The sequence below is a fragment of the Roseburia inulinivorans DSM 16841 genome (genome assembly GCF_000174195.1).
Classification (GTDB): domain Bacteria; phylum Bacillota; class Clostridia; order Lachnospirales; family Lachnospiraceae; genus Roseburia; species Roseburia inulinivorans.
In genome coordinates, this window is the sequence record NZ_ACFY01000154.1 from 1 (window position 1) to 55,940 (window position 55,940).

General features: G+C 39.9%; 61 protein-coding genes and 6 pseudogenes (1 of these 67 running past the window's edge). 46 read left to right on the plus strand and 21 right to left on the minus strand.

All coding sequences use genetic code 11. The annotated features are described in order from the left end of the window. Positions 1-324: 324 nt before the first annotated feature. The gene (locus ROSEINA2194_RS16005) at positions 325-1,164 is read right to left on the minus strand and encodes an AraC family transcriptional regulator (RefSeq protein ID WP_007889860.1); all 840 of its coding nucleotides are present in this window, start codon (positions 1,162-1,164) and stop codon (positions 325-327) included. 258 nt (positions 1,165-1,422) lie between these two features. On the opposite strand from ROSEINA2194_RS16005, the gene galE reads away from it, so the two are divergent. The 3 genes from galE to ROSEINA2194_RS16020 all read left to right on the plus strand — a co-directional run bounded on the left by galE (position 1,423) and on the right by ROSEINA2194_RS16020 (position 5,635). After that, a complete protein-coding gene (galE, locus tag ROSEINA2194_RS16010) occupies positions 1,423-2,439 on the plus strand; it encodes a UDP-glucose 4-epimerase GalE (protein WP_007889862.1) in 1,017 nt (338 codons plus the stop codon). An 8-nt stretch (positions 2,440-2,447) separates the two neighbouring features. Continuing rightward, positions 2,448-4,250 (plus strand): oligoendopeptidase F, encoded by a 1,803-nt coding sequence (pepF, locus tag ROSEINA2194_RS16015; protein ID WP_007889863.1) that lies wholly within the window; start codon positions 2,448-2,450, stop codon positions 4,248-4,250. A gap of 479 nt (positions 4,251-4,729) precedes the next feature. Next, the gene (locus ROSEINA2194_RS16020; protein ID WP_007889864.1) at positions 4,730-5,635 is read left to right on the plus strand and encodes a hypothetical protein; all 906 of its coding nucleotides are present in this window, start codon (positions 4,730-4,732) and stop codon (positions 5,633-5,635) included. A gap of 164 nt (positions 5,636-5,799) precedes the next feature. On the opposite strand, the gene ROSEINA2194_RS16025 is transcribed toward ROSEINA2194_RS16020, so the two are convergent. After that, entirely contained in the window at positions 5,800-6,234 is a 435-nt protein-coding gene (locus ROSEINA2194_RS16025) for a hypothetical protein (RefSeq protein ID WP_007889872.1), read from the minus strand. A 201-nt stretch (positions 6,235-6,435) separates the two neighbouring features. On the opposite strand from ROSEINA2194_RS16025, the gene ROSEINA2194_RS16030 reads away from it, so the two are divergent. From ROSEINA2194_RS16030 to ROSEINA2194_RS16070, 9 genes and pseudogenes are all read left to right on the plus strand, one after another. After that, a complete protein-coding gene (locus ROSEINA2194_RS16030) occupies positions 6,436-7,314 on the plus strand; it encodes a YicC/YloC family endoribonuclease (protein ID WP_007889881.1) in 879 nt (292 codons plus the stop codon). A gap of 10 nt (positions 7,315-7,324) precedes the next feature. After that, entirely contained in the window at positions 7,325-7,594 is a 270-nt protein-coding gene (locus ROSEINA2194_RS16035; RefSeq protein WP_007889882.1) for a DUF370 domain-containing protein, read from the plus strand. After that, positions 7,578-8,219, plus strand: a complete 642-nt coding sequence (gmk, locus tag ROSEINA2194_RS16040) for a guanylate kinase (RefSeq protein WP_007889884.1) — start codon at positions 7,578-7,580, stop codon at positions 8,217-8,219. Before ROSEINA2194_RS16035 ends, gmk begins: the two co-directional genes overlap by 17 nt. 113 nt (positions 8,220-8,332) lie before the next feature. Continuing rightward, positions 8,333-8,578, plus strand: coding sequence for a DNA-directed RNA polymerase subunit omega (gene rpoZ, locus ROSEINA2194_RS16045; protein WP_021922997.1), 246 nt, complete (start codon positions 8,333-8,335; stop codon positions 8,576-8,578). 85 nt (positions 8,579-8,663) lie between these two features. Further along, positions 8,664-9,989 carry a 30S ribosomal protein S12 methylthiotransferase RimO gene (gene rimO / locus ROSEINA2194_RS16050; RefSeq protein WP_007889888.1) on the plus strand — a complete coding sequence of 442 codons (1,326 nt, stop codon included), beginning with the start codon at positions 8,664-8,666 and terminating at the stop codon, positions 9,987-9,989. A gap of 22 nt (positions 9,990-10,011) precedes the next feature. Next, positions 10,012-10,554, plus strand: a complete 543-nt coding sequence (gene pgsA, locus ROSEINA2194_RS16055; protein WP_044928568.1) for a CDP-diacylglycerol--glycerol-3-phosphate 3-phosphatidyltransferase — start codon at positions 10,012-10,014, stop codon at positions 10,552-10,554. Between the two features lie 48 nt (positions 10,555-10,602). Beyond that, a pseudogene (rsmD, locus tag ROSEINA2194_RS16060) lies at positions 10,603-11,156 on the plus strand (16S rRNA (guanine(966)-N(2))-methyltransferase RsmD). Positions 11,157-11,214: 58 nt separating this feature from the next. Continuing rightward, positions 11,215-11,700, plus strand: coding sequence for a pantetheine-phosphate adenylyltransferase (gene coaD / locus ROSEINA2194_RS16065; RefSeq protein WP_007889894.1), 486 nt, complete (start codon positions 11,215-11,217; stop codon positions 11,698-11,700). 12 nt (positions 11,701-11,712) lie between these two features. Continuing rightward, complete coding sequence (locus tag ROSEINA2194_RS16070) at positions 11,713-12,321, plus strand: hypothetical protein (protein WP_007889896.1); 609 nt, start codon at positions 11,713-11,715, stop codon at positions 12,319-12,321. Here the strand turns inward: ROSEINA2194_RS16070 and ROSEINA2194_RS16075 are convergent. Then, complete coding sequence (locus tag ROSEINA2194_RS16075) at positions 12,313-13,230, minus strand: nucleoside recognition domain-containing protein (protein WP_007889899.1); 918 nt, start codon at positions 13,228-13,230, stop codon at positions 12,313-12,315. The genes ROSEINA2194_RS16070 and ROSEINA2194_RS16075 overlap by 9 nt on opposite strands. A gap of 85 nt (positions 13,231-13,315) precedes the next feature. On the opposite strand from ROSEINA2194_RS16075, the gene ROSEINA2194_RS16080 reads away from it, so the two are divergent. The 4 genes from ROSEINA2194_RS16080 to ROSEINA2194_RS16095 all read left to right on the plus strand — a co-directional run bounded on the left by ROSEINA2194_RS16080 (position 13,316) and on the right by ROSEINA2194_RS16095 (position 18,077). Next, a complete protein-coding gene (locus ROSEINA2194_RS16080) occupies positions 13,316-14,194 on the plus strand; it encodes a M23 family metallopeptidase (protein ID WP_227970678.1) in 879 nt (292 codons plus the stop codon). A 111-nt stretch (positions 14,195-14,305) separates the two neighbouring features. Further along, positions 14,306-15,019: a pseudouridine synthase gene (locus ROSEINA2194_RS16085; RefSeq protein WP_044928594.1), complete on the plus strand. Its 714-nt coding sequence runs from the start codon at positions 14,306-14,308 to the stop codon at positions 15,017-15,019. Positions 15,020-15,082: 63 nt separating this feature from the next. After that, on the plus strand, positions 15,083-17,074 hold the full coding sequence (locus ROSEINA2194_RS16090; RefSeq protein ID WP_007889904.1) for a YgiQ family radical SAM protein: 1,992 nt from the start codon (positions 15,083-15,085) through the stop codon (positions 17,072-17,074). Between the two features lie 118 nt (positions 17,075-17,192). Continuing rightward, positions 17,193-18,077, plus strand: a complete 885-nt coding sequence (locus ROSEINA2194_RS16095) for an RluA family pseudouridine synthase (protein WP_007889906.1) — start codon at positions 17,193-17,195, stop codon at positions 18,075-18,077. Here ROSEINA2194_RS16095 and ROSEINA2194_RS16100 read toward each other — a convergent pair. Continuing rightward, complete coding sequence (locus ROSEINA2194_RS16100; RefSeq protein WP_044928571.1) at positions 18,066-18,677, minus strand: hypothetical protein; 612 nt, start codon at positions 18,675-18,677, stop codon at positions 18,066-18,068. The two genes, ROSEINA2194_RS16095 and ROSEINA2194_RS16100, sit on opposite strands and share 12 nt — an antisense overlap. Before the next feature lie 54 nt (positions 18,678-18,731). Further along, positions 18,732-19,103 carry a metal-dependent transcriptional regulator gene (locus ROSEINA2194_RS16105; protein WP_021922986.1) on the minus strand — a complete coding sequence of 124 codons (372 nt, stop codon included), beginning with the start codon at positions 19,101-19,103 and terminating at the stop codon, positions 18,732-18,734. Positions 19,104-19,338: 235 nt separating this feature from the next. Between ROSEINA2194_RS16105 and ROSEINA2194_RS23660 the strand changes: the two are divergent. The 12 genes and pseudogenes from ROSEINA2194_RS23660 to ROSEINA2194_RS16165 all read left to right on the plus strand — a co-directional run bounded on the left by ROSEINA2194_RS23660 (position 19,339) and on the right by ROSEINA2194_RS16165 (position 30,622). Further along, a pseudogene (locus tag ROSEINA2194_RS23660) lies at positions 19,339-19,873 on the plus strand (Holliday junction resolvase RecU). Between the two features lie 137 nt (positions 19,874-20,010). Next, positions 20,011-21,201 (plus strand): ATP phosphoribosyltransferase regulatory subunit, encoded by a 1,191-nt coding sequence (hisZ, locus tag ROSEINA2194_RS16115; RefSeq protein WP_007889911.1) that lies wholly within the window; start codon positions 20,011-20,013, stop codon positions 21,199-21,201. Between the two features lie 3 nt (positions 21,202-21,204). After that, a pseudogene (hisG, locus tag ROSEINA2194_RS23665) lies at positions 21,205-21,871 on the plus strand (ATP phosphoribosyltransferase). Next, positions 21,868-23,160, plus strand: a complete 1,293-nt coding sequence (gene hisD, locus ROSEINA2194_RS16130; RefSeq protein WP_007889918.1) for a histidinol dehydrogenase — start codon at positions 21,868-21,870, stop codon at positions 23,158-23,160. Before hisG ends, hisD begins: the two are co-directional and overlap by 4 nt. A gap of 208 nt (positions 23,161-23,368) precedes the next feature. Beyond that, on the plus strand, positions 23,369-23,956 hold the full coding sequence (gene hisB, locus ROSEINA2194_RS16135; RefSeq protein ID WP_007889922.1) for an imidazoleglycerol-phosphate dehydratase HisB: 588 nt from the start codon (positions 23,369-23,371) through the stop codon (positions 23,954-23,956). Between the two features lie 106 nt (positions 23,957-24,062). Then, complete coding sequence (gene hisIE / locus ROSEINA2194_RS20660) at positions 24,063-25,346, plus strand: bifunctional phosphoribosyl-AMP cyclohydrolase/phosphoribosyl-ATP diphosphatase HisIE (RefSeq protein WP_070101653.1); 1,284 nt, start codon at positions 24,063-24,065, stop codon at positions 25,344-25,346. Continuing rightward, positions 25,307-26,368 (plus strand): acyltransferase, encoded by a 1,062-nt coding sequence (locus ROSEINA2194_RS16145; RefSeq protein WP_007889926.1) that lies wholly within the window; start codon positions 25,307-25,309, stop codon positions 26,366-26,368. The genes hisIE and ROSEINA2194_RS16145 overlap by 40 nt, the downstream gene beginning before the upstream one ends. A gap of 53 nt (positions 26,369-26,421) precedes the next feature. Next, positions 26,422-26,718, plus strand: coding sequence for a hypothetical protein (locus tag ROSEINA2194_RS16150; RefSeq protein ID WP_021922767.1), 297 nt, complete (start codon positions 26,422-26,424; stop codon positions 26,716-26,718). A gap of 42 nt (positions 26,719-26,760) precedes the next feature. Next, a complete protein-coding gene (locus ROSEINA2194_RS16155) occupies positions 26,761-28,629 on the plus strand; it encodes a TIGR03960 family B12-binding radical SAM protein (RefSeq protein ID WP_007889930.1) in 1,869 nt (622 codons plus the stop codon). Beyond that, complete coding sequence (locus tag ROSEINA2194_RS16160) at positions 28,613-29,329, plus strand: TIGR03936 family radical SAM-associated protein (RefSeq protein ID WP_007889932.1); 717 nt, start codon at positions 28,613-28,615, stop codon at positions 29,327-29,329. Before ROSEINA2194_RS16155 ends, ROSEINA2194_RS16160 begins: the two co-directional genes overlap by 17 nt. A 46-nt stretch (positions 29,330-29,375) precedes the next feature. Then, the gene (locus tag ROSEINA2194_RS22295; protein ID WP_081453939.1) at positions 29,376-29,660 is read left to right on the plus strand and encodes a S1 domain-containing protein; all 285 of its coding nucleotides are present in this window, start codon (positions 29,376-29,378) and stop codon (positions 29,658-29,660) included. Beyond that, positions 29,630-30,622 (plus strand): ribonuclease E/G, encoded by a 993-nt coding sequence (locus tag ROSEINA2194_RS16165; protein WP_007889934.1) that lies wholly within the window; start codon positions 29,630-29,632, stop codon positions 30,620-30,622. The genes ROSEINA2194_RS22295 and ROSEINA2194_RS16165 overlap by 31 nt, the downstream gene beginning before the upstream one ends. Positions 30,623-30,670: 48 nt before the next feature. Here ROSEINA2194_RS16165 and bioB read toward each other — a convergent pair whose 3' ends face one another. Then, complete coding sequence (gene bioB, locus ROSEINA2194_RS16170) at positions 30,671-31,648, minus strand: biotin synthase BioB (protein WP_007889942.1); 978 nt, start codon at positions 31,646-31,648, stop codon at positions 30,671-30,673. Between the two features lie 354 nt (positions 31,649-32,002). Here bioB and ROSEINA2194_RS23670 point away from each other — a divergent pair. The 11 genes and pseudogenes from ROSEINA2194_RS23670 to rsfS all read left to right on the plus strand — a co-directional run. Next, positions 32,003-32,107 (plus strand): annotated as a pseudogene (locus ROSEINA2194_RS23670) (sugar O-acetyltransferase); the annotation flags it as partial. Positions 32,108-32,109: 2 nt separating this feature from the next. Then, positions 32,110-33,255, plus strand: coding sequence for a hypothetical protein (locus ROSEINA2194_RS16180; protein ID WP_044928577.1), 1,146 nt, complete (start codon positions 32,110-32,112; stop codon positions 33,253-33,255). Then, positions 33,252-33,560 (plus strand): diguanylate cyclase domain-containing protein, encoded by a 309-nt coding sequence (locus ROSEINA2194_RS16185; protein ID WP_007889945.1) that lies wholly within the window; start codon positions 33,252-33,254, stop codon positions 33,558-33,560. The genes ROSEINA2194_RS16180 and ROSEINA2194_RS16185 overlap by 4 nt, the downstream gene beginning before the upstream one ends. A gap of 147 nt (positions 33,561-33,707) precedes the next feature. Beyond that, positions 33,708-34,013 (plus strand): 50S ribosomal protein L21, encoded by a 306-nt coding sequence (gene rplU, locus ROSEINA2194_RS16190; RefSeq protein ID WP_007889946.1) that lies wholly within the window; start codon positions 33,708-33,710, stop codon positions 34,011-34,013. A gap of 17 nt (positions 34,014-34,030) precedes the next feature. Beyond that, positions 34,031-34,360 carry a ribosomal-processing cysteine protease Prp gene (locus tag ROSEINA2194_RS16195; RefSeq protein WP_007889947.1) on the plus strand — a complete coding sequence of 110 codons (330 nt, stop codon included), beginning with the start codon at positions 34,031-34,033 and terminating at the stop codon, positions 34,358-34,360. 3 nt (positions 34,361-34,363) lie between these two features. Next, positions 34,364-34,648 (plus strand): 50S ribosomal protein L27, encoded by a 285-nt coding sequence (gene rpmA / locus ROSEINA2194_RS16200; protein ID WP_007889948.1) that lies wholly within the window; start codon positions 34,364-34,366, stop codon positions 34,646-34,648. Positions 34,649-34,749: 101 nt separating this feature from the next. Continuing rightward, the gene (obgE, locus tag ROSEINA2194_RS16205) at positions 34,750-36,033 is read left to right on the plus strand and encodes a GTPase ObgE (RefSeq protein WP_044928580.1); all 1,284 of its coding nucleotides are present in this window, start codon (positions 34,750-34,752) and stop codon (positions 36,031-36,033) included. A gap of 18 nt (positions 36,034-36,051) precedes the next feature. Beyond that, entirely contained in the window at positions 36,052-36,351 is a 300-nt protein-coding gene (yhbY, locus tag ROSEINA2194_RS16210) for a ribosome assembly RNA-binding protein YhbY (RefSeq protein ID WP_007889951.1), read from the plus strand. Between the two features lie 29 nt (positions 36,352-36,380). Beyond that, positions 36,381-36,962, plus strand: a complete 582-nt coding sequence (gene nadD / locus ROSEINA2194_RS16215; RefSeq protein WP_007889955.1) for a nicotinate-nucleotide adenylyltransferase — start codon at positions 36,381-36,383, stop codon at positions 36,960-36,962. Positions 36,963-37,124: 162 nt separating this feature from the next. Further along, entirely contained in the window at positions 37,125-37,625 is a 501-nt protein-coding gene (gene yqeK, locus ROSEINA2194_RS16220) for a bis(5'-nucleosyl)-tetraphosphatase (symmetrical) YqeK (protein WP_007889965.1), read from the plus strand. An 83-nt stretch (positions 37,626-37,708) separates the two neighbouring features. Next, the gene (gene rsfS, locus ROSEINA2194_RS16225; RefSeq protein ID WP_007889967.1) at positions 37,709-38,056 is read left to right on the plus strand and encodes a ribosome silencing factor; all 348 of its coding nucleotides are present in this window, start codon (positions 37,709-37,711) and stop codon (positions 38,054-38,056) included. A 128-nt stretch (positions 38,057-38,184) separates the two neighbouring features. On the opposite strand, the pseudogene ROSEINA2194_RS23810 reads toward rsfS, so the two are convergent. From ROSEINA2194_RS23810 to ROSEINA2194_RS16240, 3 genes and pseudogenes are all read right to left on the minus strand, one after another. After that, positions 38,185-38,950: pseudogene (locus ROSEINA2194_RS23810) on the minus strand (ABC transporter permease). Positions 38,951-38,963: 13 nt separating this feature from the next. Continuing rightward, positions 38,964-39,689 (minus strand): ABC transporter permease, encoded by a 726-nt coding sequence (locus tag ROSEINA2194_RS16235; protein WP_007889973.1) that lies wholly within the window; start codon positions 39,687-39,689, stop codon positions 38,964-38,966. Continuing rightward, complete coding sequence (locus tag ROSEINA2194_RS16240) at positions 39,686-40,450, minus strand: ABC transporter ATP-binding protein (RefSeq protein WP_044928600.1); 765 nt, start codon at positions 40,448-40,450, stop codon at positions 39,686-39,688. Before ROSEINA2194_RS16240 ends, ROSEINA2194_RS16235 begins: the two co-directional genes overlap by 4 nt. 162 nt (positions 40,451-40,612) lie before the next feature. Between ROSEINA2194_RS16240 and ROSEINA2194_RS16245 the strand changes: the two genes are divergently transcribed. Next, positions 40,613-41,251: a response regulator transcription factor gene (locus ROSEINA2194_RS16245; RefSeq protein ID WP_007889975.1), complete on the plus strand. Its 639-nt coding sequence runs from the start codon at positions 40,613-40,615 to the stop codon at positions 41,249-41,251. After that, positions 41,170-42,429 (plus strand): sensor histidine kinase, encoded by a 1,260-nt coding sequence (locus ROSEINA2194_RS16250; protein WP_227970684.1) that lies wholly within the window; start codon positions 41,170-41,172, stop codon positions 42,427-42,429. The genes ROSEINA2194_RS16245 and ROSEINA2194_RS16250 overlap by 82 nt, the downstream gene beginning before the upstream one ends. Positions 42,430-42,560: 131 nt before the next feature. Here the strand turns inward: ROSEINA2194_RS16250 and lexA are convergent, their stop codons facing one another. Beyond that, entirely contained in the window at positions 42,561-43,172 is a 612-nt protein-coding gene (gene lexA / locus ROSEINA2194_RS16255) for a transcriptional repressor LexA (RefSeq protein WP_007889977.1), read from the minus strand. Between the two features lie 251 nt (positions 43,173-43,423). Between lexA and ROSEINA2194_RS21360 the strand changes: the two genes are divergently transcribed. From ROSEINA2194_RS21360 to ROSEINA2194_RS16270, 4 genes are all read left to right on the plus strand, one after another. Beyond that, complete coding sequence (locus ROSEINA2194_RS21360; protein ID WP_049888001.1) at positions 43,424-43,846, plus strand: LysM peptidoglycan-binding domain-containing protein; 423 nt, start codon at positions 43,424-43,426, stop codon at positions 43,844-43,846. 181 nt (positions 43,847-44,027) lie between these two features. Then, entirely contained in the window at positions 44,028-44,363 is a 336-nt protein-coding gene (locus tag ROSEINA2194_RS22300) for a lysophospholipid acyltransferase family protein (protein WP_007889979.1), read from the plus strand. A 4-nt stretch (positions 44,364-44,367) separates the two neighbouring features. After that, positions 44,368-44,766: a lysophospholipid acyltransferase family protein gene (locus ROSEINA2194_RS22305; protein WP_007889980.1), complete on the plus strand. Its 399-nt coding sequence runs from the start codon at positions 44,368-44,370 to the stop codon at positions 44,764-44,766. A 126-nt stretch (positions 44,767-44,892) separates the two neighbouring features. Next, complete coding sequence (locus ROSEINA2194_RS16270) at positions 44,893-45,132, plus strand: hypothetical protein (RefSeq protein ID WP_007889981.1); 240 nt, start codon at positions 44,893-44,895, stop codon at positions 45,130-45,132. Between the two features lie 92 nt (positions 45,133-45,224). Here the strand turns inward: ROSEINA2194_RS16270 and ROSEINA2194_RS16275 are convergent, their stop codons facing one another. Together ROSEINA2194_RS16275 and ROSEINA2194_RS16280 are read right to left on the minus strand one after the other, a co-directional pair. Further along, on the minus strand, positions 45,225-46,274 hold the full coding sequence (locus ROSEINA2194_RS16275) for a tyrosine-type recombinase/integrase (RefSeq protein ID WP_007889982.1): 1,050 nt from the start codon (positions 46,272-46,274) through the stop codon (positions 45,225-45,227). Next, entirely contained in the window at positions 46,271-47,017 is a 747-nt protein-coding gene (locus ROSEINA2194_RS16280; RefSeq protein ID WP_007889983.1) for a tRNA 2-thiocytidine(32) synthetase TtcA, read from the minus strand. Before ROSEINA2194_RS16280 ends, ROSEINA2194_RS16275 begins: the two co-directional genes overlap by 4 nt. A 182-nt stretch (positions 47,018-47,199) precedes the next feature. On the opposite strand from ROSEINA2194_RS16280, the gene dtd reads away from it, so the two are divergent. Beyond that, a complete protein-coding gene (gene dtd / locus ROSEINA2194_RS16285; protein WP_007889984.1) occupies positions 47,200-47,649 on the plus strand; it encodes a D-aminoacyl-tRNA deacylase in 450 nt (149 codons plus the stop codon). A gap of 189 nt (positions 47,650-47,838) precedes the next feature. Here dtd and ROSEINA2194_RS16290 read toward each other — a convergent pair whose 3' ends face one another. The 9 genes and pseudogenes from ROSEINA2194_RS16290 to ROSEINA2194_RS16330 form a co-directional block, all read right to left on the minus strand. After that, the gene (locus ROSEINA2194_RS16290) at positions 47,839-48,684 is read right to left on the minus strand and encodes a plasmid recombination protein (RefSeq protein ID WP_007889986.1); all 846 of its coding nucleotides are present in this window, start codon (positions 48,682-48,684) and stop codon (positions 47,839-47,841) included. Between the two features lie 8 nt (positions 48,685-48,692). Beyond that, positions 48,693-48,941, minus strand: a complete 249-nt coding sequence (locus tag ROSEINA2194_RS16295) for a hypothetical protein (RefSeq protein ID WP_007889991.1) — start codon at positions 48,939-48,941, stop codon at positions 48,693-48,695. A gap of 193 nt (positions 48,942-49,134) precedes the next feature. Next, a complete protein-coding gene (locus ROSEINA2194_RS16300) occupies positions 49,135-50,610 on the minus strand; it encodes a P-loop NTPase family protein (RefSeq protein WP_172727157.1) in 1,476 nt (491 codons plus the stop codon). A 965-nt stretch (positions 50,611-51,575) separates the two neighbouring features. Next, the gene (locus tag ROSEINA2194_RS16305; protein ID WP_007889995.1) at positions 51,576-52,205 is read right to left on the minus strand and encodes a cytidylate kinase-like family protein; all 630 of its coding nucleotides are present in this window, start codon (positions 52,203-52,205) and stop codon (positions 51,576-51,578) included. 155 nt (positions 52,206-52,360) lie between these two features. Then, on the minus strand, positions 52,361-53,272 hold the full coding sequence (locus ROSEINA2194_RS16310; protein WP_007889998.1) for an RluA family pseudouridine synthase: 912 nt from the start codon (positions 53,270-53,272) through the stop codon (positions 52,361-52,363). 50 nt (positions 53,273-53,322) lie between these two features. Then, a pseudogene (lspA, locus tag ROSEINA2194_RS16315) lies at positions 53,323-53,836 on the minus strand (signal peptidase II). After that, positions 53,820-54,920, minus strand: a complete 1,101-nt coding sequence (gene aroB / locus ROSEINA2194_RS16320) for a 3-dehydroquinate synthase (RefSeq protein WP_044928584.1) — start codon at positions 54,918-54,920, stop codon at positions 53,820-53,822. The pseudogene lspA and the gene aroB overlap by 17 nt, the downstream one beginning before the upstream one ends. A gap of 15 nt (positions 54,921-54,935) precedes the next feature. Further along, positions 54,936-55,685 carry a YlmH family RNA-binding protein gene (locus ROSEINA2194_RS16325; protein ID WP_007890005.1) on the minus strand — a complete coding sequence of 250 codons (750 nt, stop codon included), beginning with the start codon at positions 55,683-55,685 and terminating at the stop codon, positions 54,936-54,938. An 11-nt stretch (positions 55,686-55,696) separates the two neighbouring features. Beyond that, positions 55,697-55,940 carry the 3' end of a cell division protein SepF gene (locus ROSEINA2194_RS16330; protein WP_007890008.1) on the minus strand. It continues 269 nt past the right edge of the window, so only the last 244 of its 513 coding nucleotides appear in the window; its start codon lies off the right edge, out of view; the stop codon is at positions 55,697-55,699.

The following is a 55,940-nucleotide window of genomic DNA, read 5'->3' on the forward strand; positions in this document are numbered from 1 at the left end:
TGTATTCAAAATTGACAAATTTATAAATATAGCATATAATAATTTCTAGCAAGAGAACCGAAAGCTAGTGGCACCTAGCCGTCGGTAAATATGAGTTAAAAAGATAACGCCTTAGTTTACCAGACTGGGGGCGTTATTTTTTGTGTCGTAAAATTGTGACAACAAGAGTAATAACAGCACAAAGCATAATTACGAAAGTGAAAAGATCACTGTATGTAACCATTGGCACCAACCTCCTTTAAGTATCCGGCGGTAAGTACCTCGCCCCTTCAGTTCCCTTAGCCAAAAGTATATCATAAATTATAATATTATAATAGATGTTATCTATGAAATATCCTGCTTATGCAGATTCCGAAACTCCGACGGCGACATTTCCTTCATTTTATGAAAGGTTTTTGAAAAATAGAGTCCATTGTCAAACCCGATCGAATTTGCAATTGCTGTAACAGAGAGATCCGAATGTTCCAGCAGATAGCACGCCTGTTTCATACGAAAATCCGTGAGGTATTCCTTTGGAGACTGACCAAGCACGGATTCAAAGGAGCGGAACAACTGGCTTCGGCTCAGTCCTACATAGGCGGAAATATCCTCCACCGTGATATGGTAAGAATAATTGGAAGAAATATATTCAATCCCTTTTTGCACATAGCTGTTAGCAGAGTTTTGCGTTGTGTTTGTCGTTGCTCCATGCATGAAGAGTGCAAGCATGGTATAGAGACGGCCGGTCATTTCCACGGCGTGTTCGAACTCATTTCCTCTGGCATCATAAATATGGAGGATCTGCCTGTGAATGGATTCCCCCAGTGGTGTATGCTCAATAACAGGTCTTTCTGTCGAAAAATCCGTTGCCTTTAAGATCATTGAGGCGTCACTTCCGGTAAAACCAACCCATGCATACTCCCACGGATCGGTTTCATCCGCAAAATACAATACTTCCGTGTTCGGATAGACGAGAAAAGAATCTCCTGTCTGCAGCGTGAAAGTTGTATTTTTGATTTTATAATATCCCTTTCCGGAAATGATATAATGAATCAGATAATGATCGCGGATTCCGGGACCCCACTGGTAGAGTGGATCGCATTTTTGGAATCCTACATTGTAGACTGACAGTGACACAAGTTCTTTTTCGGTCACTTTGTAGGAATTTTTATAATTTTGATTCATAAAAAAATTTACCTCCCTGCAGTAAGATGAAAATTATGACAATCGTAAATATTTATTCATAAAATAAAAAGATATTTTCTGTACCATAAGATGTTGTATTTATATGTATTATATAAAGCATGAAATGAACATGCAACATTTTTACATATAATTTACACATTTTAGTCTATACAATTTCTGCCGGGTGCGTTAATATGTATCCATAGGAAAAGTTAATGAAGCTTCGCAAAACAAGGAGAAAAAACAAGGAGGATTATTATGGCAATTTTAGTTACAGGAGGCGCCGGATATATCGGAAGCCACACATGTGTAGAATTACAGAATGCAGGATATGACGTAGTCGTATTAGATAACTTAAGCAACTCATCTGAGAAATCTTTAGACAGAGTAAAAGCAATCACGGGAAAAGACGTAAAATTTTATAAAGGAGATATTTTAGACAGAGATATCTTAAATAAGATTTTCGAAAACGAGCAGATTGACAGCTGCATCAACTTCGCCGGTCTGAAGGCAGTCGGCGAGTCTGTTGCAAAACCTTGGGAATATTACAATAACAATATTGCAGGTACTTTGACATTGGTTGACGTGATGAGACAGCATAACTGCAAAAACATTATTTTCTCATCCTCTGCAACGGTATACGGTGATCCGGCAGAGATCCCGATCACAGAGAACTGCCCTAAGGGACAGTGCACCAATCCATACGGCTGGACAAAATCTATGTTAGAGCAGATTTTAACAGATATCCAGAAAGCGGATCCGGAATGGAATGTCATTTTACTCCGTTATTTCAATCCAATCGGAGCGCATAAGAGCGGTACAATGGGAGAAAACCCAAATGGTATTCCAAACAACTTAATGCCATATGTAACACAGGTTGCAGTCGGCAAACTGAAAGAACTCGGCGTGTTCGGTAACGATTACGACACACCGGACGGAACAGGTGTGAGAGATTACATCCACGTAGTTGACCTTGCCATCGGTCATGTAAAAGCTTTAAAGAAAATTCAGGAAAATGCAGGACTTTGCATTTACAACCTCGGTACAGGACATGGTTACAGTGTATTGGATATCGTGAAAAACTTCGAGAAAGCAACCGGAGTGAAAATTCCTTATGTTATCAAACCAAGACGTCCGGGCGATATCGCAACCTGCTACTGTGATCCGACCAAAGCAAAAGAGGAGCTTGGCTGGGAAGCACAGTACGGTATCGAAGATATGTGTGCAGATTCGTGGAGATGGCAGAAAAATAATCCAAATGGTTACGAGGACTAATAAAAATCATGGCATCAGAGTTATTAAAAAGAAGTGAAGTAAAAGAGGCGGATACATGGAATGTAAAAGACATGTATCCGACCACTGAAGCGTGGGAAAATGAATTAAAAGTCATCACAGAGATCGTAGATAAAATTGCTTCGTATGAAGGAAGCGTTGCTGCGACCGCTGAAAATCTCCTGGCTGTTTTAGAGCATCTGGCAAGTGCAGGAGAAAAAATCGAGAAGGCATTCAACTATGCAGAACGTCTTTTTGACGAGGATCAGACCAACACCACACATCAGGCGATGTCCGCAAAAGTATATTCCCTTTATGCGGCAATGGGAAGCAAAACTGCGTTTGTAGACCCTGAGATCATTGCAGCGACGGATGAGACGTTAGAAGCATTTTACAAAGAATTGCCAGCACTGGAACTTTACAGAAAGCAGATTGCGGAAATCCGCAGAATGAAAGAACACTGCCTCTCAGCAGAGATGGAAAAGCTGCTTGCAATGACGGCTGAGATGAGCCAGACACCGGCAGATACGTTTTCCATTTTAAACAATGCTGACCTTGTATTCCCGGAGATTGAGGATGAAAACGGAGAGAAAGTCCGCATTACCCACGGTCGTTACGGACAATTTTTACAGTCTGCAGACAGACGTGTGCGCAAAGATGCTTTTGAGAATTTATATCAGACCTACAAACAGTTTCTGAATACATCTGCAAGCCTTTACTGCGGTAATGTAAAGCAGCAGGTATTTCACGCAAAAGCAAGAAAATACGCTTCCTCTCTGGAGTGTGCGGTTGATGCAAACAATGTTTCTTCGAGTGTTTATCACAATCTGATCGACACGGTGAACAAGAACCTTGACAAAATGCACCAGTATGTTTCCCTGCGTAAAAAGTGCCTCGGTGTCGAGGAACTTCATATGTATGACATTTATACACCGATGATCGCGGATGTTGCAAAGAAGATTTCTTTTGAAGAAGCAAAAGAAACCGTATTAAAGGCACTTGCACCGTTGGGCGAGGACTATGTCAATAAAGTAAAAGAAGGTTTTGAAAACCGCTGGATCGATGTCTATGAGAATCAGGGAAAGAGAAGCGGTGCATATTCTGCCGGAGCATATGGCTGTCATCCTTATGTATTGTTGAATTACAACGGTACACTGGATGATATGTTTACGCTGGCACATGAGATGGGACATGCAATGCATTCGAACTATTCCAACGAGGCGCAGCCTTATATTTATGCCGGATATAAAATTTTTGTGGCAGAGGTTGCATCTACCTGCAATGAGATTCTTCTGATGGAATATCTTTTGAAGAATACAACTGACAAAAAAGAGCGTGCATACCTTTTGAACCATTATCTTGACAGCTTCAAGGGAACTGTTTACCGTCAGACACAGTTTGCGGAATATGAAATGCTCACCAATAAAATGTATGAGGACGGAGAGAGCCTGACCGCAGATAATCTGAGCAGCGTATATCTGGAACTCAATAAAAAATATTACGGATCAGACATTATTTCTGATGATCAGATTGCATATGAATGGGCAAGAATCCCACATTTTTATTACAATTTCTATGTTTATCAGTATGCGACAAGCTATTGTGCAGCATTTTCTGTGGCGCATAAGATTTTGGAAGAAGGCACTCCTGCAGTAGAACGTTATAAAAAGTTCTTATCCGGTGGCTGCTCTATGGCTCCGGTCGAACTGCTTAAGATTGCAGGTGTCAATCTGGAAACACCGGCTCCGATCCAGGATGCATTAAACGCATTCGGTGAGATCATCAAAGAGATGGAAACACTGGTGGAAGACTAAACAATAGAATAGACAAAAAAGCTGCAGCCTTGACTTTATTTCGTCAAAGCTGCAGTTTTTTATATGGATCATACAAATATGTTCTGTCCTTTTTGTTTCAGCTGAACCAGAAAATAAATATAAATCACATCTGCCACAAAACAAATGAAGCCTGTAATGAATGTGTAAGCGTGGATACTGCCAGCTCCACACAGAATTGTTATAGGAAGTATCCAATATGAAATATCCCAGAGTTACACATTAAATTAAAAAATGTAAATTATAGTTGAAAAAGTAAAAATAACTGATATTATAATTAATAACCAATATATTAAAAATATAATTGTTATCAATTATTAAAAAAGTAGAAATCACTCATTACTAATATATGAAACTATATATAGGGAGATGACAAGTATGGAACTTCAGATAAATTGTATGCAAAGTCTATATAGAAAAATGGAAATGTCACAGAGAAAAATAAAGGATATTTTTCAATTATGTCTAATGAAACAGAAACTTCTTTAAATAGTCCTGCTCAGGAGAAAGTACAAAGAGGGTTTTCAATCCATGATGCATATTCAATTATGAAAAGTTCAGGTACAAAATTTAGTGTAGGAAATCTGGCAACCGTATCTGAGAATCTTGATAAAAGAGTAGATACAGAAAGATATTCCATAGAAAGTACCAGTGAAATAGCAGGATATTGGCAGATATATGATAAAACACTCAACCAAACGTTTGTATTGAATCCTGATACAACAACGCTGCAAACAGATACTAACACAAATAAAAATTATATTGTGTTCCAAAATGTATTTGGCGAACCAGAGAATGTTATGTATGCCGACAATGAGCTTGTGGGAGCCCTGAAACAGTTCCTAAACACAGACAGTATACCGACAACATCCTTAAATGAAAATTATGTAATTGATATCAATAAGTTTACAGGTATTGAGAGTTTAAAAGTTAAAGGGAATGAAGGTGCTGGTTCTTGGAACTTAATTTGTAATCAAGAACAAAAAGAAAAGCTGCAGGAGTTAGCAAATCTGTATAAAGAAAAATACCCTAATCTTGTAAAAACAGATGGTATGGCAATGGGATTTGCAGATGCCGAAGTTGCAGGGCAAGCTGTAAGAACAGAAAATGGAATTATGTTGATAGCCTGTAATGGATTAAACTATATGGATAATGTTGATCCATCAAAAAGTTGGCATATTATGTATTCGATAAATGATACAGATATGTATAAAAAAATCATGAATGCAATGACAGAAGGTTATATTATCGGAAAAGATATTGAGAATGTTTCAAAATGGGAAAAGTATTTTGAGGAAAAAGAATTGAGTTATGAGCGAATATTATCCGATGAAGAATTGGAATTATTGCAGATGAACAAAATTTAAAGTTATCTTATCGAGTTATTTATCATTTAAGGGCTTGTATGATTATAGGAAAGATAGAAGCGAAGAGAAAAGTGTTTAAAGGCTGTTAGGATTTTGGATTAGATAAAAAGGAAGCGAACGTATGAAATGATATTATGATACATTCGCTTCCCTTTTGATTTGCGTTATAAATATTCCCTCAAATCCTGCCGCAGCTTTTCTTCCAGCCGGATCAGATCATCGGTCAGTTTCATTGCAGCGTCATCAGCTGCCGCATACTGGTTTTCGTACCGGCAGAGCGTCTTAATGCCCATATTGCAGCCATCTACGATCAGGTCGGCGATGGTGGCGTCGCTGTCATCCATCATGACTTTGGCGTTGGTTTTCATCCATGACATGCCTTTTGCCAGCATGTTTGGCTCCTTTGTTTCATCCCCGCATTCAGCAAGGATCGCGTGGGTTTCGTCACCGAGTTTTTCGTGCTTTTCTTTGGATTTTTTCAAAATTTCATATAAGTTCTTGTCGGTTACTTTTTCCAGAATCTCATCAATGGAAAAAACAGCCATCTGTATGCCGGAATTACATTCGCGGAGCAGTTTTACGGTATCGCTATCGGACATGTTCGGTTCCTCCTGATTTTGCTTTGTATGAATGATTTTGATATCAATATTTACTCCTAGTATGACGTCTGCAACAAAAAATATACAGAAAATTCAAAAAACAGTCGATTTACGGAAAAATATTGACGAGCATGAACTTTCGCTTTATAATAAATTTATCTATGCATATAATCATTTTACGAGAAAGGGCATGGTTATTTTATGATAAAAAGCATGACCGGATTTGGTCGATGTGAAGTGACCGAAGGAAACCGTAAATATACGGTTGAGATGAAATCCGTAAATCACCGTTATCTGGATGTGAATATCAAGATGCCGAAGGCGTTGAATTTCTTTGAGAGCACGATCCGCAATCTGCTGAAAGAATATATGGAGCGCGGCAAGGTAGATCTGTATATCACATTCGAGGATTTTTCCGAAGATAATTTCTGTTTGAGATACAACGAAGAATTAGCCGGTGAATATTTAAAACACCTGACTGCAATGGCAGACAAGTTTGGATTAGACAATGATATCAAAGTCAGCACCTTATCCAGATACCCGGATGTTTTCACGATGGAACAGGTAGAGACAGACGAGAACGAACTCTGGGCAGGACTTGAGAAAGCGCTCCGCGGTGCGGCAGAACAGTTTGTGGAGAGCCGTATCAAAGAGGGAGAGCATTTGAAGCATGATCTCTGTGCAAAGCTTGACAATATGCTGACCTATGTTGATTTTATCGAGGAGCGTTCTCCGATCATTATGAAGGACTACAGGGAACGTCTTGAGAACAAAGTGAAAGAACTGCTGGAAGATAAACAGATTGATGACGCGAGAATTGCCACAGAGGTGACGATTTTTGCAGATAAGATCTGTGTGGATGAGGAGACTGTCCGCCTGAGAAGCCATATCAAAGCGACGAAAGACGCTTTGGAGGCTGGTGGAAGTATCGGACGTAAGTTAGATTTCATTGCGCAAGAGATGAACCGCGAAGCGAACACGATTCTTTCCAAGGCAAATGATCTGGAGATCTCAGATACCGGGATCAACCTGAAAACGGATATCGAAAAAGTCAGGGAACAGATCCAGAATATCGAATAGGAACAAGTTTATGGCAAAGTTAATGAATATCGGATTTGGCAATATGGTCAACACCGATAAGATCGTCAGCATTATCTCTTCGGATTCCGCACCGGCAAAGCGCATGATCTCCCGGGGAAAAGAGCAGGAGATTTTGATCGACGCGACGCAGGGAAGAAGAACCAAGAGCGTGATTTTTACTGAAAATAATAAAATAATATTGTCTGCATTGCAGCCGGAGACACTTGCCGGCCGGTTTAATGGCAATGCATCGGAGGGTGACTATGATACAAAAGAGTAAAGGAATTTTAATTGTACTTTCCGGCTTTTCCGGTTCTGGAAAAGGAACCATTATGAAAGAACTCATGAAGAAATATTCGGATCAGTATGCGCTGTCCATCTCTGCAACTACCCGATCTCCAAGACCGGGTGAGACAGACGGTGTGGAATATTTTTTCCGGACAAAAGAGCAGTTTGAGAAAATGATAGCCGATGATGAACTGATCGAGTATGCAAAATATGTCGACAACTACTACGGAACACCGAAGGCGTATGTAGAGGAACAGCTCGCTGCCGGAAAAGACGTTATTTTGGAGATTGAGATTCAGGGAGCCTTAAAAGTGAAAGAGAAGTTCCCAGACACACTGTTAATGTTTGTCACACCGCCAAGCGCAGAGGAGTTAAAGAGCCGTCTGGTTGGAAGAGGAACAGAGGAGATGAGTGTCATCGAATCAAGACTTTCCAGAGCAGTTGAGGAGGCGCAGGGAATTGAAGCTTACGATTATCTGATCGTAAACGATAAGCTCGATGCGTGTGTGGAAGAAGTACATTCCATCATCCACAATGAACATTTCCGTGTTTCCAGAAATTTGTCTGCAATTTCTGATATGAGACACCAGTTAACCGCTTTTTCGAAAAAAGATTAAAATAATGTTTGCAAAAACATGGAAAAAAGCTTACATTAGATATCGGAAATCAGATATCTTTGATAAAAATAAATGAAAGTGAATCAGCCGCAAGGCAGAAGAGAGGTAATATTATGATACATCCATCCTATGTTGAATTAATGAAAGTTGTAAATAACAATGTGGAATTTGGTGAGGAGCCAGTTGTTAACAGCCGTTATTCCCTTGTAATCGCTGCTGCAAAGAGAGCACGTCAGATTATCGCAGGAGATGAACCAATGGCAGACAAGATCACATGTCCAAAGCCATTATCCATTGCTGTAGAAGAACTTTACGAGGGCAAAGTAAAGATTATTCCAGACACAGAAGATGAGGAGTAAAGAAAACCCGTCAGGGCTGCCGCACTTTTGAACGCAATTGTGCGACAGCCCTTTTGCCATAATTAATGTAGAAAGAGAGAATCGAATGAAATTATTATTTGTATCCCTCGGATGCGACAAAAACTTAGTAGACACAGAATTTATGCTTGGAATGCTCCGTGATGACGGAATCGAGATCACGAATGATGAGACAGAGGCAGATATTATCATCGTCAACACCTGCTGCTTTATCAATGATGCCAAGGAAGAGAGTGTCAACACCATTTTAGAGATGGCAGAGTACAAAAAGACCGGTCCGTTAAAGGCTTTGATCGTAACCGGATGTCTTGCACAGCGCTACAAGGAAGAGATCAAGACCGAGATCCCGGAGGTGGATGCTATACTTGGAACCAATTCCTACGAGGATATCGTAAAAGCTGTACATGAGGCGCTTGGCGGTACTTTTTATGAGAATTTCAAAACATTGGAGGGACTGCCGTCTATCCATACAAAGCGAAGCGTGACAACCGGTGGTCATTTCGCATATTTAAAGATCGCAGAGGGCTGTAACAAACGCTGTACTTACTGTATCATTCCATATATCCGCGGCAATTACCGCAGTGTACCGATGGAAGATCTGATCGGCCAGGCAAAAGAGCTTGTTGCAAACGGCGCAAAAGAGCTGATTTTAGTTGCCCAGGAAACAACTCTTTACGGTATTGACCTCTACGGTGAAAAATCATTGCACAAATTGCTGGACGAATTAAATAAGATCAATGGTTTATTCTGGATCCGCATTATGTACTGTTATCCGGAAGAAATCTATGAAGACTTAATTGATTCCATGATCCGCAACGAGAAAGTCTGCCATTACCTTGATATCCCGATCCAGCATTCCAATGACACAATGTTAAAGCGCATGGGACGAAGAACAAGTCATGACGATCTGGTTCGTATCATCACACATTTGAGAGAGCGTATCCCGGATATCACATTGAGAACTACGTTGATCTGTGGTTTCCCTGGCGAGACACAGGAGATTCACGAGGAACTCATGCAGTTTATCAATGACATGGAGTTTGACCGGTTGGGAGCGTTCACCTACTCACCGGAGGAGGGAACTCCGGCTGCTGCCTTCGAAGATCAGGTGGATGAGGAACTGAAGAAGGACTGGCAGGCAGATGTCATGGAACTTCAGGAGGAAGTGATCTTTGATAAAAATGAAGAGATGAAGGGCAGAGAACTTTATGTGTTTATCGAAGGACAGGTAGAGGATGATAATGCCTATGTTGGAAGAACCTACCGGGATGCTCCGGATATCGATGGCTATATTTTCATCAACACGGACGAAACCCTTATGACCGGTGACATTGTTAAAGTAAAAGTCACAGGCGCTTACGAGTATGATTTAATTGGAGAAATCTGTCAGTAGATTTCAGAAAGAAGGAAAAACTATGAATTTACCTAACAAATTAACAACTTTTCGTGTGATTCTCATTCCATTTTTTGTATTTTTTATGCTTGCACCAAATATGACAGGCATCAATCATTACATTGCTGCTGCAATCTTTATTGTGGCAAGCCTTACCGATCTTCTGGATGGTAAAATTGCAAGAAAGTACAATCTTGTCACAAACTTTGGAAAGTTTATGGATCCGCTTGCAGACAAGCTTCTGGTGTGTTCTGCGATGATCTGCCTGATCCAGACCGGACAGCTTGCAGCATGGATCGTTGTCATTATTATTGCAAGAGAGTTTATCATCAGCGGATTCCGTCTGATCGCATCCGACAACGGAGTTGTCATTGCAGCAAGTTACTGGGGCAAATTTAAGACTACATTCCAGATGTTAATGGTGATCGTGCTTATTTTAAATGTCCAGATGCCGTTTTTCCAGATCCTTGGGAAGATCCTTACCTATGCTGCCCTGATCCTTACGGTTGTGTCACTTATTGATTACATTGTAAAGAACAAAGATGTTTTAAAAGAGCAGAACTAGATACGATAAAGCATGATAGATTTTCTGTAAATAAGGAGAAGCGAAAATATGAGAATTATTGCTGGTACAGCAAGAAGCCTGCCATTGAAAACGATCGAGGGCATGGACACAAGACCAACAACAGACCGTATCAAAGAAACGTTATTTAATATGCTCCAGAATGATGTGCCGGGCTGCTATTTCCTTGATCTGTTTGCAGGAAGCGGACAGATCGGTTTAGAGGCAGTGAGCCGTGGTGCGAGATATGCTGTTTTTGTGGAAAATAACAAAAAAGCATGCGCATGTATTGAGGACAATATCCATTTTACGAAGTTTGACAGGGAAACAAAATTGCTTCAGAGCGATGTCATTTCTGCTATCCGCAGCATGGAAGGAAAGTACAGGTTTGATGTCATTTTCATGGATCCTCCGTACAGGCACGAATATGAAAAAGAAGTGTTGGAATGTTTAAAAGATTCCTCTATTTTAAAAGAAGATACGCTGATCGTTGTCGAGGCATCATTAGATACTTCGTTTGATTATCTGAATGAGCTTGGCTTTACATTAAAAAATTAAAAACATATAAGACAAATGTTCACGCTTTTATCACAAAGGCAGAATAAATCATCATAAATCCTGTCAACGGATTTATGATTTGCAGTCTGGAAAGGCAGATACATTATGAAAAAGGCAATTTATCCTGGCAGCTTTGACCCGCTGACCTTAGGACATATTGATATTATCAAAAGAGCATCCGGTATCGTAGATGAACTCGTTGTCGGTGTGCTGAACAATAGTGCAAAAAACTCATTGTTTTCTCTGGATGAACGTGTTAGTATGATTGAAGAGATGACAAAAGATCTTCCAAATGTGTCTGTCACATCGTTTGACGGACTTTTGGTCGAGCATATGAAGCAGATTGGCGCTACCATTATTGTGCGTGGTCTGCGTGCAGTGACAGATTTTGAGTATGAATTGCAGATCGCACAGACGAACCATGTAGAGAGTCCGGAGGTGGAGACTATTTTTTTGACGGCAAGCCTTCAATATTCCTACTTAAGTTCCACGATCGTGAAAGAATTCGCATCCTATGGAGGCGATATTTCCAAGTTTGTTCCTGCGCAGTTTATAGACAGAATTTATGCAAAATATAACATATCGAAATAAGGAGTGTTTCCTATGGCAAGCAGAATCGAACAGATTATTGAAGAAATCGAAGAGTATATTGACGGTTGTAAATATCAGGCGTTATCCTCTTCAAAAATTATTGTGAACAAGGACGAGTTAGAAGAACTTTTAAATGAACTCCGTTCCAAAACACCGGAAGAGATCAAACGTTATCAGAAGATCATCAGCAACAAAGAGGCTATTTTAGCAGATGCACAGGCAAAGGCAGATGCGATCATTGCAAAAGCCCAGGTGAAAACGGACGAGCTTGTAAGTGAACATCAGATTATGCAACAGGCATATGCGCAGGCAAACGAAGTTGTTATGATCGCGACCAAGCAGGCACAGGAAATTTTAGATAATGCGACCAACGATGCAAACAATATCCGTATGGGCGCTATGCAGTATACAGATGATATTTTAAGAAATCTGGAGATATCAATCTCTCATGCAATGGATTCTGCAAAGGCAAGACATGAGAATTATATGTCATCACTGCAGGAGTTTTATGATGTTGTATCTTCCAACCGTGCAGAATTAAATCCGGCGGCAGAGGATGCTGTTTCAGACAACACAGAGAATCTGCCTAAGATTGACATTTCTTCTGATATGTTAAAATAAAAATACACTGACTGCGACAGCGAGCAGGAAAGTACATAGTGTGAGAAACAGTTTTACAAGACAGTATTTTTTCATGGACAGAGAGGTTCCTTTTACCATGGAAGATGTCTGGGCGATACCGCTTAATCCACCGAAGGCGGTGGCGGTCATTGCAAGGATATATTTGGTTTGAATACTCCAGTCTGTGTTGGTGAGACAGTTGATCCCGTTGGTGATTTCAAGAACGTTTTCCAACAGGATCAGGACAGGCTTTGGCAACGGAAGTTTTTCTACCAGTGAGATCAGGATTGAGAATAGCATGATATATCCACCGATCCTGACAAGTGTTTCGAAACCGTTCATAATGGCGGCATCTATGATCTTAAAAGTTATTTGAGATTGGGATGCCGTTTTTTTCTGCCTGTTTTCCTCTTTTTTTCTGTGCAATAATAACATACCGAGTATCAGTGCAGGGGTATATAGGATGAAAATACTGATTCCGAACATTCCTGTGAGCTGTAACTGCTGCAACAAAATATAACTTCCGATAAAAACCGGACTGATGTTATTGGTGATGTAAAATAAAATTTCAGCCTCTTTCGGATGAATTTTATTTGCCTTTAAAAGTTCGGCGCAGTTTTTGCTTCCCATTGGAAAGCCGAATAAAAAACCGCTGCACAAAATAAATACGCCTTCCCCGCTGACAGGCATAAAGAAACGGAAATATTTCGTCAGGTGCTTTGTGAGGGCATCCATGTAGCCAGAATGAATCAAAACATTGGATATTATGGCGAAGGGCAGAAGGGTGGGAAGCACTTTTTCATACCAGAGCATCAGACCATTTCTGGATGCGTTTACAGCATCTGCCGGATAAAGCAGGATATATGCAGTTAAAATAAGAATGGCAAAGCATATAAATTTCTTTTTCATAGTAAAATATATTGTTTTGAATTGTAAAAATGTAATTTGTTTGTAACTTTCGTAACATTTATCAGGAAAGAGTGGGGATGTGATTTTGCTGCAACAGAGATTTCTTCGTGATCTGTTACTTTTTATGCTGGTGGTTCTTATTAATGTATATCTTGGAATCTACATTGATAGTGAAGCGCTTAAGAAAAACTGTTTTCCTTATGAAACAGCGTTTGAAAATTTCCGAGATGAAGAAGTATCAGAAGAGGTAATAAATTCTTTTCTGTATGATTCGGAACCTATGGAAGAGAGTGATATTACGGAACAGAAAATCAAATCTGTAAAATATGCAGACTTCGCAAAGCTCAGTGAATACCTTGCAATGTACTTCGCCTTAAATAATACCTGTTCGGATTCTGATTTATTAGAAGAAAATATTTCTTTTGTGAAAGAACATCAGCCGGAAAAATTTGAACGGATCCAAAGCAAGATTGAAGCGATGTGGACGGATGCGGTTTTGTTTCCGGTAGGAGCAATTGAAAATGAACCCGGAGCAACCGTGGACTTTGCAAATTCATGGCGACAGAGCAGAACCTTTGGAGGAGACCGGTTCCATGAAGGCTGTGATATTATGGCGTCTGTGAACCAGCGTGGTATTTATCCGATTTACAGCGTATCGGATGGGGTTGTGGAAAATATCGGATGGCTGCGGCTTGGCGGTTACCGCATTGGAATCCGGAGCAGGCATGGCGCTTATTTTTATTATGCACATCTCTCGGATTATGCAAAAGATTTCCAGATCGGAGAAGAAGTGAAAGCAGGAACTCTGATTGGCTTTATGGGAGATACCGGGTATAGCGATACTCCTGGTACAACCGGAAATTTTCCGGTGCATCTTCATTTTGGAGTGTATTTTGATGATGAATCCGGAAAGGAGTTTAGTGTGAACCCTTTCCCCCTGCTCCGCTATTTAAAATCATTGTAATAGAAAGCAGACCTATGCTAAAATAATTTTATACATTTTATGAAATTTGGAATGATCGATCAGGAAAATGCCACATCATTACAGACAATAGAAAAAGGAAAGAACGAACTTATGCGCTTGGATAAATTTTTAACAGAGATGGGTCTTGGTACCCGCTCAGAAGTAAAGAAGATTTTGAAAACAAAACAGATCACAGTCAATGGAGAGATCGTTACAAAACCGGAAACAAAGGTTGCACCGGAAAACGACCAGATATCTTATAAAGGTGAACCGGTCACTTACTGTGAATACGAATATTATCTTTTTTATAAACCGGCAGGGTGTGTGACTGCAACGGAAGATCAGCTGCATAAGACGGTTATGGATTACCTGACCGATACGGTGCGCTCTGATTTATTTCCGGTAGGACGGCTGGACATTGATACGGAAGGTCTGCTTCTGATCACAAATGATGGGGCTTTGGCACATGATCTGTTAAGCCCCGCAAAACATGTAGAAAAGACATACTATGCAGTTATCGATGGCGTAGTTACAGAAAAAGATGTCAACAGCTTTGAAAACGGGGTTGACATTGGAGAGGAAAAGCTGACAAAACCCGGCAAATTACGCATCCTAAAAAGTGAACCAGAATCAGAAATTGAGTTAACAATTACAGAAGGCAGATTCCATCAGGTGAAACGAATGTTTGAGGCAGTCGGAAAGAAGGTTTTATATTTAAAACGTATTTCCATGGGGCCATTGCAGCTTACCGATGATTTAAAGCCGGGAGAATATCGCCCGCTCACAGAGGAAGAGATTACTGCATTGAAAATTGTGAATAAATAAGTTATAATATTAAGGTTGCTATTTTGCAGAAAATTTTATTTTTAGATAGAAAGGTTATCACAAATGAGTCATGGATTTTTACCGATCAGTAAAGAAGATATGAAAGAAGCTGGCATCGAACAGCTTGACTTTGTATATATCTGTGGAGACGCTTACGTAGATCATCCATCTTTTGGACATGCCATTATTTCACGAATTTTGGAGGCTCATGGCTATAAAGTCGGGATCATTGCCCAGCCGGACTGGAAAGACAGAGAATCCATTAACCGGTTAGGCGAACCACGGCTCGGCTTTCTTGTTTCAGCCGGAAATATGGACTCTATGGTCAATCATTATTCCGTTTCCAAGAAAAGAAGAACCACGGATGCATTTACACCGGGCGGTGTGATGGGAAAAAGACCGGATTATGCCACGATTGTATATTGTAATCTGATTCGACAGACCTATAAACATAAGCCAATCATCATTGGTGGAATCGAGGCAAGCTTGCGTCGTCTGGCACATTATGATTACTGGTCAAATAAGTTAAAACGTTCCATTCTGCTCGATTCCGGTGCAGATCTTATCTCCTATGGAATGGGTGAACACAGTATCGTTGAGATTGCGGACGCTTTAGACAGCGGTCTGGATATTAAGGACATCACCTTCATTGATGGAACTGTTTATAAGACGAGAGACCGTGAGAGCATTTACGATGCAATCGAGCTGCCACATTTTGAGGCTTTAAAAGCAGATAAATTAGAGTATGCAAAGAGTTTTTACATACAGTACAGCAATACCGATCCTTTTTCCGGAAAACGGTTGTTCGAGACTTACGATGAAAAGCTGTTTGTCGTACAGAACCCACCGGCAAAACCATTGACACAGTCGGAGATGGATTCCGTTTACGCACTTCCTTATATGAGAGATTATCATCCTTCTTATAAAGAACTTGGCGGAGTTCCGGCGATTGAAGAAGTGAAATTCTCACTGATCAGCAACCGTGGCTGCTATGGTGGCTGCAGTTTCTGCGCGCTGACTTTCCATCAGGGAAGAATTATCCAGACGAGAAGCCACGAATCTATTTTAGCGGAGGCAAACAAGATCATCTGGGATCCTGACTTTAAAGGTTATATCCATGATGTAGGTGGTCCGACTGCGAATTTCCGTGCGCCGGCGTGCGACAAGCAAATGACAAAAGGTGCCTGTCCGCATAAGCAGTGTCTTTTCCCGAAGCCTTGCCAAAATTTGAAAGTGGATCATTCCGATTATCTGAAACTGCTCCGGAAACTGCGGGAGCTTCCAAATGTGAAGAAAGTATTCATCCGTTCGGGTATCCGTTTCGATTATCTGATTTATGATAATGACCGCACTTTTCTGCGGGAACTGTGTGAGCACCATGTCAGTGGACAGTTAAAGGTTGCACCGGAACACATTTCCGACGCAGTTTTAGAGAAAATGGGCAAGCCGGGTGTGGATGTCTATAACCGGTTTGTAAAAGCCTATAAAGATATGAATGAAAAGATTGGTAAAAAGCAGTATCTGGTTCCATATCTGATGTCCTCCCACCCTGGTTCCACCTTGAAGGAGGCAGTGGAGCTTGCAGAATTTTTGAGGGATCTGGGATATATGCCGGAGCAGGTGCAGGATTTTTATCCAACCCCTTCCACGATCTCAACCTGTATGTATTACACAGGTGTTGATCCGAGAAATATGCAGCCAATCTATGTCGCGGTCAATCCGCATGAGAAGGCAATGCAGCGCGCATTGATCCAGTACCGGAATCCGAAGAATTACGATCTTGTCTATGAGGCACTGGTAAAAGCAGGAAGGACAGATCTGATCGGATTTGATAAGAAATGTCTGATCCGTCCAAGACAGGGTGAGTATCAAAACCATGGGGAACGCAATATGCGCCATGATGGAAAAAAGGGCAGGACAGATCAGAAACCTGCAAAGAAAAAGACTATCCGGAATGTGCATAACAAGAAAGCCTCTGGAACGAACATGAATAAATCTGCAAAGAACCGTGCGGATCACAGCAATCCTCAAAGATCTGTCAGAAAGAAAAAATAAGAAAGCGAACCTGACTTTATATGAAACAGTTTACGATCAGCCCCAACGAATCCGGGCAGCGTTTTGACAAATATTTAAAAAATTATTGAGCAATGCATCCGGCAGTTTTGTATACAAGATGCTGCGCAAAAAGAATATCACCTTAAATGACCGCAAAGCAGATGGAACAGAAAAATTAAATGCGGGAGACCTTGTAAAATTATTTTTGTCCGATGAAACTTTTGAAAAATTTTCCGGTAAAGATGAGACAAATTCCGGCTACATGAAGTTAAAGTCCATTGATTCAGGCAGACTTCAGGTTGTTTATGAAGATGATGATGTGATCATTATTAACAAACCATCCGGGATGCTTTCACAGAAGGCGGTTCCGGAGGATATTTCGGCAAATGAATATATTCTTTCTTATTTGATCCGAAAAGGTGCCTTAAGTGAGGAGCAGTTCAAAACATTTAAACCATCCATCTGCAACCGCTTAGACCGGAACACATCCGGGCTTTTGATCGCAGGAAAAACGTTAAAGGGACTTCAGACAATGGCGGAAGCGTTAAAAAAACGTACTGTCCAGAAATATTACCGTTGTATTGTAAAAGGAGAGCTGCGCGAAAAAACGCATTTGAAAGGCTACCTGTCCAAAGATGAACAGAACAATAAGGTGAAAGTTGTTTCCCATATCCGCCCGGAGGAAAAAGCAGATTATCTGCCAATTGAAACGGAATACCGCCCGGTGGCAGTTTCGAATGGATATACGGAACTTGAAGTCCATCTTATTACCGGCCGATCCCACCAGATCCGTGCACATCTTGCGTCCATCGGTCATCCGATCGTCGGGGATGGGAAATATGGTGATCTGAGAACGAACGAACGTTTCCGTAAAGAGGTTCATGTTCGTTCTCAACTGCTTCATGCTTACCGTATTGTATTGGAAGACGGAAGAGAAGTGATCGCACCGTCCGGCAGGGAATTTGAGGATGCATGGGACTATATACAGACATCATCCTTTTAATTCCAGAGTTGGAGCGGCATCGATAATATCCTGCAATGGTGTCCATGACATCAGATCGCCGGAATTATCGGAGCCGCTGTCATCGTCTGCTTTTCGTTCAAATCCATTGTCACCGTTGTGCTTCCGCTGTTTTTTTACCTCCTCCGGTGTGTCCGGAAGTCTGTGGTAAGCAGAAGAGTGGTGAAATTCTTTGGAAATCTCATTGAAAGCTGCAACCAGACATTCTTTATCCGGATCATCGTCCGGGATTCCATTTAAAGCTGCGGCAATATAGCTGTCTGCCTCCTGCTTGGATTTTGCATGTTTTAACTGGTTTTCAAGCATTTCAGCCATTTTCTGAATGCGGAGTGCATGCTGATATTCATCCGGATAATTCATCCGCAGAAATTCCATCTCCTGTGCCGTCAGTTTTTTGCCGTGCTTTAATTTGTTTACAATATGCTGCAGTTTCTGCTGCTTTTTATCTTCCGTGTCCGCATTGTTCGTGCCCTGCGTGACTTTTTGCATATACTGTAAAAGTGCGTTATCAGCCGTTGGAACATTTTTTGACAGTAAGGAAGAATGATTGTTCTCTGTGAGAATGTTCAGATTTATTTGCATAAGAATGACCTCCCCGATTCTTTGCATTGTATATCGGCACATTCTAACGTTTTTTTACTTGGAAACACTGTTTATGTGACGTTTGATCGCTTCAAAACTTTCGGCGCTGACATCATGTTCAATCTTACATGCATCTTCTGCTGCAATGCGGGGATCAACCCCCAGCATGACAAGCCAGCTTGAAAGAGTGGTATGGCGTTCATAAATCTTCTCAGCGACTTCACGTCCGGATTCTGTAAGGTGAATATATCCTTCAGGGCTTACGGTAATAAAGCCATTTTCCCGGAGATTCTTCATTGCTACGCTGACGCTTGGTTTTTTGAAATTCATCTCATTTGCAATGTCAATGGAACGAACATTTCCCAGCCTATGATTCAGCACCAGAATGGTCTCCAGATAATTTTCAACTGATTCATTCATTACCATAAAAATAATACCTCCCACAAAACTTCTGTATTTATCAATGTATGATTCTTTGATAAATGTATATAAAATAATCATATCATACAACCCATTTTTTTACAAATCGGAATTGAATATTTAATAAAAATTTATCATTCGGGATATAAGAAAACAGCGTGCAATGTTTTCATTTTTCTGGCGTGTCATGCAAAAGTTATGATATAATCATGAAAAGAAGCGAAGAAGGCAGGAAATAGAAATGGCAACGTGGAATTCACGTGGTTTAAGAGGTTCTACTTTAGAGGAATTTATCAACCGCACCAACGAAAAATATTTAGAAAACGGACTGGCTTTGATCCAGAAAGTCCCGACTCCAATCACTCCCATTAATATTGATAAGGCAACCAGACATATTACGCTGGCGTATTTTGACCAGAAGAGTACCGTCGATTACATTGGCGCAGTGCAGGGGATCCCGGTCTGTTTTGACGCAAAAGAATGCAACACAGACACTTTCCCGCTTCAGAATATACATGAGCATCAGGTAGTCTTTATGGAGAACTTTGAAAAACAGATGGGCATTGCCTTTTTTTTGATCTAGTTTTACTGCAAGAGATGAATTTTATTATCTGCGGTTTGCAAAACTGCTGGAATTTTGGAACCGGGCAAAAGAGGGTGGCAGAAAAAGCTTCCGCTATGAAGAACTGGAGCCTGATTTTTTTCTCCGGAAGAGCAGAGGCGTCCTTGTTCCATATCTGGATGCGATGCAAAAAGATTTGGCAATGAGGGATTGACAAGCAGATATTCTTTTCATATAATAAATCAAGCAGTTTCATTTGCTACCACATTAGCATACTAAAGTGTACAAAATGAAACCTGTGAACGGATCATCCGCATGGGATGAGCATAAGGGAAAGGTATTAGATTCATTATGAAAAAACAATTATTACATACACCGGAGGGTGTGCGTGACATTTATAACGAGGAATGTGAGAAAAAGCTATTACTCCAGTCGGATTTACTTGGCATCTTAAAGGGTTACGGATATCATCCGATCCAGACGCCGACCTTTGAATTTTTTGATATTTTCGGGAAGGAGATCGGAACCACTCCCTCGAAAGAATTATATAAGTTTTTTGACAGAGAGGGCAATACGCTTGTCTTAAGACCGGATATGACACCGTCCATCGCAAGAGCGGCTGCAAAATATTTTATGGATGAGGATATGCCGATCCGTCTCTGCTATATGGGAAATACATTTATCAATAACAGCAGTTATCAGGGCAGATTAAAAGAGAGTACACAGCTTGGTGCAGAGCTGATCGGGGACAGCACCGTGGATGCGGATGCTGAGATTTTATCGATGACGGTAGAATGTCTGCAAAAGGCAGGACTTAAGGATTTCCAGTTAAGTGTCGGTCATGCGGATTTCTTTCAGGGACTTGTGGAAGCTGCCGGGATCAGCGAGGAGGACGAGGAAGAACTGCGTGAACTGCTCGCCAACAAGAATTTTTTTGGTGTGGAGGAATTTGCGGAGACCTTAAACCTGAAGGCAGAGTTAAACGAGCTGTTCCATATGCTCGGCAGTCTGAATGTGGACCTAAACGACCTGAAGCGTGCGAAAGAAGCGGCTGCTTCTTACCCTAGGATTTTAGCGGCGATCCATAATTTAGAAGAACTTCATAAAGTACTTGAAGTCTATGGGATTCAAAAGTATATTTCCTTTGAACTTGGTATTATCAGCAGTTATCAGTATTATACCGGTATTATTTTTTCCGGTTATACATTCGGAAGCGGAGAACCGATCGTAAAGGGAGGACGTTACGATAAACTTCTGACCTATTATGGAAAGACTTCCGCATCCATCGGATTTGCGATTGTCATTGACCAGTTAATGGCGGCATTATCCAGACAGAAAATCAATATCACCATAGAAACGAACGGTGAACTGATCGTGTATACAAAGGCAGCTCAGGCGAAAGCCATTTTAAGTGCAAAAGAAAAGCGTGCGGCCGGGACTCCGGTCGAGACGATTTTAAAGGACGACACGAAAACAAACGAAGATTACCAAAACTATGCAAAGCGTAATCGTATCAGGACAGTTACTTTTATGGAGGATTAGAAAATGGAAGATATGAGATACTTGACCTTTGCATTGGGAAAGGGAAGACTCGCAAAAAAAACACTGGAATTATTCGAACAGATCGGTATTACCTGTGAGGAGATGAAAGATAAGGACACAAGAAAACTTATTTTTGTCAACGAGGAACTAAAACTTCGTTTTTCCTTGCAAAAGGACCTGATGTTCCTACGTATGTAGAATATGGTGCGGCTGATATCGGAATCGTTGGAAAAGACACCATATTAGAAGAAGGACGTAATATTTATGAAGTTCTTGATCTTGGATTTGGAAAATGCAGGATGTGCATCTGTGGACCAAAAGAAGCGCATGATCTGTTACAGCACCACGAACTGATCCGTGTGGCAACCAAGTACCCACACATTGCAAAAGACTATTTTTACAATAAAAACATCAGACCGTAGAGATCATTAAGTTAAACGGCTCCATCGAACTGGCACCGATCGTCGGACTGTCCGAGGTGATCTGCGATATCGTAGAGACCGGCTCCACACTCCGGGAAAACGGATTGACAGTGTTAGAGGAAGTGTGTCCGCTCTCTGCCCGCATGGTAGTAAATCAGGTGAGCATGAAGATGGAAAATGAGCGGATCACAAAACTGATCTCTGATCTGAAGAATGTGATCAATACAGAAAGGAATGCAGTCCAATGAGAATTTTAAAACTGACAAAAGAAACACAGAATAATATATTGGAGAATTTATTAAAAAGAAGCCCGAACTCTTACGGCGAATTTGAGAGCCGCGTCAATGACATTATCCAGAATGTCAGGGAAAAACGTGATGAGGCGGTTTTTGAGTACACATTAAAATTTGATGGTGCCACCATCGATCAGGACAATATCCGCGTGACGGAAGAAGAGATCAAAGAAGCTTATGAGCAGGTAGACCCAAAGCTTTTAGATGTCATCCGCAAGGCACTTGTCAACATCCGTGACTATCATACAAAACAGAAACAGTACTCCTGGTTTGATTCCGATGAATCCGGTATCATATTAGGCCAGAAAGTGACACCGTTAAAAACTGTGGGTGTGTATGTGCCGGGTGGAAAAGCAGTTTATCCGTCCTCTGTACTGATGAATGTCATTCCTGCAAAAGTGGCAGGGGTTTCCAATATCATTATGACGACGCCATGTGGCAAAGATGGAAAGGTTTATCCATCTACATTAGTAGCTGCCAAAGAGGCGGGAGTCGATGCGATTTATAAAGTCGGTGGTGCACAGGCAATCGCAGCCCTTGCCTTTGGAACGGAGAGCATCCCGAAAGTTGACAAGATCGTAGGACCGGGAAATATCTACGTTGCCCTTGCCAAAAAAGCCGTGTTTGGTTATGTCAGCATTGATTCCATCGCAGGTCCAAGTGAGATCATGGTACTTGCCGATGAGACGGCAAATCCACGTTTTGTAGCGGCAGATTTACTGTCACAGGCAGAACATGATGAGATGGCATCCGCCATCCTGGTGACAACCAGTGAGGCATTGGCGGAGCAGGTTTCAGTGGAAGTTGATAAATTTGTTGAGGTTCTTTCCAGAAAAGAGATCATCCGGAAATCCCTTGATAACTATGGATATATCCTTGTGGCAGACACGATGCAGGATGCGATTGACACCGTCAATGAGATTGCATCGGAACACTTAGAGCTTGTGACAAAAAATCCATTTGAGACAATGACAAAAATCCGTAACGCAGGGGCAATTTTTATCGGAGAGTATTCCAGCGAACCACTCGGTGATTATTTTGCAGGTCCAAACCATGTCCTTCCGACCAACGGAACCGCAAAATTCTTCTCACCGCTCAGCGTGGATGATTTCATTAAGAAATCAAGCATTATCTCTTATTCCAGAGAAGCGTTAGAGCCTGTATACAAAGATATCGTGCAGTTTGCAGAATGTGAAAAACTTACTGCACATGCAAATTCCATCCGGGTACGGTTTGAAGATTAATTGTATCTATTCAGCACCCATTCGCAAAACCGCTCTTTCAGAGCTTTCCTTTTGCTCATGTGGTTACTTCGCCAAAGAAATTTTCAAAATTATGCTCATTCATGCAAGCATGATTCGCAAATTTATGAAAATTGCCTTGGCTCTGAATAGATACAAAGAATTAATAATTACTTAAGTTGAAAAAAGAAGCAGAAAGGTTTAAAATAAAATGGCACGTACAGCAGATTATGTTCGTAAAACCAAAGAGACAGATATATCATTACATTTGAATTTAGACGGTACCGGCAGTTCCTCTATCCATACAGGGATCGGTTTTTTTGACCACATGTTAGACGGATTTGCAAGACATGGCCTGTTTGACCTGAAAGTCAATGTTGCCGGAGATCTTGCAGTGGACTGTCATCATACAATTGAAGATACAGGTATTGTTCTGGGCAATGCCATTAAGGAGGCCGTTGGTGACAAGAAGGGAATCCGGCGCTACGGAAGCTGTATTCTGCCGATGGATGAAACGCTTGTCCTGTGCGCAGTGGATCTTTCCGGAAGACCTTATCTTGTGTTCGATGGAGAATTTACGACCGACCGCGTGGGATATATGGATACGGAGATGGTAAAAGAATTTTTCTATGCCATTTCTTATACCGCAGGAATGAATCTGCATATCAGGGTGCTTTCCGGCGGAAACAACCACCATATGATCGAGGCGATGTTCAAGGCTTTTGCAAAGGCACTGGATCAGGCAACGGTCATTGACACGAGGATCACGGATATCCTTTCTACCAAAGGAAGTCTGTAGTTGACAATTCACATGTATCACGTGCAAAATATGATTAGAAAAGAAGCGGTCTGACGTATCAAAAATATGTGCAGACCGTTTTGTATGGAAAGGTATGAATATTAATATGGAACACAAAAATATCGTGGCAACAATTTACTTAAAGGACGGGAAAGCGATCAAAGCCAGAGACAATTACGAGGAATATCCGGATGTCATTGAACTTGCAAAACTCTATAATGACAGTGGCATTGATAAAATCATGATTTTTGACCTGTCCACAACAGATGAAGAGCATGAGCGCAACATACAGGTTATCCGCAACATTAACCGTAATATTGAAATCAAAGTATGTGCAGGCGGTAACATTAACCGTATGGAGGACATTAAGAAGTTCATCTATGCCGGATGTCTTCAAGTGATCGTCAACGGCTCCAAACCGGAGAGTATGGCACTGGCTGCAGAGGCAAGCAAGCGTTTCGGGAAAGACCGTATTCTTGTTTCCGTGACGAATGTGGATTTTATCTTCAAACATCAGGATGAAATGGCTGATACATTCCATGAAGTGCTGATCTTAAATAAAGCAGTGTTAGATGCAGTGGAAGGAATGACCGATGTTCCTCATGTTGTCTACTTAAACGATGCTGATTATGATGAGGTTTTATCAATCTTATCCCGCAAAAATGTCCGCGGAATTGCAGGTTCTTTAATTAATAATCCAAAAACAGATATTATGGAGATGAAATCCCAGTTGTCTGCCTCCGGTATTAAGATGGATAACTTCGAGCCAAACTTAAAGTGGAGTGACTTAAAGAAAAATTCTGACGGCATGGTTCCGGTCATTGTGCAGGATTACCGTACGGATGAAGTGTTAATGCTGGCTTACATGAATGAGGAAGCTTTTGACACAACGATTAACATCGGAAAAATGACATACTACAGCAGAAGCCGGAATGAGCTTTGGACAAAAGGTCTTACTTCCGGTCATATCCAGTATGTCAAATCCCTGACAGCAGACTGTGATTATGATACCATTCTTGCAAAAGTTTCCCAGATTGGTGCAGCCTGCCACACCGGAAACCAGAGTTGTTTTTTCAATGAGATTGTGAAAAAAGAATACGTTGAAAAAAATCCGCAGAAGGTGTTGGGGGATGTCTACAATATTATTTTAGACCGCAGGGAAAATCCGAAGGAAGGCTCCTACACAAACCTTTTATTGGAAAAAGGTCTGGATAACATCCTCAAAAAAGTTGGAGAGGAAAACACTGAAATCATTATTGCAGCGAAAAACACTGACCACGAGCATTTGAAATATGAAATCTCTGATTACATTTACCATCTCATGGTCTTAATGGCAGAGAAGGATATCACATGGGAAGAGATCACACAGGAACTTTCACAGAGAAAATAAAACGACAGGTTTATCTCGACAAACTGCGGGTACTTGCCACGGTTCTCGTGATCGCTGTCCACACAGTCTCACTCGGTTCCACGCTTGTTCCGGAACGGAGTGCGGTGTGGTATGGATTTGAGATCAGCAATTACCTGTTTTTGTGCTGCAACCTGCTTTTTATCATGATAAGCGGAGCCCTTCTTTTACCGGTGAAAGACGAATCCGCCGGGCAGTTTTACCGGAAACGGTTTTTGAAAGTGCTTCTTCCAATGGTGATCTATTATATTTTATATGTGTGTGCCAAAGAAGGTTTCGTCTGGCTTCGCCCAGATCACTGGGGAGCCATGTTAAAACGTATTCTGCTCGGTGCACCGGAGGAAGCGCCGCATTTCTGGCTGATTTATGTGATCATCTGGTTATATGTGCTGACACCGTTTTTACGCTATGTGGTGCAGCATATTCCGGATTCTGTTTTAAGCGGGCTTGTGGTTGTGATTCTGATTTTCCAGATCCTTGGAACTTACTGGGATACGCTTTATTATAATTCCATTGCTTCCGGAATCCTCGGTTCTTTTGCCGGTGTTTTTATATTGGGATATTATCTGACAAGAGAGCAGTGGCGCAGAAAGTACTTCATTTATGGAGCGGGAATCCTTTCTGTCTGTCTGGCAGTCCGTCATATCTTCAGTGGGGCACAATATCATCGTTATTTATTTAACAATGCGCCGCTTATGGTATTTTATACGATGGCTGTTTTTCTTTTCGTGAGACAGATTTATGTGAAAGCAGAGACGGAACATTTTTTTACAAAGCTGATCAGCCGCTACAGTTTCGGGATCCTTTTGATCCACTGGGGCGTGCTTCATTATCTGGTCAAACAGATTTTTCATGTCAGCCCGACAGATTTCGGAGTGATCGGTGGTTCGCTGCTCATGATCGTGCTCACCTTATTTTTTTCACTGATAGGTGCAATGGTTCTCGATCGAACGCTGATCCACTGGTGTCTGTTGCTTATTGCATGGATAGAAAAAAAGTTCTAATGAGATACAAGACTTCATATGATTTCAATGAGAAATCTATGGAGTCTTATTTTATGACCGATGAATATGTGGAAAGACGCAGAGCTTACGTCAACGAGATACGGCGCTCGTTTGACCGGCCGGAGGTGGAAAATGGCACCGCAGAAGAGGAATCACAGCCTTTGGTTCCGTGGATTTTTCTGAAAATCCGCATAGTGCTTGCAGTTCTTCTTATGCTCGCATTCCTTCTGTTAAAATATAATGCATATGAATTCCATGGCTATCAGGCAAAAGATGTCATTGACATTATTTCTGATAATCAGTATTATACAATTTTGCAGGATTATGTTATGATAAATGAGCATGACTGATTTCCCAGTCGTTTTCAGGAAAAATGAGAAAGGACAAACCGAATGACAAAATTAGCATTATCAGATGAGATACTGATGAAAATCGATAAACCGGCACGTTATATCGGAAATGAGTTAAACAGTATCAAAAAAGATAAAGAAAAAGTAGCAATCCGTTTTGCCATGTGCTTCCCGGATGTATATGAGATAGGGATGTCACATCTTGGCGTTCAGATTTTATATGATATGTTTAATAAAATGGAAGATGTGTGGTGTGAGAGAGTTTACTCTCCATGGCCGGATCTTCATAAAATCATGAAAGAAGAGCATATTCCACTGTTTGGATTAGAGTCCCAGGAACCGATCAAAAATCTTGATTTTATCGGTCTTACGCTCAATTATGAGATGTGTTACACAAATGTGCTTCAGATTTTAGACCTCGGACAGATCCCACTGCTTGCAAAAGACCGTACAGAAGACGATCCACTGGTGATCGGTGGCGGCTGCTGCACTTATAATCCGGAGCCGATGGCAGACTTCTTTGATCTGTTTTATATGGGAGAGGGTGAAATTTCTTTCTACGAACTGTTTGATCTTTATAAAAAAATGCGTGCAGAGGGAAAAACACGCCATGAATTTTTACATGAAGCTTCCAAAGTGCCTGGTATCTATGTGCCATCCCTCTATGAAGTGACTTATAAAGAGGACGGAACGATCGCATCCTTTGAACCAATTTATGAGGATGTTCCAAAAACGATCCAGAAGCAGATCGTACTGAATATGACAGAAGCTGTTTATCCGGAAAAACCTGTCGTCCCTTTTATCAAGGCAACACAGGATCGTGTGGTTCTCGAGATCCAGCGCGGATGTATCCGTGGCTGCCGTTTCTGCCAGGCTGGAATGGTTTACCGTCCGGTCCGTGAAAAAAATGTAGAGCACTTGAAAGAGCTTGCCTACAAAATGTTAAAATCAACCGGACACGAAGAGATTTCTTTAAGCTCTTTAAGTTCCTCCGATTATTCTGAACTGGAAGAACTGGTGAATTTCCTGATCGATGAGTTCAAGGGAAAAGGTGTGAATATCTCACTTCCTTCCCTGCGGATCGATGCCTTTTCGCTGGATGTCATGAGCAAAGTGCAGGATATCAAAAAGAGCAGTCTGACATTTGCACCGGAAGCCGGTTCCCAAAGACTTCGTGATGTCATTAACAAAGGTCTTACCGAAGAGGTGATCTTAAACGGTTCCAGACTTGCTTTTGAAGGTGGCTGGAACAAGGTAAAATTATACTTTATGCTTGGACTTCCAACCGAGACGGAAGAAGATATGAAAGCGATCCCGCAGCTTGCCAATGAGATCGCAGCTCTTTATTATGACACGGTTCCGAAGGAAAAACGGAATGGAAAATGTCAGATTACGATCAGTACCTCTTTCTTTGTGCCGAAGCCATTTACTCCGTTCCAGTGGGCAGGAATGTACACACCGGGAGATTATCTTGCAAGAGCGCGGGTGGTCAATGAGGGTGTGCATGCGCAGCTGAATCATAAGAGTATCAAATATAACTGGCACGAAGCGGATGTGACGGTTTTAGAAGGGATTCTGGCACGAGGCGACCGTAAGATCGGACAGGCTCTCTTAAAAGTTTATGAAAAAGGCGGCATTTTTGATGCGTGGAGCGAATATTTCGATTATCAGAGATGGGAGGACGCTTTTGCGGAATGTGGTATCGATACCGATTTTTACACGATGAGAGAGCGTGATCTGGATGAGATCTTCCCATGGGATTTCATTGATACCGGCGTATCGAAAGAGTTTTTAAAACGTGAATGGAAGAATGCACATGATGAAAAAGTAACCCCGAACTGCCGCATGAAATGTTCCGGCTGTGGAGCCATGAAATTTGGAGGAGGTGTCTGTTTTGAAAATAAGGATTAAATTTCGAAAATCTGGTGTGATGAAGTTCATCGGACACCTTGATATTATGCGCTATTTCCAGAAGGCGATGCGGAGAGCAGATATTGACATCTGTTATTCAGAGGGATTTTCCCCTCATCAGATCATGTCGTTTGCAGCACCGCTAGGCGTTGGAATTACAAGTGACGGCGAATATTTAGATATTGAAGTACACGAAAGCAAGTCTACAAAAGAGGCGATGGCAGATTTAAATGCGACGATGGTAGAGGGCGTGGAGATCACCGGATATGTGAAGCTTCCGGACAATGCCAAGACAGCGATGTCCTTAGTTGCCGCAGCCGATTATAACCTTTTCTTTAAGGAAGGTTATGAAGTACCATTTACGAAAACAGAAGCCAGACAGGCGATTTTAGAATATTTTATCACGCCTTCTGAGGTACTTATCACCAAGCAGACAAAGAAAAGCGAAAAAATCATGGACTTAAAGCAGCTGGTTTATGATTTTAAAGTAGAAGGAACCGAGGAGGCACCGGAGTTTTACATCAATCTCTGTACCGGAAGTTCCGACAACTTAAAACCGGAACTTGTGTTAGAATCCCTTTTCGGCTATATGAACATTCCATATAATGCCAATGCAATCCAGATCCATCGTTTGGATGTGTATGCAAAAGAGGGGGACAAATTTGTTTCTCTACTGGATATGGGCGAAGAGATCGCATAAAGAGGTTCTTTATGAATAAATATATTATCACACATGAAAAAATAAAATGCAAAACAGGGAAGAGCAGGACTTTATTGTCTCTGCTCTTTATAATCAGGGCAAAAAAATGATCGAAGTAAGCCTTACACCCCCAGATGAAGATAGTTTACTTGGAAACATTTATATTGGCCGTGTGGAAAATGTCGTACAGAATATCCGGGCAGCTTTTGTGAAGATTTCGCCGGAGCAGACCTGTTATTTGTCTTTAGATGATCTGAAAAATGCACATTTTACCAAAAAGCTCTCTGCAAAAAAGAAATTGTGGCAGGAGATGAGCTTCTGGTTCAGGTAGAACGTGAAGCTTTAAAGACGAAAGAACCTGCTGTCACTGCGAATTTAAGCTTTGCAGGAAAATATGCTGTTCTTACAAGCGGAAACCGCAGGCTTGGAATTTCTTCCAAATTAAATAAAGAGCAGAAAGCACATTATAAGGAATTATTGCACGAATTTGATACAGAAAGCTACGGACTTATCATCCGGACCAATGCCGCAAGTGTCGCAGATGAAACACTAATTGCAGAGATTCGAAGCCTTGAGCAGGAATGGTCACAGATGCGTGAGAATGTCTGCCATAAAACCTGTTACAGTGTTCTGAAAAAAGCGAGACCAACGTATCTGGAAGACGTTAAAAACCAGCGGGAAGGTTCTGTCAGCGAGATTATCACCGATGACCGCGGACTCTTTGAAACAATCTGTATGGATTATGGAATTCATCCAAAACAGTTTATGACAAACGGTTCTGTCCCGGTTCCGGTCGATCAGTTTCAGGTGCCGACAATCTCTGGAACAGCAGATTCCCTGACGTTAACGTATTACCATGATCCGATGTTAACGTTATCTTCCCTCTACAGCGTGAAGTCCTCCTTAGAAAAGGCTTTAAGGGAACAGATCTGGTTAAAGTCCGGTGCATCCATTGTTTTACAGCACACAGAGGCACTTACGGTCATTGACGTGAACAGTGGGAAAAATATCATAAAAAAAGAGATGCGCGAAAATCTGCTCCGTATTAATTTAGAGGCAGCGAAAGAGATTGCCTATCAACTCAGATTGCGCAATATCTCAGGCATTATCATCATCGATTTTATCAATCTTCTTGCAAAAGAAGATGAGGCAGTTCTTTTAAAAGAATTCCGCACATATTTAAAAGACGACCCGGTGAAAACGGATCTGATCGACATGACCAGACTAGGACTGGTGGAAGTGACCAGAAAGAAGATTAAGAAATCTTTGCGGGACAGTTTAAAGATGAACTAAAAAAAGTGAGCAGCCACACTGTAAGGTCTGCTCACTTTTTTAATAGATTTATGCAGATTCAATCTCATACGTAAATCCGGCGTCCTCGATCACCCTGATGGTATCCTCGATTCCCTGACCATCCTCAGTGAGATAACCGGATGCAAAAATAGAGTTTACAACGGACAATAAACGTTTTTCTTCACCTTTAAAGTAAACCTCACGTCCGGCAGCACAGCGGATGTCTGCCTGTGGAACAAGAAGCCTTGCAAGGGCGAGAACCTTAAGACCATATTCAGGGGTTAAGCCTGAGGTATCTTTGTGTGCTAAAGGTGTTCCCTCAATTGGCAGCAAAAAGTTGATCGGGATTGCTTCCGGGTTAATTTCACGGAGTTCTAACAGCATATCAACAACATCCTCTTTGCTTTCCCCCATACCAATGATCCCACCACTGCAGATTTCATAACCCAATCCCTGCAGCATTTTGATATTTGCGACACGCTGGTCAAACGTATGCGTAGAGCAGATGTTCGGATAAAATGCACGGCTGCTGTTTAAGTTATGGTTAATACGGTCAAGTCCTGCCTCTTTTAACATGCGCGCCTGTTTTTCAGTCAAAAATCCGATGGAACAGCAGAGGTGTGTTCCGGTTTCTTTCATTTTACGGATTTTTGCAGCGAGTTCTTCAATCTCGGCGTCTGTGAATTTCATGCCGCTCAATCCGATACAGTGTCTTGCGAGATGATTTTTATTTACAAAATCATTGTCGCGGTAAAGTTTCTCATCGGAAACCCATTTATATTTCTCAATATCGGCTGATGAACGGCAGGATTGTGCGCAGTAAGCACAGTCCTGTGAGCAGTTGCCGCTTCTTGCGTTTGTCAGAATGTGGATTCCGACATTGTCTCCTTTGTATTTGCGGCGCAGTTTCTCAGCGCGTGCAATCAGCTCATCCAACTGATCATCCGGTGTATTTAAAATTGCAAGAGCCTCCTCTCTGGTAAGATATGGATTTTCGGCTTCGGTTGTCTTTGGTTGTGTTGTCATTTTTGTACTCCTTTGTTACGTTTACAAAATTCAAATAAGTTACGGTATGAATTCACAAGTTTCTAAATTCAATTGTTTTTAAAGTAGCACGAAGTATGGTTAATTGTCAACATGCTCACTTATAGAAGTTGACATTTATTTGTAAAAGCTAGTTAACATTAGTATAAATATCTACATATGCAGATATTTCATTTTATTGTACTAATCTTGTGTCTAATATGATATGATATTATTTGAATTAGGGAATTTTGTAAATAAGAAGTGAATCTTCCAAAAGATAAATTTTGTAAGGAGTTTTCTTATAATCAAAAGGAAGAAAAAGCAGAAGTATTAAAGCAGCTTTTGGGCAGTATGGGAACAATAGGTGCAGGAAGTGTTGTGACAAAAGATATTCCGGCCAATTGTGTTGCGGTTGGAAATCCATGCCGTGTGATTCGAAAGATAAATGAGGAATGTTGAATATGAATTATAACGATTTTTTAACCAGACAACAGCAAATCAAAAAACTGTCTATTGCGGAGCAGAAAAATTTTTATGAACAGCTATTGAAAAAGAAATACGACAAAACCGAAGTGCGCATACTTGCAAGTTTTTATTATGGGCAGCTATTTTATCAGGAAGGAAATTTCAGAAAAACCATAGAGATTATAGAACCAATCATAGTGGACTATCAAAGCTATCCGTATACCCCTAAGTTATTGTCCTGTTTTAACCTGATAGGTGTGGCAACACATTGCGAGACAGAATATAATGTTTCCCGTTTTTTCTATGAAACGGCATTAAAAATTGCCATGGAAAATGATGAAAAATACTATTATGCATTTGAGTATAATAATATTGCATTGACCTACATTGAGGAACAAAACTATGAGGAAGCACTTAAAAGTCTTGCGCTCGCAGAAGACGTCCTGAAAGACTGTGATGAGGAAATGGGTGCTTATATCTATATCAATAAATCTATTTCACTTCAGAAACTGAACCGTTTAACAGAGGCTTTAAAGGCGTTTGAACTTGGAGTGAGCCAATATCATGCAGATACAATCGTTCCGGATGATGTCACCCGCTGTGCAGCAACACTTTATTATAAATTGGAACAGCCAGAAAAATATGAGACTTACAAAAAACAGATCCTTTCAAAAATGGATGAAATGTACGCGGCTGAATTTATGGATGCCTGCCGGGAACTGTTTGAGTGTGGAAGAGATTCTTGTGATGATAACCTTATGAACCACATTTTACGATCCATGAATCAGTATATGGAAAAATATCCGGATGAAATCAAGGTTGGACTTGAATTTGCAGAATTAATATATGTATACGCTGTTGGTAAAATGGACAAAGACGCGATTTTAGAGGCATTAGAGGCGAAAAACTATTATAAAGACCGGATTATTGAATATTCGAAAGAAAACCATATAAAATCTTTACAGCAATACATAGAGATTAATTCGCAGATATCTGAATTAGAGCGGGATGCATTAACGGGATTCAAAACCCGTAAGGCATATTACAAAGATATTGCAATCATCGAATGTGACGAGGAGATGTGTAACCAGCCGGTTGGCATCGCTTTTGCAGATGTGAATGGTCTAAAAAAAAATCAATGACAATCTGGGACATGAAGCAGGAGATGAGCTGCTCGCAGCAATTGCGAAAAAAAATCATAACCATATTCCAGGAGGCAGGCTGTTACCGTTTTGGTGGGGACGAATTTATCATTCTGTCATTCGATAAAAGCGAGACAGACTTTCAAAATAAGCTGCAAAAGCTTTCAAAGCTATGGACGGCTGAATGTTCGGCTTCCATTGGAAGTGTCTGGTTAGAACATGCAAAGGACATTGAAAGGAATTTGTCAGTTGCAGATGAGAAGATGTATGTGAATAAAAATTATTATTATAAAAATAGGTTTTAACTAAAAAGGTTAGAAAAATTTCAAAAAACCAGTTGACGTAATTCAATTGTTATGCTATAGTAACGAAGTATGCCGCACAGTGAGGTCTCAAATTCTGCGTATTTGCAGAAACCATAACTGGCGAGTAATGATAATAGGAGGTGCCATATGTACGCAATTATCGCAACAGGTGGTAAACAGTATAAAGTTTCCGAAGGTGATATCATTACCATTGAAAAACTTGGTGTTGAAGCTGGTGAGAAAGTAACTTTTGATCAGGTATTAGCAGTTTCTGACAACGGAATGAAAGTTGGAGCAGACGTAGCTAACGCAACTGTAGAAGCTTCTGTAGTTAAAGAAGGCAGAGGTAAGAAAGTTATCGTTTACAAGTATAAGAGAAAAACCGGTTATCACAAGAAAAATGGCCACAGACAGGCGTTTACACAGGTTAAGATTGAAAAAATTAATGCGTAATCGATAGGAAGATTGTTATGACTAAGATAACGATTTTCAGAAACCGGGATCAGGCATTTTTAGGTTTTGACTGTCTTGGACATGCAGGATATGCAGAAGAAGGTGAAGACATTGTATGTGCGGGAATTTCTGCACTGGTGATCAACACGATCAATACCCTTGGTGTTTACACGAAGGAGAAATTTTCTACAGATTCTGATGAAGAGACCGGAATGATCACACTCAGGTTTGATGCTCCGGCAGGTCATGATGCTGATTTGCTCATGAAATCCCTGGTTTTAGGCTTGCAAGGAATACAAAATACTTATGGAAATGATTATATCATTCTAACATTCAAGGAGGTGTAAGACATGATGAATATGAACCTTCAGTTTTTCGCTCATAAAAAGGGTGTTGGTTCTACAAAGAACGGCCGTGACTCTGAATCTAAGAGATTAGGTGCTAAGAGAGCAGACGGACAGTTTGTCAAAGCTGGTAACATTATTTACAGACAGCGTGGAACAAAGATTCATCCAGGTGTTAATGTAGGAATCGGTGGAGATGACACATTATTCGCTTTAACAGATGGTATCTTAAGATTCGAGAGAAAAGGAAGAGATAAGAAACAGGCTTCCGTTTATCCAGTAGCTGAATAATAAGATGAACAATGGACCCGACTATTTGTATAGATAGCCGGGTTCTTATTGTTTTGACATTCGGAAAGGGCAGACTAACTGTCCGCTTAAAGGAGAAAATCATGTTTGCAGACAGAGCAACAATTATCATAAAATCAGGAAAAGGTGGAAATGGACATGTCAGTTTCCGCCGTGAAAAATATGTTCCAAATGGCGGTCCGGACGGCGGAGACGGCGGCCGCGGTGGCGATGTTATTTTTGTTGTCGATGAGGGATTGAATACGCTGACAGACTTTCGCCACAGACGTAAATTTGCTGCTGAAAACGGTGAAGAAGGCGGCAAAAAGAAATGTCATGGGAAAGATGGCGCTGATCTGATCTTAAAAGTTCCGGCAGGAACTGTCATCAAAGATGCGGAATCAGACAAGGTCATTGCCGATATGTCCGGTGACAACAAACGTCAGGTGATCTTAAAAGGGGGCCGCGGCGGACAGGGAAATTCCCACTATGCAACAGCCACCATGCAGGCACCGAAATACGCACAGCCAGGTGGTGAAGGAATTGAGATAGAAGTAAAATTAGAGTTAAAGGTAATTGCTGATGTAGGGCTTGTGGGTTTTCCAAATGTCGGAAAATCAACGCTTTTATCCCGCGTGACCAATGCACAGCCTAAAATCGCCAATTATCATTTTACAACATTACAGCCAAATCTTGGTGTTGTTGACTTAGATGGTGCCAAAGGTTTTGTCATTGCCGATATTCCGGGGCTGATTGAGGGAGCTTCTGAGGGTGTTGGACTTGGACTTGAGTTTTTACGTCATATCGAGCGTACCAGAGTCATGATCCATGTTGTGGATGCCGCCGGAACCGAAGGGCGTGATCCGATTGCCGACATCAAAGCAATTGACAAAGAACTTGCCGCTTATGATCCGGAACTTTTGAAAAAACCGCAGGTCATTGCAGCAAATAAAATTGATTCCATCTATGGCGATGAAAACGAGATCATTAAAGCATTAAAAGATGAATTCGAGAAAGACGGAATTAAAGTATTCCCGATTTCTGCAGTCAGCGGTCAGGGACTGAAGGAACTTTTATACCATGTGAGCCAGCTTTTGGAAACATGTGGCAGAGAACCTGTCATTTACGAGCAGGAATACGATCCGGCATTACGTTTCTTCCGGGATGACCCTTACACGATCACAATGGAGGATGATGAGACTTTCGTTGTGGAAGGCCCTAAGATTGAAAAAATGCTCGGTTACACGAATATCGAATCTGAGAAAGGTTTCCTGTTCTTCCAGCGTTTCTTAAAAGAACAGGGCATTTTAGACAATCTCGAAGAACATGGAATCCAGGAAGGCGACACCGTGAAGATGTACGGACATGCCTTTGAATATTACAAATAAAAGAAAGGAATTGGCAATATGAATCTTACAAGCAAACAGCGCGCTTATTTAGGAAGCGAAGCAAGCACAATGAACGCTATATTTCAGATTGGAAAGGCAAGTCTGACCCCAGAGCTTATCAATGGTTTAGATGAGGCATTGGAAAAACGCGAGCTCATCAAGATTTCTGTATTAAAAAACTGTGCAGATGACCCTCGTGAAATTGCTGAGATCATCGCAGAACGTACACATTCTGTCGTTGTGAAAGTGATTGGTAAAAAAATCATTCTTTTCCGTCAGGCAAAAAAGAATTCAAAATACGAATTACCTGTAAAATAAATTTCAAAACACTATAAAGGACAGCGATCATGAATCATTTATCAGGCAGGAAAATCGGTATTTTAGGCGGCTCCTTTGATCCGGTACACAATGGACATCTCGCCATTGCCAGGGCAGCCTACACAGATTTTGATCTGGACGAAGTCTGGTTTATTCCAGCCGGACATTCTCCGAACAAAAACGAAAGCGGTATGACTCTTCCGGAATACCGCGCCGAGATGGTTGCTCTTGCAATAAAACCATACCCATATTTTAAAATGTCTACGGTAGAGATAGAAGCAGAAGAGACAAGTTACACTTATCTGACACTCACAAAATTAAAGAACCGTTACCCGGATACGATATTTTATTTTATCATGGGTGCAGATTCTCTCGACTACTTTGAGGAATGGAAACATCCGGAGATCATCTGTGAAAAGGCAGTTGTATTAGTAGCAGTGCGCGACCACTGGAATATGGAGGATGTCAAAAAGAAAATCCATGCGATCGAACAGTTATTTCATGCAAAGATCTATCCGCTTTCCTGTGACCGTTTTGATGCAGCCTCAAGAAACATCCGCCAGATGATAAAAAAGGGGAAGATACCGGGCAGCTGCTTCCGTATGCAGTGAGCCAATTTATAAAAGAACATCATCTTTACGAAAATGAGAAATGATTTTTTTAAACATTTCCGATCAGATTTTTGACAGAGGATAACGATATGGAACTGATAGAAATACGAAAAAATTAAAAAAGTACAGGACAAAGACCGCTACGAGCACACCAAAGGTGTGATGTACACCGCAGGCTGCCTCGCTATGGCGTACGGCTATGATATGCAGAAAGCCATGCTTGCCGGTCTGCTCCATGACTGTGCAAAATGCATTCCAAACGATGAAAAATTAAGACTATGTGAAGAGAACGACATTCTTATTTCATCCGTAGAACGTGAAAATCCCTTTTTGCTTCATGCAAAACTTGGTGCATTGCTTGCCAAAACAGAATATGATGTAACAGATCCATTGATTTTACATGCGATTAAAGTGCACACAACAGGTGAGCCGGATATGAATATTTTAGACAAGATCATTTATATTGCCGATTACATCGAACCAAACCGCAATAAAGCGGCTAATTTAGATCGCGTGAGGGAATTAGCCTTTCATGATTTAGATGTCTGTATGGCCGAAATATTGCACGACACACTGGTTTATCTGAAAAAGCGTGGTGGAAACATTGATCCGACAACACAGATGACCTATGAATTTTATAAACATTACAAAGAAACGCTCTAAAACAATACGTTATGTGACAATTCTATGCACACAAATGTGCACAGGTTTTCACTTACATAATTAAACAGAAAGGAACATCGTTTATGACATCAAAAGAACTTACAAAACTTGCAGTAGCTGCTTTGGAAGACAGAAAAGCAGAAGATGTAACTGTTATTGATATCAGCGAAATTTCTCCGATTGCAGATTATTTTATCATTGCAAACGGAACAAACCAGAATCAGCTCCAGGCAATGCGTGACGCTGCCGATGAAGCCTTATACAAAGCCGGCGTAAAAGTCCAGCAGATTGAAGGAAACCAGAGTTCTACCTGGATCTTAATGGATTACGGTGATATTATTATCCATATCTTCTCAAAAGAAGACCGTCTTTTCTATGATCTCGAGAGAACCTGGAGAGATGGAAAAGTTGTGGATGTAAGTGATTTATAATAAAAATACATGAAATTTCTAATTATCTTTTCATAAGTTAGCAAATGCCGATATATCCTGTATTTTAAGGATCATCGGCATTTGCTTTTTGGAAGAGTCCCTGCATAAGCTGGCATTTTACCAGTTAATCAGCTCATTTCTTTTCTTCCAAAGTATTTAATAGAAACACATATTGCAAAGACCGATATAATTACAGCACATGGTATAAACGGAAATAATGATAGTGTACTTCCTGTGTCTGTCGCTGTTACTGTATGTAATGCGTTTGACACAACATAACCACTATAACAATAAGGATATACTATCCATAAAGGTGTATTAGCAACCAAAACCCCCGGAATTATCAGAAGTAAGTTTAATCCCATAGATAGCATCGGTTTTTCAAACAGTATTGTAATTGCCCACATACACGAAATAGCTGGAATCATAGTCGTAAATAATTTTAATGTCCACGTTAATAAATAAAGGACAGGAATAGATTCTGTTACATTCATTATTTTAGTAGCAATAAAGCCTGCAATGACGAATGAGAGAGAAAAGATAAGTAACTGGATTGCTAAAAAGCTCAATAGCACAAAGAATTTTGTTAAGGCAAGTTTTCCTTTGCTGATGGGTAAAGCAAACATTTTTTAATATACCATTATTCTTTGTTTCTCTGTTAGCAATCATAACGCATACAACTACCATTGAAAACGGAAGTAAATAATAACCAAAAAGCAATGCACTTTGAATAAACATTGCCGACCAAGCATTTGTATATTCTGGTGTCATATACATACTGATACTGAAAACACCAGAAACCACAACTAAAATAGGTGGGATTAAAAGCAAAGGTAAAATCATAGACCTTTTCACTTTCATAAATTCTATTTTTAACAATTCAATAATTGACATACGATTGTCTCCTTTATTCATAATGCTTTATTTTGCCTAAATACCAGCCAACCATGAAGAATATGATTGTTTCAACAAAGCCTAAAATTAAAACTTTCATATCAATACTAGCAGTAGAAGCTACCGCTGGTTTCATCATTAGTACAAATGGGTTAATAAGAAATATAGCTATATCTGAAAGCGACATTGCCATACCGCTAAAAAATCCTGCTACGCCAATACCTAATGTAAACCATATATTTTCACATCGTGATGATAACAAGAGCATAAATGCTAATACTGGTAAAGTTGAAACAAAGCAATATCCTGTATATTTAACAAGTGTTAATAAATCAAAAGTTCCACTAGGCAAAAATATATTTCCAATAATACACAAAGCTCCGTTCTGCAAGACGATACAAACAGCGAGCAAAACAAACAATATATAAAATTTATTTTTGAAAATAGATGATGTCTTGAAAGGAAGCATATACATCTTTTTAATTGCACTTCCTTGAAATTCGATATTATATGTTAAAGTTGTCGCTACGATAATGCCAAACATATTAAGAACCATAATCATTCCGTAAAGCTGTGTCAGCAAAACATCCATAGGTGGAAGCGGTAAGTTTAGCAAAACATCTTTGCGAACTGTAAAATTTGCAAAAGCGTATAATGCACCAAGAAGTCCAATAATCGGTAAAACTTCCAATATGCCGGTGCGTTTACATTTTTTCAATTCTATGGTCAAATTTCTCATAATTTTAACCTCTGCTTTCTGTTTGTGTTATCCTCATCAATCATGGATAAAAACATTTCTTCTAAATTATCATTTTCAAATCCTGCTTCATGTGCTGTAAATTTCAAATCTTCAAGACTTCCCTCAAATAGTAATCTTCCATGATTCAAAATACCAATATCATCAGCTAACAGTTCAATTTCTGACAGCATGTGTGATGAGATTAGAACCGTACAATCATATCTTTTCGGCAGTGATTTAACGAGATTGCGAATTTCGTGAATACCTGCTGGGTCTAATCCATTTGTTGGTTCATCTAAAATTAAAATGGGTGGTTCTCCAAGCAAAGCGGAAGCAAGCCCTAAACGTTGTTTCATTCCTAAAGAATATTTTTTCGCCAAGCGATTACCAAATTCAGATAATCCTACTAATTCTAACGCTTCATCAACACTTGACGCAGGAAGATCTAAAATTCTACGAATAATATCAAGATTTTCTTTACCTGTTAAGTTTGGATAAAATGACGGGGATTCAATAAAAGAACCGATTTTTTTCAAAATTTGAACACGATCATTCGGAAAAGTCAAGTTATCTATTTGGAACTCTCCATCGGTAGGTGCAGTTAATCCCAAAAGCATTTTCATAGTTGTAGATTTTCCAGCACCATTTGGACCGAGAAATCCGTAAATACTACCTTTCTTAATGTGCAAAGATACATGGTCTACGGCGGTAAACGCTTTGTATGTTTTTGTTAAATTTTTAGTTTCAATCATGTTTTTCATAATTTTTGCTCCTTCTTTCTTCATACTCACAATATAAAACACCTACATTACAGCCACATTCTCTCCACCTTACATTTACCTTACAAATGAGAAAATGACTGTTTAACTTTTTTTAAATGTTATAATGGGATAAATAAACTGCAAAAAGGGCGTGACAAATAAATGAATGATACATACTTAAAATCAAAAAAAATATTGATAGTTGATGATGAAGAATGTTTAAGAAGTATGCTTATAACCATATTAGAAGATGAAAATTTTTTAAATATTATTACCGCTGATTGTGTAAAAACAGCTTTGGAAATCTGTCAACAGAGAAAACCGGATATAGCTATATTAGATGTCATGCTTCCAGATGGAAACGGTTTTGAACTTATGGAAACACTAAGAAGTTTCACTAATATTCCAGTGATATTTTTGACCGCAAAAGATGATATACAGGATAAATATTCTGGATTTGGGTTGGGAGCTGACGATTATATAACAAAACCCTTTATGCCAAAAGAACTTATATTTCGTCTAAATGCTGTATTACGCAGATGTTATAAGGAAGATAGCTCACTTATAGAATTACATGATTGTAAAATTGATTTAGCTAATGCACAGGTTATATGGGAAGATAAGATTTTACCTCTTACTGCAAAAGAACATGATATTTTAGAAGTGCTTGTACGAAATGCTAACCATATCGTAACAATAGACGCTCTTTGTGAAGCTGTATGGGGCGACAATCCATTTGGATATGGAAATTCGCTACTTGCTCATATAATCTTACTATCCAAGATGGAAAATATATATTAAATAATAGGTGTCAAAAAGATTTAATTACAAACAACATCTGGGGAATTGTAATAGATAATAGCGGTAATGTAATCTGGCAATACAATCTACCAGAAGAAATACCACTTAAATATTCATTACAAGACGTTGCCACCTTTTCTAAGGGGTATATCAAAAATTATCCCGTATTCACATGGAAGCAAGAAAATGATTTATTGGTATTAGGTTATCCAAAGAACAGTTATTCAAAATTTGTGACTAACTATCTTCCTTTATCAGCAATGCAGAAAACTCCCATTATTCTGTTTATTATGTTGGTATCAAATGTAACTATTCTGTTTATTGTATATTATTTATCAAAACGAAATGTAATGCTGAAAGTTGCTCCTATTCTCAATGGATTAGATAAGCTATCTCATGGCGAAACGGTTGTCCTTAATATAAATGGGGAATTGGAAGATGTTGGAAAACGTATTAACGAAACATCATTGCAATTAGACAAACAAAATAAAGCGAGAGCAAACTGGATAAGTGGCGTTTCACATGATATACGAACACCTCTTTCCATGATTATGGGGTATGCAGATAGAATAACTTCTTCATTAGATGTTGGGGAAAACACCAGAAAACAAGCAAATATTATCAAAATCCAAAGTGTTAAAATTAAAAATTTGGTTCAGGATTTGAACCTTGTGAGTCAATTAAATTATAATGTTCAGCCAGTTAAACAAACGCCTGTTCATTTATGTAAAATGATACGAGAAATTGTCGTTGAGTATCTAAATAACAATCTAAATAATAAATTTGATTTTGAATTAAATTTAGACTGTAATACAGAACAAATCTCTATTATAGGAGATGAAAGATTATTATATCGAGCAATACAAAATATTATTTCTAACAGTATCAATCATAATGAAAATGGTTGTACAATCTCAGTCAGTTTAGCTGTAAATGGAAACAATTTAATATTGGTAATCAGTGATAACGGAAAAGGAATATCAGAAGAAAAATTACAAAAAATACAGTCAACACCTCATTATCTGCAAAGTACAGATGAAAGATTAGATTTACGACATGGTTTAGGACTTCTGCTTGTGAAAGAAATCATTTCTATTCATAATGGAACAGTATCTATTTCAAGTGCATTAAATAACGGATTTTCCACGACTATTTCCTTACCCATAAAAAAACAATAATAAAGCCCTGGCTTGTAACATAAAAATAAATGATAAATTTTTGTATATATCAATACAAGCAAAAGGATGAAAATCAGCTGACTGGTTGTCTGTAAAACAACCAGTCAGCTGATTTTCATTTTCTGTTAAAATTATAGAAAACGGAATACGCCAAACACTTTTCCTAAAATCGAACATTCTTTTACAATGATCGGATCCATCGTATCGTTCTCAGGCTGCAGGCGGTAATAACCGTCTTCTTTGTAAAAAGTCTTAACCGTTGCGGAATCATCCACCAATGCCACTACAATATCGCCATTCTCGGCGTTTGGCTGTTTCTTGACAAGAACATTATCGCCGTTGAAAATACCGGCGTTGATCATACTTTCTCCTTTTACTTTTAACATAAAAGTCTCTTCATTCGGCATATATTCAACTGGGATTGGAAAGTAATTCTCAATATTCTCCGTTGCAAGGATCGGTTCTCCGGCTGCGACATGTCCGACAATAGGTACGTTCACAACCTCACGTCTGGTAAGGTTAAAATCGTCATCAAGAATCTCGATTGCTCTTGGCTTGGTCGGGTCTCTCCGGATATAACCATTCTTCTCCAACGTTTCAAGGTGAGAGTGGACAGAAGAAGTAGACTTTAAATCGACTGCTTCACAGATCTCACGGACTGCAGGCGGATAACCTTTGCTTAAAATCTCACCCTTGATATATTCTAAAATTTCTTTTTGCTTTGCACTAATCTTACCTGGCATAAACTGTCTCCTTATATATGGGATTTCTGTAATGATCCAGCAGCTTCTTAACCACTGCTTCTTTATCTATTAATCATGATAACATACCATATATCGAAATGCAAACATATATTCCGAAAATTTGTTCGATTTTTCTATTGACAAACAGATGTTCGAATAGTAAGATACAGTTATGCAAACAAATGTTCGTAACAAGTGTTCGGGGTATTTATAACACAGATTTACAATTGATGATCCAGGGAGGTACCGTTATGAGAAATGAGAGCAATACAATCACAGGCAGAACCTGTCAGATGTCTGGCAATACATCCAGCCGGATGCATTCTGGTGATGTATCCAGAAACAGACGTATCGTTGTCCGCAGGCAGAAGATAGCTTTAGTTTCGGTCGCATTCATTGCATTGGCAACTATCATCTGTATATTTTTATCTGGTGCGGTCCGTACTCAGGCAGCACCATCTGAGATTTCCTGCAAATATTATACAAGTATTGAAGTACAGAGCGGTGATACTTTATGGTCGATCGCATCCGATCATATTACAGAAGAATACCGTGATATGAATGCCTATATTGACGAAGTCTGCTCTATCAATAAAATTTCTCAGAATGAGATCCATGCGGGACAATATCTTACCATCCCATATTACAGCAGTATTGCCATTGCAGGGAAATAAAATAGGGCTGCGAATTATTACTGGAACAAGGTGTGAGTGAAAAGCAATGTTTTTTCTTCCTGTGACGGCAAGTTGTCAATTCGCCTGAAATAAGGTATAATAGTCATTGTTTCAACTGTAAAGCATGTTCCATTCATGCTATAGGATGAAACAGTAATTATTTTGGGAGAGATTTAGTTCTATGTTACGATTTATATATGTTATTTTACTGAACCTGTTCCGTGCCCCTTACATGATTCCAAAGATGCGGAGGGAAGCTGACCATCCGGAGAAGTATTCAGCAGAAGAACGCTATGAGCTGGCAAGACATTGCATCCGTCTGATGAAAGTTACCGGTGGAATTCATACGAAAGCATATGGACAGGAGAATCTTCCGAAAGAGGGCGGTTACATGATGTACCCGAATCATCAGGGCAAGTATGATGCGCTTGGAATTGTTTACACACACCGTAAACCTTGTTCCATCGTTATGGATAAGGCAAAAATCCAATACCATTCTTGTAAAAGAGTTTATTGATCTGTTGGAAGGAAAGCGACTGGATAAAAAAGATGTACGTCAGGCGCTGACCATTATCAATGAAGTATCGGAAGATGTTAAGAATGGAAAATGTTATATCCTGTTCCCGGAGGGTGGGTATGATTTTAATAACCGCAATCATGTCTGTGACTTTAAAGCCGGCAGTTTTAAAATTGCATTGAAAACCAAAGCGCCGATTATCCCGGTAGCTCTGATCGATTCCTACCGTGTATTTAACAGTTTCTGGCTTGGACCGGTTACAACACAGGTACATTACTTAAAGCCTATTTTATTCGAGGAATATGGCTCTTTAAAGACACAGGAGATAGCAGCATTAGTCAGAGACCGGATCAATGAAAAGATCAATGATGTATTAAAAATCACTGAAAAACAGGAAAAATAAGTTTTACCTATCTTTTACAAAAAATTTAAATATTGTTGATAGAAAGCAAATATCATCAGGCAGATAATAATACTAAAGAAAACAAAAAATTGTTTTAAAATTTAAAGAATGTCTGGTGATTAGTTTATGATGAGATTATGGAAGTATGTAGATGCAAAAAAATTAGATAACAAAAGCAAAGCAAATATTTTTTTGATCATGAATATTATATTGTGGTCAGGTATCGCTTTTCTGCTCAGCTTTGTCGCAGGTGTATTCTGTGGATACAGTGCTGAATGGGTGGAGTGGACAGTGATCATTACAGGCTATGCAGGAATCGGAATCGGATTCTTTGGAGGAGTTATTTATTATATGCGTCAGGCATAAGGATATTTGTCCGGTTACACAAGAATGCCCAGTCAGGTTTGCAATACAAAATCAGTATTGACAAATCAGGCTGGGCATATTAATTCATTTATCTACGGTTCACGAAGCTTCACATATTTCGCAGCACTTCTGCGGCGGTCATCATCAATAGCAGCATAGTGCTTTCGTGTGGTATTTACATCTTTATGACCTAGCACATCAGCAACAAGATAAATATCGCCTGTTTCGCGGTATAGCGATGTGCCATAGGTACTGCGCAATTTATGCGGGGTAATATGTTTTAGGCTTGTTACGAGTTTTGAATACTTATTTACCATTTTCTCAACAGAGCGCACGCTGATCCGCTTGTTTTGCAAAGACAGGAAAAGTGCATTTACACTGCCATCTGCGGCAGTGATTTTCTGTCGTTCGACCATATATTCCATCAGGGCAGATCTTACTTCTTCACCAAAGTAAACAACAACTTCTGCGCCTCCTTTACGGTGAATTTTGATTCCATTATTTTTAAAATCAACATCATCCATATCAAGACCGACACATTCTGAAACACGGATTCCGGTTCCAAGCAGTAATGTCATCATGGCAAGATCTCTTGTCTTTGTTTTTTCGTGGAATTTCTGCTGTTTTTCTGTGAGACTTTCCCCTGATTCCACCTCATCCAGCAGGTTTGCAACTTCATCGATATCTAACCGCGTGATCGTTTTTTCATGGATCTTTGGCATATCTACCTTCACTGCCGGATCCTGTCCGATCATCTCATTTTTATATAAATACCGGTAAAAGGATCGGAGAGAAGCAAGCTTCCGTTTTAGTCCGCGCTCATCATTTGTATGTTCCACACCATCTTTTTCATAATATTTCAGATAGGAGAGATATTCTTCAATATCCATGGGTGCTAAATTGCCCAAAACAGACAGAGGTATTTCAGTGATATCCTTTTTTGAGCATAATGGATTATTTTCATGCAGATAGTCAAAAAAACAATTCAGATCATATGCATACGCAATCCGGGTACGGGAAGAAGTAGTAGGTTCAATACCAATAAAAAATTGTTTACAATACGGCGGCATTTTCTGGAGCAGATTGCGAAGCAATGTCTCATTTTTCACATTTACTTTTTCATAATAGGCCTTTTCTTTCATTGATGTCCCTTTCTTTCGTGTTCTGTTTTTTCTGGCCAGCCGGGAATATTTCCATCCAAAATGGCGGTAAACATTCTCTTTTTAGCACCCGGGTGATCCAGATTGATCTGTCGTACCAGATCTTTTGCATATTGACGTTTTGTGACTCCATCGACAGGACACGGATTTTCCACTACCGGAAGATTGTATTTATTACGAAAACCTTTGACCTCAGCCTCCGATACATACATCATTGGCCGGATCACAGTCAATTCCATACGGTCTAAAAAAGTGACCGGGGAAAAAGAGTAAAATCTGCCCTCAAAAATCATGGATAAAACCATCGTCTCGATCATATCATCCATATGATGCGCATAGGCAACCTTATTGCATCCCAATTCCTTAATTTTCTGGTTCAGTGCACCTTTGCGGAGTTTTGCACAGAGAGAGCAGGGTGACGCCTCATTTTTGTCATTGAAAATGATTTTTGTGATTTCAGTGGAAACGATATGATATTCAACCTGTAAATGTTCACATAATAGTTTTACCGGTGTCAGATCAAAGCCTTCATAACCCAGGTCTACCGTAATTGCGATCAGGGAAAAAATTTTCGGATAAAACCGCCTCAAATTTGCCATTGCATACAAAAGAGTGAGAGAGTCTTTTCCACCGGAAATTCCAACTGCAATTTTATCGCCTTCCTGGATCATCTGATAATCGTCCATGGCTTTTCTTGTTAAACTCAGTAATCGTTGTAAGTCCATTTCTAATTGCCTTTCTAAAATAAAAGACTGTATTTCAACACTGAAATCTATTATAATAAATTTGTATGCAAATTACAAATGAATCACTCATTTGGCTTTCAAAACCTGTAGGATTCAATTCCCACAACATTTATATGTAACTAAATTGCGTACAATTCATTATCAAAGGAGATTTCGCACACATGAAATTTGTAATACAGCGTGTTACAAACGCATCCTGCACCGTAGAGGAAAACATCACCGGAAGCATTCAAAAGGGTTTTCTTGTCCTTATCGGAATATCAGATCAGGATACCATACAGATTGCTGATAAAATGATCAAAAAACTGCTTGGAATGCGTATTTTTGAAGATTCTGATGGAAAAACAAATCTGTCCCTGCATGATGTAGACGGAGAATTGCTGTTAATTTCCCAATTTACATTATATGCAGACTGCAGGAAAGGAAACCGTCCATCCTTTACAAACGCAGGAAAACCTGATATGGCAAAACAAATGTACGAATATATCATTGATCAGTGCAAAAAAGAAATTCCGGTTGTTGAACAGGGAATCTTTGGCGCTGACATGAAAATTTCGCTTTTAAACGATGGACCATTTACAATCATATTAGATTCTGCTGAAATATGTTAAACCCTTGAAAACAAATGGCTGCAAAGGATTTTATAATATTTATTTTATCATCCGCTGGTGACAGCATTGTGGCTCTGTAAATCTATTTATTCGCAAAACACAAGTTTAACGAATAGTTGGCTTATTTCAATGTGTTTTCCCGGGGGTTTTGATTCCCGGTTCAGACTACGTTCCGCAACGGCTTTTTTATCAACGCTCAAAATCAAAACCATCGTCATAATCAAGTTCTAATTCATCAGTGACGTTGTTGATTCGATTTTGTTCATTTGCAATAAAATCCTTTAAGTCTGCATTTTTCTGTGTTAGATTTTCCAGATTTTCAAGTTCCATTTCCTGTGATTTCAAAAGCTTATTAATTTTACCTTTGAGTTTCATAGTCTCGTTGAAGCATTTACTGTAATTACTTTTGACCGTCTCAAAATCTTTTGTCTTGGAATCCAACGCAGTTCTGAGACTTTCATTCTCCATTTTGAGATTCTCATTCTCAGTTTTGAGACTGTTATTCTCGGAACGCATGTCTTGCAACTCGCTATCTAACTCCATCATTTCCATCTGATTTTCTGCCATTTTATCCGTCTGTTTTATAATCGTTTCTCTGTTCGTGTCAATCATTTTGTTCTGGGTGTCTACGACACGCTGTAATTCATTTCTAGCTATATTTGTTTCGCTTTTGAGTTCCTCTACACTTTTGTGTTGTGGGTCTCTGTACGTCCGAAATGACACTCCGAACTCTCTAAGACACATATCGTCTACCACTTTTGTTGCTCTTGCCAGATTCGCTTTTGTCATAAATGCCTTGCAATTCACTCCCTTGCCCTCGACAAATGGAGTTGCAACGCCGTGTGCGTGTACTAAGGATGTACACTCTTTATGCAGTTTAGGGTCATAATACTGATGGACTTCGTCAACGTGAATCTCCATGCCATGCCAGTTTTTCTCTCCAAAGTATTCTTTCATGCAGTCGTTGACCTTGTTAAAAAACTCCTTGGTTCTGCCTTGTTCTGTGACTTCTTCAGGACACGGAATGTTTACCATTAACGCTTCTACTCTGTCCTTTTTAAACGCTTTGGTGGGAGAACTGCGTCGACTTCCTTAAGTCGTTTCTCTGCATTGTCAACAGCTTCTGCATAACTGTTACAACCCACGTAGAAATTACCGGGAGACAGTTCCGGGTTTATATTCTCATTGCTGTGATTACGGTTGTCATTTTCATCTCCATGTCTGTCCATGTGTAAAGTTTTTACGATTTTCAATTTTCGGATTCCAATTTTTTCCAAGTGTGTGCTTGCCATAATTTTAGGTCTTCCTTTCTGTTCTAAGTTTTTGATAACCTAAATATGGTGTATACGCACACCCATAAACTTCGTTTAGGTGTACCTCCTTATACCTTAAGTTGGTCTGCGCTACGCTTGACCCCCTTAAGGTACTCGTCGCAAGGGGATTCCCCTTGACCCCTTTTTCCGGGATTCCGCACCCCCGGGGATTTTATTTACCGGGTGTCCATACCCAGTTCTTTGCTTTCTCTTCCGAAGTCTGAACATCCTCTTTTTTCTTTCCGTAATTTTTAAATTCATCCGGGATGTCCTCGACGTCCTCAATCTTTTTAATATCGTTATCCTTTAACTTTATCACACTGTCTAAGACTGGTTTTGTCATATCCACGATTACAACCTCTTTTGCTTGTCCTGCAAGTCTCTGACTGACTTTCGCAAATGACCCGACCAAACCGTTATAACTTATGTACTCCATATATTCTCTTGTTCCGTTGAATACACCTTTATTAAATAATAAATCGTAATCATCTTCACGAAGACACATGATAATCGGAAATCGCCTATATGCTTGAGAACTGTCTTCACCGCTGTGCATAACTCCTCGTTTATCTACATATGCCCCGGCGAGACCATCTAAGAATTTATTATAAGGTTCAATTCCGTTGATGATATTAATTGGGTTTGTAAGACGGACAGAACCGAATTTAATGTTATGTCTTGCGTCTGTTGGGTGAGGGTCTAAAATATCGAATAACTCGTTTCGTTCGAATCTCTGAACCAGGTCTGTACTTCTACAGTCGTTCCAGATAATAACTGGTTCTCCATCGTACCCCTCAAAACTTGTATTCGCACCGCCTGCTTCGAAATATGCTTTCTCCATGTCTGGATATAAAACATGTGCAATAGCTTTTGAAGCCGTGTTTTTACCAATTCCACCGGCACCGTCCAGATAGATATTTATTCTTAAATCCGGCATTTTGGCAAAAGCTGCAAGGTATTTAGACCGGCATTTATCAAGAAAAGTCATATCTTTTAAATACGCATCTTCATTTTCTGCAATAACTTCTGAAATACTCATGCCCTCATAAGCTACCTTGTGGCGATAATAATCTTTAGGAGATTTATTACCATATCTAGCTTCCCGGATATCAGCTTCATCAATCATTGCCCGGAAATCGAAATTCGCAATGACTTTCTCGTCTGGATACCGATGTTTTCCTTTTGCCTGTTCTTTTTCCGATTCGTGTGTAAGATAGCGAAGTAAATCCACGAATGTAAGCTGTCCGTCTCTTTCTCCTTTTCTGTATCGTGCTCCGTCTACATACTGAACCGGTATTCCAAGCCAGTCCGCAACTGTTTCCAAATCTGTATTTCTGTCCGTTCTGAAAACCACATGAAAATGCGGTGGTTTCTTATCCCCAGCTTTTTTCCAATGGTTTTTCTTCACGTATTCTTCGAGAGACGTTTCTTTCTTTTCCTCTTCTGATAACTTCTCGTATTCTTTCTTACAGCGGTTCAAATCGTTCTCTTCGTCTTCCTCGTCGAAATCCTCTTCATCGTGGAGAATGTAAGCGAGTAACTTTATTGTTCTCCGGTCGAAAAGACTTTTAATCTGTTCCTCTGTAATTAAAACCTCACCAGTTATCGGATGTTTACAATACTGCATAATGTTAAACACTTTTGGCATAACCATTTACCTCGTTTTTCTTTCGATTTGAGCAGTCAGATACCGAAAATGTACCTTGGATTTCGAAAACGTACCTTGGTGTACCTTGACCCAAAACACAAGCCCTATTTTGGGTCAAGCCTTATAAATAGCGGGTTTGAGAGGTATGACGTACCCACGTACCTTGGGTTTTCAAATATTTCTTTTCTCAAAATGTACCTTGGTCTTTTATCATTTCCAAAGTACGTCTCTGCTCGGTACTTAATATGGTTTTCGCCGGTGCAGACTAAGAACGATTATGGTATTGTATTGTGTCTAGTTGGAATACAACTTACCGTAATTGTTTATTCTGCGTATTCAATTAAATATATTTTATATGCGATTCTGTCGTTAACAGTGCTAAAGTTCTACGATTCAAAGCCCTCTGTTAACGATTTGAAGCGCATAATAAGCCCTAACGGGCGGTCAACATAGGAAGTTTGTCTGGTTGGTTTAAAAGCTTAATTTGTCCGGTTAAAGGGATAATCTATATCGGCTGTTTTTAAGTACGCTGTCTACAACTGCTCTCACGTATTCGGTGTTGCGGTTCTACCCTCGTCGCTCAACTATCTCGTTAAACTTGGAGTTTTCCGCAATCTGGCGACCCGTTCCGACCGGAGTGAATCCGGTCTCCACCGCAAGACTGTTCCGTTCGGTCGGTCAGAAATGCTGAACCCAGTCTGTAGACAGAAAAAGAGAGGGACAGAAGAATCATTTCTTCTCTCCCTCTCTGCACGACGGTCTGCGCAACGTCCACCGGACGTTACTCCGACTTTCGGAAAACCGGGTGAGTTTAACGAATAGTTGGCTTATTTCAATAAGTTTCCCAGGATTACATTCCCAGATTCAGACAACGTTCCGCAACGGCTTTTTATCAAAAATCCCTCATGGAGTTTTCCATGAGGGATTACACATTTCAATTCAGATTATAAACTTCATGATTCATTTTATTTCATTGCATCCATCAATTCTCTGAACTTCAGGATCATTTCCACGCAGTTATCAGTGCCAAGCTTACCAGCATCAAGAGAAAGATTATAACTCTTAGAATCTCCCCATTTCTTGCTTGTATAATAGTTATAGTAGCTTGCACGCTGTTTATCCGTCTTATTGATGATATCTCTGGCTTTATTCTCTGTAATATTCAGATTCTTGCTGACATTTTTGATACGTACATCCAAGTCTGCATGAATAAAAATATTGATACAATCAGGGTTATCAGATAATGCATAATCTGCACAGCGTCCGACAATCACGCAGGATTCTTTTTCTGCAATTTTCTTGATCGTTTCAAACTGCGCCAGAAAAACTTTGTGATTTAATGGCATATCCAAAAACGGTGCTGCAGAATAACCACTGACAGAATATGTATCCATAACTAAAGAATATAAAAAACTGTTTGTCGGTTTTTCGTCATGGTTCTCAAAGATCTCTTCACAAAATCCGCTGTCTTTTGCAGCCTGCTGTAAAAGTTCTTTATCGTAAAGCTTAATACCAAGCTTTGCAGCAAGTTTTTCACCTACTTCTCTTCCGCCGCTGCCAAATTCTCTACCGATCGTATATATTTTATTTGCCATATCAATCCCACCTTTACGCAAGTTTTTTATTTATCTTTATTATAGCGTATTTATCAAAAATTGGAAAGATTTATTTTAAATTTTCTAACATTTTTCCATAATATTGTAACTGTAAAAACTTCTTGTCCATTTATATCAAGATAATGCGTAGTATTTTAACGTAAGTCACGTAGTATTTTTTCAAAATATTCCGGCAATGGTGCAGAGATTTCCATGTATTCTCTGGTTCCTGGATGAATAAATCCAATGGTCATGGCGTGTAATGTCTGTCCCTGCAATTTATAGGGACTTTTTCCATTGGAATAAAGCGTATCTCCTAATAATGGGTGCCCAATACTTGCCATGTGAACACGGATCTGGTGCGTTCTTCCGGTTTCTAACTTAAATTCCATGTAAGTATATTTATCAAAACGCTCTAAGACTTTATAGTGTGTGATTGCATCTTTTCCATTTTTTTCATTGATGGCCATTTTCTTGCGGTCAACCGGATGTCTTCCAATCGGAGCATGGATCGTTCCCTCATCATCCCTGACAACGCCATAGACGATTCCCCGGTATCTGCGGTTTACACTGTGTTCTTTGATCTGTTCTGCAATAAAAACATGACTCTCATCATTTTTGCAGACAATCAGAGAGCCTGTGGTATCCATATCAATACGGTGTACGATTCCCGGACGTATTTCTCCGTTGATACCGGAAAGACTATCCTTGCAGTGATACATAATCGCATTGACCAGTGTGCCACTGTAATGACCTGCTGATGGGTGCACGACCATTCCCTTCGGTTTATTGACCACTAAAAGATCATCATCCTCGTAAAGAATGTCCAGCGGGATATCTTCCGGAAGAATCTGTGTCTCTACAGCATCCGGGATTTCTACCGTCACCAGATCTTCGGTTTTTAGCCGGTAATTTGCCTTCTGAACCTTGTCATTGACAGAGACATTTCCATCTTTAATTAATTTCTGAAAAAAAGAGCGCGATTGCTCTGGAAAAAGGATACTTACATACTTATCCAGACGCTCGCCCTCATATTCGTATTCTACTTCAAATGTTTCTTTTTGCATATCACTGATCCTTATTTTTCAGCAGGTCTGCATATTTGCTGTGCAGAACGTTAATCATGAAAAATTTTATTATAGTCCTCCTCTTTATAATAAAACAATCCGAGAATGATCATTGCAAACGCTGCGACTGTCACATATATATCCGCTACATTAAAAACCGGAAAATCGATCAGTTTAAAATAAAAGAAATCGACCACGTAATTGCGGAAAACACGGTCAATAAAGTTTCCCAATGCTCCGGCAAAAAACAGGATACAGATACCGTCCATCGGACGGAACTTTTTCTCGTCTGGAATACGTTTCAGGTAAAGATACGCGATCAGACAGAGTACGATCAGCGTAAAAAACACAAAAAAAGATCTTCTTTCCCTGTAAGATTCCAAATGCAGCTCCACGGTTTTCCAGATAATGTAACTCAAAAACTCCATCCCAGATCACGAATGGCTGTTGATTCATTAATCCATGGATTGCCATTAATTTTGTGACCTGATCGATCACGATCAGAATGACCGACAGGATGATTCCTGTCAGTGCTTTTTTTAAAGTATTAGTTTTCTTTTCCATAAATATAAAATATTCCTTCCAAAATCTGTTCATCGGTCAGATTTTTTTCAATATAGGCATCTCCCGGTGTCTTTAACAGGATAAACTTAATCTGGTTTCCAACCATTTTTTTATCCAGCTTCGTTGTTCTTAATACATCATCCGGATTCTGTCCGGATACACGGATCAGAAGTCCAAAATGCTTTAATGTCTCCTCGATAAAAGAAAGCTGCTCTTTCGTGAGATTTCCCTGTTGACAGGAAATATAAGAGGCTGCAATCATGCCTAGTCCTACACAGACACCATGTGACAATCCAAAATCCGAAAGCTTCTCCACAGCATGTCCGATGGTATGCCCGAAATTAAGCAGCGCACGTTCCCCCTTTTCCTTTGGATCACGTTCAACCACATCCCGTTTGATCAGACAGCTCTGATAGACCATTTCCTCCAGAGTGTTATAATCTAATGCGAGAATTTCTTTCTCATGTTCATTCATCCACAGAAAATAATCGTGGTTTCTGATCAGACCATGTTTTAAAATCTCTCCAAAACCAGAGATAAGCTGGTCTTTTGGCAATGTTTTTAAAACATTTAAGTTCATATATACAAGTTTCGGCTGATAGAAGGCCCCGACCATATTCTTATACTGCATAAAATCAACACCGGTCTTGCCGCCAATGCTGCTGTCAACCTGGGAAAGAAGTGAAGTCGGTACCTGGATAAAATCAATGCCGCGCAGGTAGGTTGCTGCTGTAAATCCGGTGAGATCACCTACAACGCCTCCGCCTAATGCAATCATAAGATCATGCCGGTCAAAATGATTCTGTATTAAAAATTCATAAACACCATTGACGGTATCTGTATTTTTGCTCGCTTCCCCCGCCTGAAATTCATAACAGAAAATCTGTGGAAAGCTTTTTGTTAAGATATTTTTCACAGTCTCTGCATAAAGTTTTGCAACATTCGAATCTGAAATAATACAGATTTTCTGGTCAGCCTGATATCCAAGCTGCTTTAACTCCTCTGCCAGCCCCTGAAAGGAATCTGTCAGTTTGATGTGATAGATCACTTTTCCATCTAAAGTTACCGGTAAATCTTTTGCCATAACGATAGCCCTCACTTATCCATATAATTTATAGCGAACTTTCATTCTTCCTTTGTTTGTTTCGCCCATCTCCCGCTCAAAAACAAAACGGCCATAACCACGCACCGAGATAATATCTGCTTCCTTACAGCGATAGGATGGATTCTGAACACATTTGCCATTCACAAATACTTTTTCCGCCTTGAAAAATTCCAATGCCTGGCTTCTGGAAAATTTGTAGACACATGCGATCATGCTGTCTAAACGGTTCGAAGTGATGATTCCATCTTTTTCTTCAAATTTCTGCTGCTGTCCTAACGCATCTGCTGACACAGGAGATAGCTTTACAACTGTATGACGTATTTTATCAAGATTCTCCATAAAATAAGGCGCCATACTCTCCTCACAGATTAAAAAATATTTGTCCTCACAGATTACAATATCGCCTAATTTTGAGCGGTCAACACCAAGATTCATCATAGAACCTAAAATATCCCTGTGTCCTAATTTTTCTGCAAACTTTGGATAAGATGGAACAATCTCAAGATATGCAATTGGAAACTGCCACTCATAATAAAGAGCATCAGGTATAAATGCAACTATCTGACGCTCTGCAAAAGGAACACCTCCAGAAGCTTCTGTCTTTGTCTCAAAAAACTTTTCGTTCTGGTGGTAAATATTCAGTTCATTTAAATTAAGGAAATCGCTGAATAAAACGATTCCCTTTCTATTTGCCTGTCTGGATAAATCTATTAACTTCTTTTTGCAAAGTTCCTGCTCATTCATAATGTCGTTCTCTACAGTCCTCTGGTCGTATCAAAAGAGTCTACAATATTCAGGAAATCACCTGAAATATCAACCGCTGCCGGAGTGATAATGAAAATGTAATTCGAAATCTTCTGAAGATTTCCGCTGATTGCAAAGCAGGAACCAGAGGTAAAGTCAATGATACGCTGCGCAATCTCTACATCTAATCCCTCCACATTCAAAACAACTGTGCGGTTGTTTAACAATGTCTCCGTGATCTCTCTTGCATCCTCA

What these genes read in the sequence shown, in the direction of transcription:
- ROSEINA2194_RS21360 (WP_049888001.1), top strand. Translation starts at nt 43,424, where the DNA reads ATGAGAAATGAGAGCAATACAATCACAGGCAGAACCTGTCAGATGTCT.
- ROSEINA2194_RS16250 (WP_227970684.1), top strand. Translation starts at nt 41,170, where the DNA reads ATGGGGCGACAATCCATTTGGATATGGAAATTCGCTACTTGCTCATAT.
- hisD (WP_007889918.1), top strand. Translation starts at nt 21,868, where the DNA reads ATGAGAATTTTAAAACTGACAAAAGAAACACAGAATAATATATTGGAG.
- ROSEINA2194_RS16085 (WP_044928594.1), top strand. Translation starts at nt 14,306, where the DNA reads ATGCGCTTGGATAAATTTTTAACAGAGATGGGTCTTGGTACCCGCTCA.
- ROSEINA2194_RS16295 (WP_007889991.1), bottom strand. Translation starts at nt 48,941, where the DNA reads ATGGCAAGCACACACTTGGAAAAAATTGGAATCCGAAAATTGAAAATC.
- rpoZ (WP_021922997.1), top strand. Translation starts at nt 8,333, where the DNA reads ATGATACATCCATCCTATGTTGAATTAATGAAAGTTGTAAATAACAAT.
- ROSEINA2194_RS16035 (WP_007889882.1), top strand. Translation starts at nt 7,325, where the DNA reads ATGGCAAAGTTAATGAATATCGGATTTGGCAATATGGTCAACACCGAT.
- ROSEINA2194_RS16030 (WP_007889881.1), top strand. Translation starts at nt 6,436, where the DNA reads ATGATAAAAAGCATGACCGGATTTGGTCGATGTGAAGTGACCGAAGGA.
- ROSEINA2194_RS16185 (WP_007889945.1), top strand. Translation starts at nt 33,252, where the DNA reads ATGACAATCTGGGACATGAAGCAGGAGATGAGCTGCTCGCAGCAATTG.
- ROSEINA2194_RS16275 (WP_007889982.1), bottom strand. Translation starts at nt 46,274, where the DNA reads ATGAAAGAAAAGGCCTATTATGAAAAAGTAAATGTGAAAAATGAGACA.
- ROSEINA2194_RS22295 (WP_081453939.1), top strand. Translation starts at nt 29,376, where the DNA reads ATGCAAAACAGGGAAGAGCAGGACTTTATTGTCTCTGCTCTTTATAAT.
- nadD (WP_007889955.1), top strand. Translation starts at nt 36,381, where the DNA reads ATGAATCATTTATCAGGCAGGAAAATCGGTATTTTAGGCGGCTCCTTT.
- ROSEINA2194_RS16280 (WP_007889983.1), bottom strand. Translation starts at nt 47,017, where the DNA reads ATGGACTTACAACGATTACTGAGTTTAACAAGAAAAGCCATGGACGAT.
- rimO (WP_007889888.1), top strand. Translation starts at nt 8,664, where the DNA reads ATGAAATTATTATTTGTATCCCTCGGATGCGACAAAAACTTAGTAGAC.
- ROSEINA2194_RS16075 (WP_007889899.1), bottom strand. Translation starts at nt 13,230, where the DNA reads ATGAAAAAGAAATTTATATGCTTTGCCATTCTTATTTTAACTGCATAT.
- dtd (WP_007889984.1), top strand. Translation starts at nt 47,200, where the DNA reads ATGAAATTTGTAATACAGCGTGTTACAAACGCATCCTGCACCGTAGAG.
- galE (WP_007889862.1), top strand. Translation starts at nt 1,423, where the DNA reads ATGGCAATTTTAGTTACAGGAGGCGCCGGATATATCGGAAGCCACACA.
- ROSEINA2194_RS16070 (WP_007889896.1), top strand. Translation starts at nt 11,713, where the DNA reads ATGGCAAGCAGAATCGAACAGATTATTGAAGAAATCGAAGAGTATATT.
- ROSEINA2194_RS16100 (WP_044928571.1), bottom strand. Translation starts at nt 18,677, where the DNA reads ATGCAAATAAATCTGAACATTCTCACAGAGAACAATCATTCTTCCTTA.
- hisZ (WP_007889911.1), top strand. Translation starts at nt 20,011, where the DNA reads ATGAAAAAACAATTATTACATACACCGGAGGGTGTGCGTGACATTTAT.
- ROSEINA2194_RS16240 (WP_044928600.1), bottom strand. Translation starts at nt 40,450, where the DNA reads ATGAAAAACATGATTGAAACTAAAAATTTAACAAAAACATACAAAGCG.
- rplU (WP_007889946.1), top strand. Translation starts at nt 33,708, where the DNA reads ATGTACGCAATTATCGCAACAGGTGGTAAACAGTATAAAGTTTCCGAA.
- ROSEINA2194_RS22300 (WP_007889979.1), top strand. Translation starts at nt 44,028, where the DNA reads ATGTTACGATTTATATATGTTATTTTACTGAACCTGTTCCGTGCCCCT.
- ROSEINA2194_RS16195 (WP_007889947.1), top strand. Translation starts at nt 34,031, where the DNA reads ATGACTAAGATAACGATTTTCAGAAACCGGGATCAGGCATTTTTAGGT.
- ROSEINA2194_RS16270 (WP_007889981.1), top strand. Translation starts at nt 44,893, where the DNA reads ATGATGAGATTATGGAAGTATGTAGATGCAAAAAAATTAGATAACAAA.
- yqeK (WP_007889965.1), top strand. Translation starts at nt 37,125, where the DNA reads ATGTACACCGCAGGCTGCCTCGCTATGGCGTACGGCTATGATATGCAG.
- ROSEINA2194_RS16310 (WP_007889998.1), bottom strand. Translation starts at nt 53,272, where the DNA reads ATGCAAAAAGAAACATTTGAAGTAGAATACGAATATGAGGGCGAGCGT.
- ROSEINA2194_RS16245 (WP_007889975.1), top strand. Translation starts at nt 40,613, where the DNA reads ATGAATGATACATACTTAAAATCAAAAAAAATATTGATAGTTGATGAT.
- lexA (WP_007889977.1), bottom strand. Translation starts at nt 43,172, where the DNA reads ATGCCAGGTAAGATTAGTGCAAAGCAAAAAGAAATTTTAGAATATATC.
- pgsA (WP_044928568.1), top strand. Translation starts at nt 10,012, where the DNA reads ATGAATTTACCTAACAAATTAACAACTTTTCGTGTGATTCTCATTCCA.
- pepF (WP_007889863.1), top strand. Translation starts at nt 2,448, where the DNA reads ATGGCATCAGAGTTATTAAAAAGAAGTGAAGTAAAAGAGGCGGATACA.
- ROSEINA2194_RS16090 (WP_007889904.1), top strand. Translation starts at nt 15,083, where the DNA reads ATGAGTCATGGATTTTTACCGATCAGTAAAGAAGATATGAAAGAAGCT.
- ROSEINA2194_RS16325 (WP_007890005.1), bottom strand. Translation starts at nt 55,685, where the DNA reads ATGAATGAGCAGGAACTTTGCAAAAAGAAGTTAATAGATTTATCCAGA.
- ROSEINA2194_RS16180 (WP_044928577.1), top strand. Translation starts at nt 32,110, where the DNA reads ATGAATTATAACGATTTTTTAACCAGACAACAGCAAATCAAAAAACTG.
- rpmA (WP_007889948.1), top strand. Translation starts at nt 34,364, where the DNA reads ATGATGAATATGAACCTTCAGTTTTTCGCTCATAAAAAGGGTGTTGGT.
- ROSEINA2194_RS16145 (WP_007889926.1), top strand. Translation starts at nt 25,307, where the DNA reads ATGGGAAGAGATCACACAGGAACTTTCACAGAGAAAATAAAACGACAG.
- ROSEINA2194_RS16235 (WP_007889973.1), bottom strand. Translation starts at nt 39,689, where the DNA reads ATGAGAAATTTGACCATAGAATTGAAAAAATGTAAACGCACCGGCATA.
- ROSEINA2194_RS16095 (WP_007889906.1), top strand. Translation starts at nt 17,193, where the DNA reads ATGCTGCGCAAAAAGAATATCACCTTAAATGACCGCAAAGCAGATGGA.
- ROSEINA2194_RS16005 (WP_007889860.1), bottom strand. Translation starts at nt 1,164, where the DNA reads ATGAATCAAAATTATAAAAATTCCTACAAAGTGACCGAAAAAGAACTT.
- ROSEINA2194_RS16025 (WP_007889872.1), bottom strand. Translation starts at nt 6,234, where the DNA reads ATGTCCGATAGCGATACCGTAAAACTGCTCCGCGAATGTAATTCCGGC.
- rsfS (WP_007889967.1), top strand. Translation starts at nt 37,709, where the DNA reads ATGACATCAAAAGAACTTACAAAACTTGCAGTAGCTGCTTTGGAAGAC.
- ROSEINA2194_RS16150 (WP_021922767.1), top strand. Translation starts at nt 26,422, where the DNA reads ATGACCGATGAATATGTGGAAAGACGCAGAGCTTACGTCAACGAGATA.
- ROSEINA2194_RS16290 (WP_007889986.1), bottom strand. Translation starts at nt 48,684, where the DNA reads ATGGTAAACATTCCGTGTCCTGAAGAAGTCACAGAACAAGGCAGAACC.
- ROSEINA2194_RS16300 (WP_172727157.1), bottom strand. Translation starts at nt 50,610, where the DNA reads ATGCCAAAAGTGTTTAACATTATGCAGTATTGTAAACATCCGATAACT.
- ROSEINA2194_RS16155 (WP_007889930.1), top strand. Translation starts at nt 26,761, where the DNA reads ATGACAAAATTAGCATTATCAGATGAGATACTGATGAAAATCGATAAA.
- ROSEINA2194_RS16105 (WP_021922986.1), bottom strand. Translation starts at nt 19,103, where the DNA reads ATGGTAATGAATGAATCAGTTGAAAATTATCTGGAGACCATTCTGGTG.
- gmk (WP_007889884.1), top strand. Translation starts at nt 7,578, where the DNA reads ATGATACAAAAGAGTAAAGGAATTTTAATTGTACTTTCCGGCTTTTCC.
- yhbY (WP_007889951.1), top strand. Translation starts at nt 36,052, where the DNA reads ATGAATCTTACAAGCAAACAGCGCGCTTATTTAGGAAGCGAAGCAAGC.
- coaD (WP_007889894.1), top strand. Translation starts at nt 11,215, where the DNA reads ATGAAAAAGGCAATTTATCCTGGCAGCTTTGACCCGCTGACCTTAGGA.
- ROSEINA2194_RS16020 (WP_007889864.1), top strand. Translation starts at nt 4,730, where the DNA reads ATGTCTAATGAAACAGAAACTTCTTTAAATAGTCCTGCTCAGGAGAAA.
- bioB (WP_007889942.1), bottom strand. Translation starts at nt 31,648, where the DNA reads ATGACAACACAACCAAAGACAACCGAAGCCGAAAATCCATATCTTACC.
- hisIE (WP_070101653.1), top strand. Translation starts at nt 24,063, where the DNA reads ATGGAACACAAAAATATCGTGGCAACAATTTACTTAAAGGACGGGAAA.
- aroB (WP_044928584.1), bottom strand. Translation starts at nt 54,920, where the DNA reads ATGGCAAAAGATTTACCGGTAACTTTAGATGGAAAAGTGATCTATCAC.
- hisB (WP_007889922.1), top strand. Translation starts at nt 23,369, where the DNA reads ATGGCACGTACAGCAGATTATGTTCGTAAAACCAAAGAGACAGATATA.
- obgE (WP_044928580.1), top strand. Translation starts at nt 34,750, where the DNA reads ATGTTTGCAGACAGAGCAACAATTATCATAAAATCAGGAAAAGGTGGA.
- ROSEINA2194_RS16305 (WP_007889995.1), bottom strand. Translation starts at nt 52,205, where the DNA reads ATGGCAAATAAAATATATACGATCGGTAGAGAATTTGGCAGCGGCGGA.